The organism is Enterobacter sp. 241F3, from assembly GCF_034106785.1.
Classification (GTDB): domain Bacteria; phylum Pseudomonadota; class Gammaproteobacteria; order Enterobacterales; family Enterobacteriaceae; genus Enterobacter; species Enterobacter vonholyi.
In genome coordinates, this window is sequence record NZ_JAWNDD010000002.1 from 509,896 (window position 1) to 566,326 (window position 56,431).

Here is a 56,431-nt window from a genome sequence, read left to right on the forward strand (position 1 = left end):
AATCACCTCTTCCGTGATCAGGGTCGACTCGCTGAAAAGATTGCCCCCGTGAGCAATGCGATGGCCAATTAAGGCCACGCTGCTCATCAGGTTACGCTTCTCCAGCTCCAGGGCGATGGCAGCCAGCGCCCCTTCGTAGTCCTGGTGAGCCAGTCTGGCCGGCTCACCCCCGTTCACGGAAATAATGGCCTTCTCGGTGTTGATCCCGTCTGCAATGCCCGTCATCAGGGCGTCGCAGCTGCTGGCGTCGAGCACCGAAAACTTAACAGAGGACGATCCGCAGTTAATAACCAGTACAACCGGAAACTCAATCATCATGTGACTCCGCTCTTCCTGAGCAATGGTTTAGAACAGTTTGTAAACGATATTCAGAATGGTCAGCAGGCCGACCGCGGTAACGAAGACGTTCTCGGTACGCCCTTTGTATTTAGCCAGCGCTGGTGCTTTGCGGATGGCATACATCGGCAGCAGGCACAGCAGAGAGGCGATGATTGGTGCACCCATGGCTTCAATAAGGTCGAGAATGTTCGGGTTGGCGTAGGCCACAACCCAGGTGGAGCCCATGATGAACACCATGCTGATGGTGTTCAGTTTGCCGACAGAGACTTTCTTCTTATCGCCCTTGTAGCCGAACTTGAGGATCAGGCCATTCAGCCCTTCCAGCGTGCCCAGGTAATGACCGAAGAAAGATTTGAAGATAGCAACCAGCGCGATGATGGAGGCACCGTATTCCAGCACCGTCGCGAACGTCGATTTTGTCCCGGACATTGACGCAAAGTGGTTCGCCAGGTAAGAGAGCACCGGAATGTTCTGCGCCTTGGCGTCCGCCATGTTCTGCGGAGAGAGCGTAAACAGGCAGCTAAAGGCGAAGAACATCACCACGGCCACCATCAACAGGCTGGCGCGACCGATGATTTTGGAACATTTCTGCTCGGTGAACTCTTTTCCGAACTCCGGCTCGTATTCTTCGCGCTTGGAGACCACGAAAGAGGAGACGATAGGCGAGAAGTTGAAGGAGAAGACCATGATGGAGATACCCAGCCACACGGTGACCAGAATGCCGTCATGGCCGGTGAAGGCGATATCGCTCAGGTTGACCTGGTCGATCACCGCTGAGTTCCAGTAAGGGATCAGCGACAGGGAAATCAGCACCAGGCTGGCAATAAACGGGAACACCAGGAAGCTCATTACCTTCACCATCAGGTCTTTACCAAACCAGATAACAAAGGCCATCAGCAGCAGCAGGAACAGCGCCACCACGCCGCGGTTCAGCGCAGGCAGCTGGAGCTGGTTTTCCCAGAAGGTCATAAAGGTGTTGGTAATGGTGACGCCGTAAATCCACAGCAGCGGGCAAATGGCGAAGAAGTAGAGGAACGTAATGACCACCCCACCCGTTTTACCAAAGTGCTCTTCCACCGTTTCGGTGATGTTGCCGGAGACATTGCTGCCGGACAGGCAGAGGCGCGCCAGCGCGCGGTGACAGTAAAACGCTATCGGGAACGCGAGAACCAGCATCAGCAGGATAGGGATTAATCCGCCAAAGCCCGCGCGGATGGGGAAGAACAGCACGCCTGCGCCAATGGCGGTACCAAACAGGCCAAGCGTCCAGGTGGTATCAGACTTACGCCAGGAGGACGTTTTTGTCTGGCCAACGATAATGCTTTCTGTGTTGCTCATAGGTCACCTTTATGCGTCAACGAAGCCGGTAATTTGGGAAACACGGGAGAGATCGATATTGCCGCCGGAAATAATGCAGACGGTTTTACGACCCTGAATATAGTGATCAAGCCTGCCGCTTAATAACGCGGCACAGGCCAGCGCGCCGGCACCTTCTGTCACTACTTTATTTCGCTGAATAAGCGCGATCATGCTGTCGCGAATGTTGTCTTCGCTCACCAGCACAATGTCATCGACCAGTTCACGAACGATCTCGAAGGTTAATTTCCCCGGGCGAGAGACATCGCAGCCGTCGGCTAACGTGCCGGTAACGCGATGGTTGGTTATTTCTCCGGCATGCCAGGAGGCAGCCATTCCGTGCACGTTTTCAGACTGTACGCCGATGATATTAATGGTGGGATTGATGGATTTAATTGCCGTTGCAATCCCGGCAATTAGTCCACCGCCGCCGATAGGCACAATGACGTTATCCACGTCATATAAATCTTCAAGAATTTCCAGACCGATGGTGCCCTGCCCGGCGATGACTTTTGCATCGTCGTAAGGGGGAATAAAAATACGCCCTTCCATCTCGACGATTTCGCTGACTTTGGCGATGGTGTCGTTGAAGTTCTCGCCGTGCAGCACGACTTCCGCCGAGTAGTCGCGCGTCGCGGCCACTTTAGACTTCGGCGCCCCCATCGGCATCACCACTTTGCCGTCGATGCCAAGCATGGCGCAGGAGAGAGACACCCCCTGCGCGTGGTTCCCCGCGGAGCAGGCGACAACGCCTTTACGTTTTTCAGCGTCGGTCAGTGAGCTTAATTTGTTAAACGCGCCGCGGATCTTAAACGAGCCGGTGCGCTGCATGTTCTCGAACTTCAGGAATATTTCGCCCTTACAGCGTTCGCTGAGATAATTCGAGCGCGGCATACCGGTTTTATATATTTTTCCTGCCAGTCGTTTTCTGGCGTCCTGAATATCTTCAATGGTTACAGGGAGATCGTAGGTAATATGCATAATATCCTCGTTATAATAATTCATTCTTTTTCAGGCAAAGTCAGGGTGTCAGCGCGTTAACACGTTAACGCGCTGGGTGTTTTAAAATAGATACTAATTATTCATCGTCGTCTTTCGATATTCATCGACGAATATTGTTTTGCCAGCTCAACTAATACTGACGCCGATTTTTTAATCCTGTAATTTTTAGACCACACGGCGGCATAACGCGCCACGGGTAATTCATCTTCCACGGGCAGCACAATAAACTGGTCGGAACCGAATGGCGCAATCATGTCGCGGGGAATCACCGTCAGATAATCGGCATTCAGGACAAGGTTATAAATGGTGACGACCGAATCGGTCTGGACGATGTTTTCGATGCTGATGTGGTTGTCTTGCAGGGTGGTCAGAAGTTCTTTGTAGTAGCCCATATCGGTTTGCGGCATCACCCACTGCTCGTGCGTGAGCGATGCCAGTGTCGTCGGGCCGGTGCACGTTCGCGTTTTACTGGCGACCAGCACAAATTCGGACTCAAACAGCGGTTCGACGTGCAGATCCTGTAGCAACATTTCATCGCTCAGGGTGCCGATAGCGAAATCCAGACGACCGTCGCGAATGGCCGGAAGGAAAGATGAGAGCTGGGCTTCATACATCGAGACGCGTGCTTTCGGGAACACTTCCTTGAATTTTTTGATCATCTCAGACAGGAAGGTAAAGCCGATTAGCGACGGGTAACCAAAGGAGACGTCCATAACGGTGCTGAAGCTCAGGCTATTAATTTCACTCACCATGTTTTTCATTTCGCGGGTGATCGACTCTGAGTACGAGAGCAGAACCTGGCCCGCGGCAGTGAGTTTTACGCCTGTATTTTTACGCACCATCACTTCCACGCCGAAGTAGGACTCAATATCGCTGATGATTTTGCTGACTGCAGGTTGCGTCAGGCCCAGCTGTCTTGCTGCAGAACCTATGGAGCCACTTTTAATGACTTCCTGAAATACCACGAGGTGCTGTGTTTTCGGTAGAATAATAGTGTTCATAATATTCTGCGCTTATTTCCCTATGACGGGGTGAATTCTACTCAATAATCTTTAAAGGGGTATGTGCTGTTACTCACAATTTGCTTTCCCGGCCCTTTAGTCCACACACCAAAAACAAAATAAAATCGTTATATTTCATTAACATATAACGATATAAATATGCCGCTACGCTGACATTGATCAATAAAAATAGCGGTAATAAATTAATTTTATGGCGATAACCCGGATAAATTTTACCGTCCGGAAAAAATCAATAAAGACGATATTTCAGGCAATTAAAGGCCAATAAATAACCGCTATTTGTTTGAAACATTCTTTCAATTTATCAAGTTTTTCTAACGCGAATTTTCAGGCTTGCGGAAAAGAGTGGAATGCGTCACATATTCACGGGAGAAATGTATTTAATTTCAATATATGCATATCAAACAAGAAAAATTTTGCGATCATTAAGATAACAATATTAACAAATTACCAATGCTGTAAATCTTCTGTTTTTTAGCGTGAAATTTTGTGATGACGATCGTCAACAGATGCAGGAACGATACTGAAGGAGCAAAAACAGTGAAATGTGCTTAATGTCGCAAATATGAGAATTGATGTCGTTTGTTCGGTTGCCGGGCGGCGCAGCGCTTACCCGACCAGCAACATTCAGAAAGCAAAAACCCCGCCGAAGCGGGGTTTTTTAAGAAGTGAAACTGACCGATAAGCCGGGTTCTGTCGTGGACAGTCATTCATCTAGGCCAGCAATCGCTCACTGGCTCAAGCAGCCTACCCGGGTTCAGTACGGGCCGTACCATGTGAACCCCTATTTGGCCTTGCTCCGGGTGGAGTTTACCGTGCCACGGACTGTTACCAGCCGCGCGGTGCGCTCTTACCGCACCCTTTCACCCTTACCTGATCCCGCTTGCGCGGGCCATCGGCGGTTTGCTCTCTGTTGCACTGGTCGTGGGTTTCCCCCCCAGGCGTTACCTGGCACCCTGCCCTATGGAGCCCGGACTTTCCTCCCCTCCGCCCGTCTCCCCCGAAAGGGACGACGACGAAGCGGCGACTGTCTGGTCAGCTTCGGCGCGCAGTATAGAGGGTTTGCACGCCGCTGTCACCCTCAGGTATGGGAAAGTCGTGATTAACGCGCCACTTCCACCTTCGCCAGTTTTTCGTAATAGCATGCAATCGCGCTGTGATCTGCCGTGCCCAGGCCATCGGCACGCAGCGCCTGCATCATCTCCATAACTGCTGCGGTCAGCGGCAGCTGTGCGCCCACGCCGTGTGACGTATCCAGCGCGTTCGCCAGATCTTTAATGTGCAGGTCGATGCGGAATCCCGGCTTGAAATTACGATCCATCACCATCGGCGCTTTGGCATCCAGTACGGTGCTGCCCGCCAGACCGCCGCGAATGGCCTGATAGACAAGGTCCGGATTGACGCCCGCTTTGGTTGCCAGCGTCAGTGCTTCAGACATGGCGGCAATGTTGAGTGCCACAATCACCTGGTTTGCCAGCTTGGTCACGTTACCCGCCCCAATCTCTCCGGTGTGTACCACGGAGCCCGCCATCGCTTTCATCAGGTCGTAGTATCTATCGAAAACGGCTTTATCACCGCCGACCATCACCGACAGCGTGCCGTCGATCGCTTTCGGCTCACCGCCGCTGACCGGCGCATCCAGCATATCGACACCCTTTGCCTTTAGCGCCTCGCTGATTTCACGGCTTGCAAGCGGTGCGATAGAGCTCATATCGATCAGCACCAGGCCAGGCTTCGCGCCGTCGATAATGCCGTTTTCACCCAGCGCAACCTCTTTGACATGCGGGGAGTTAGGCAGCATGGTGATGATGACATCGCACTGCTCGGCAATGGCTTTCGCGGTGGTGGCTGTTTCAGCGCCAGCCGCTATCACCTCTGCCACGGCCTGCGGATTGTGATCGGATACCACCAATGAGTAACCCGCTTTGATGAGGTTCTTACTCATTGGTTTACCCATGATGCCCAGGCCAATAAAACCCACTTTCAGCGTCATAATCTGTTTCCTCAATGATGGTTATTTTTTAAAAGCGTCCGCTAATTTCTGCGTGGCCGAGCGGAATACGCCGAGGTCGCTGCCGACGGCAACAAACGTGGCTCCCCACTCCAGATAGCGACGGGCGTCAGCCTCAACCGGTGCCAGAATGCCGCACGGTTTGCCGTGTGCTTTAGCGCGGGCAAAAATGTGCTGGATCGCGCGCTGCACGTCAGGGTGGCTGGCATTACCCAGATGGCCAAAGGCGGCAGCCAGATCGCTTGGGCCAACGAAGATACCGTCCACGCCGTTGGTGGCTGCAATCGCATCGACGTTATCAACGCCCTGCTGGCTCTCAATCTGAACCAGAATGGTGATGTTGCTGTTGGACTGCGCGAAGTAGTCCGGCACGGTGCCAAACATATTGGCGCGATGCGAAACGGAAACGCCGCGGATCCCTTCTGGCGGATAGCGCGTAGAGGCTACGGCCAGTGCCGCTTGTTCTTCCGTCTCCACAAACGGGATCAGGAAGTTATAGAAGCCGATATCCAGCAGGCGCTTGATAATCACCGGCTCGTTGGTGGGGACACGCACTACCGGGGCGCTGTGGCTGCCTTTAAGCGCCATCAGCTGCGGAATAAAGGTGCTGATATCGTTCGGCGCATGTTCGCCGTCCAGCACCAGCCAGTCGAAACCAGCCAGGCCCAGCACTTCGGTGCTGATAGGATTTGCCAGCGCGGACCAGCAGCCAATCTGAATCTGGTGCGCCGCAAGAGCCGCTTTAAATTTATTAGGGAAGATATCGTTATTCATCGTATTTACCTTTTTAATTCCGCAGCCTTTTTCAGCATCATTTTATTTATTCAGACACCGCGCCAGCATAGTATTAATTATTCTGACGTATTGTGGCGCTATAAAATCGTCATTCAGTATAAGACGCCTTTCATAGCAGCACATTGTTTTAATGCTCAAGGATTGCGGTACATCTTGATAAAAAATTTTGCATATGCACAACACACTGGGCGCTAATGCACAGAATCAGGGATTACTGGTTCGGGAGCGATCGAGATCACATTTTCATATCCCCTATGCTGACATGCTTTATTTCTGCAAGCCGCGTATTTATTTCTACCATTAGAAAATTGGCTGAATTTATTATCAGACACTTTGCTGGAGAATATTGAACAATGGCCGACATTGAAATTCGACAGGCATCGCCGACGGCGTTTTATATAAAAGTTCACGACACCGATAATGTAGCGATTATTGTCAACGACAATGGCTTAAAAGCGGGTACCCGCTTTCCGGACGGGCTGGAACTGATTGAGCATGTTCCGCAGGGACATAAAGTCGCCCTGGTGGATATCCCTGCTAACAGCGAAATCGTACGTTACGGTGAAGTCATCGGCTATGCCGTTCGTTCGATACCTCAGGGAAGCTGGGTGGAGGAGTCGCTGGTGGCGCTGCCAGAAGCGCCGCCGCTGAATACGCTTCCGCTGGCAACCCGCGTGCAGGAACCGCTTCCCCCGCTGGAAGGCTATACCTTTGAAGGCTACCGCAACGCGGACGGCAGCGTCGGCACTAAAAATCTGCTCGGCATTACCACCAGCGTACACTGCGTGGCGGGCGTAGTGGACTACGTGGTGAAAATCATCGAACGCGATCTGCTGCCGAAATACCCGAACGTCGACGGCGTGGTTGGCCTGAACCACCTCTATGGCTGCGGCGTGGCGATTAACGCGCCCGCTGCCGTGGTGCCTATCCGGACCATCCACAATATCGCCCTGAACCCGAACTTTGGCGGCGAGGTGATGGTCATCGGTCTGGGGTGTGAAAAATTGCAGCCAGAACGGTTGCTTCAGGGGACCGAGGATGTCAAAGCCATCCCGGCAGACGAGGCCAGCATCGTGCGCCTGCAGGACGAACGTCACGTTGGTTTCCGCTCAATGGTCGACGATATTTTGCAGGTTGCAGAACGCCATCTGGACAAGCTCAACCGCCGCCAGCGCGAAACGTGTCCGGCGTCGGAGCTGGTGGTCGGAACCCAGTGCGGCGGCAGCGATGCCTTCTCCGGCGTGACGGCCAACCCGGCGGTGGGCTATGCGTCCGATCTGCTTGTTCGCTGCGGCGCCACGGTGATGTTCTCCGAGGTGACTGAAGTGCGTGACGCCATCCATCTGCTGACGCCGCGCGCCGTTAATAAAGAGGTCGGCAAGCGACTGCTTGAGGAGATGGCCTGGTACGATAACTATCTCGATATGGGCAAAACCGACCGCAGCGCCAACCCGTCTCCAGGCAACAAGAAAGGCGGCCTGGCAAACGTGGTGGAAAAAGCCCTTGGTTCGATTGCCAAATCCGGGCAGAGCGCGATTGTGGAAGTGCTCTCTCCGGGCCAGCGCCCGACGAAACGCGGCCTGATTTACGCGGCAACGCCGGCCAGCGATTTCGTTTGCGGCACGCAGCAGGTCGCGTCCGGCATTACGGTGCAGGTCTTTACCACCGGGCGCGGCACGCCGTACGGCCTGATGGCGGTACCGGTGATCAAGATGGCGACACGCACCGAGCTGGCAAACCGCTGGTATGACTTAATGGACATCAACGCGGGTACTATCGCGACCGGAGAAGAGAGTATTGAGGACGTGGGCTGGAAGCTGTTCCACTTCATTCTGGATGTCGCCAGCGGGCGGAAGAAAACCTTCTCCGATCAATGGGGATTACATAACCAGCTGGCGGTGTTCAACCCGGCACCGGTGACGTGATTTTCCGTCCCACATCTATCCCGCATTGAGGTAACCCGTCGGACAAGCCGCAAACCTTCCAGTTTGAGGCGATATCTGCTAGCTAAAAGACACATAACGATCCGTAGGCCGGGTAAGGCGTAGCCGCCACCCGGCAAAAACCGGCAGGGGATGCCTTACTCCCCCTGCTGCTCCAGCGCATACTTATACAGCGCATTTTTCTTCACGCCGTGAATTTCTGCCGCCAGCGCAGCGGCTTTCTTCAGCGGCAGTTCCGCCTGCAGCAGCGTCAGCGTGCGCAGCGCGTCGGCAGGAAGCGCGTCTTCTTCCGCCTTGTGCCCTTCGACAATCAGCACCATTTCACCCTTGCGGCGGTTTTCGTCTTCCTTCACCCACGCCAGCAGTTCGCCCACCGGTGCGCCGTGGATGGTTTCCCAGGTTTTAGTCAGCTCGCGCGCCAGCACCACGTAGCGGCCTTCTCCCCAGACGGTCACCATATCTTCCAGGCTCTCCAGCAGGCGGTGCGTGGATTCGTAGAAAATCAGGGTGCGCGGTTCTGCTTCCAGGTCTTTTAAGACGTCGCGGCGGCCTTTGGATTTGGCAGGCAGGAAGCCTTCATAGCAGAAACGGTCAGACGGCAGACCTGCAGCGCTTAATGCAGCAATCGCGGCGCACGGGCCGGGCAGCGGCACAACGCGAATACCGGCTTCGCGACAGGTACGCACCAGGTGATAGCCGGGATCGTTGATCAGCGGCGTACCGGCGTCGGAGACCAGAGCAATGTTCTGCCCCTCTTTCAGCTTCGCCACCAGCGTTTCGGCTTTTTGTTGCTCATTGTGATCGTGCAAAGCAAACAAACGGGCGTTAATCGCGAAATGTTGCAGCAGCAGGCCGGTGTGGCGGGTATCTTCAGCAGCAATTAAATCAACAGCTTGCAGTACGGTGAGCGCACGTTGGGTAATATCAGACAAATTCCCGATAGGAGTAGGTACAATATAAAGCTGGCCTTGAGAATTATCTGCCGTTTCGTGTTGTTTCATTGTTTCGTCCGTATTGCCGATTTAATATTGAGCATTGCGTAAAAAAAATCACTGGATACAGTATGGTACCGTTAACGTTTCTTCGAAAAAAAGCCACGCGCAGCGTGCCGCTTCTGCTGGCAGCCCTGATCTTTGCAGGCTGTGGCACCCAGGCACCTGACCAGAGCACCGCCCATCTTCAGGGTTCTGCTCAGGCTGATTCTGGCTTTTATCTGCAGCAAATGTCGCAGAGTTCAAATGATACCAAGACCAACTGGCAATTACTCGCCATTCGTGCACTGCTGAAAGAGGGTAAAACCCAGCAGGCTGCCGAACTGTTTAACCAGTTGCCGAAAGATCTTAACGACGCCCAGCGTCGCGAGCAGAGCCTGCTCTCTGCCGAGCTGAAGGTCGCGCTGAAAGATTACGCCGCCGCGAAGAAGATCCTCGGGGACATTGACGTGAGCGCGCTGGATAAAAACCAGCAGGCTCGCTTCTGGCAGGCGGGCATTACCGCTGAGCAGGGGCGCCCTTCCCTGACGCTGCTCCGCGCCCTCATCGCACAAGAGCCGCTGCTCGGCGGTGCCGATAAGCAGAAAAATATTGATGCCACCTGGCAAGCGCTGGCTTCGATGACGCAGGAACAGGCGCAGGCTCTGGTCATCAACGCCGATGAAAACGTTCTTCAGGGCTGGCTGGATCTGCAGCAAATGTGGTTTAACAACCGCAGCGATCCAAAGATGCTGAAAGCCGGTATTACTGACTGGCAGACACGCTACCCGCAAAACCCGGGTGCGAAAATGCTGCCAACCCAGCTGGTGAACGTGCAGAACTTTAAGCCAGCGTCCACCAGCAAAATCGCCCTGCTTCTGCCGCTCAACGGCCAGGCGGCGGTGTTTGGCCGTACCATTCAGCAGGGCTTTGAAGCAGCGAAAAACGGCACTACGTCGGTCACCGGCAGCGCTGTTCCCGCTCAGGCAGCCCAGGCGGCTAACGTGAGTGATGTTGTCAGCCCATCCGCCGCCGAGACCAGCGACCTGACCACGGCGCAAGCTCCGGCGCAGGGCACGATGCAAAACCCGGTGACGGCCCCGACGACGCCTCAGGCTACAGCTGCACCGGCTACAACGGCACCAGCTACGGCAGCACCTGCGACCCAGGCTCCGGCCGAGACCCAAGCGGCACCAGCACCTGACGCAACGGCAGAACAGCCTCAGCAGCAGACTGCACAACCCGCGGCCCAGCCTGCCGCTCAGCCGCAGGCCGTAGCAACCACCAGCGCCAACCCGGGCGCTGAGGTGAAAATTTACGACACCAGCTCGCAGCCGCTTGACCAGGTTCTGGCGCAGGTTCAACAGGACGGGGCGAGCATCGTTGTCGGTCCGCTGCTGAAAAACAACGTGGAAGAGCTGATGAAGAGCAATACCACGCTGAACGTGCTGGCGCTCAACCAGCCTGAGCAGGTTCAGAACCGGGCCAATATTTGCTACTTCGCGCTTTCCCCTGAAGATGAAGCCCGCGATGCGGCGCGTCATATTCACGAGCAGGGTAAGCAGGCTCCGCTGCTGCTCATCCCACGCAGCGCGCTGGGCGATCGCGTGGCCAATGCCTTTGCCGATGAGTGGCAGAAGCTGGGCGGCGGCGTCGTGCTGCAGCAGAAATTCGGCTCCGTCTCTGAACTGCGTGCGGGCGTAAACGGTGGAGCGGGTATCGCGCTTAACGGCAGTCCTGTCACCGCGAGCCTGCCGCAGCAGCAGGGCGTGACGATTGGCGGCCTGACGATCCCGGCCCCGCCTACCGACGCGCAGATTAGCGGTGGCGGTAAAGTGGATGCGGCCTATATCGTTGCCACGCCGCAGGAGATCGCCTTTATCAAACCGATGATCGCGATGCGTAACGGCAGCCAGAGCGGCGCAACGCTCTACGCCAGCTCACGCAGCGCGCAGGGCACCGCCGGCCCGGATTTCCGTCTGGAAATGGACGGTTTGCAGTACAGCGAAATCCCGATGCTGGCTGGCAGCAATCCGGCGCTGATGCAGCAGGCGCTGAGTGCCGTACGTAACGATTATTCTCTGGCGCGTCTGTATGCGATGGGTGTCGATGCATGGGCGCTGGCGAACAACTTTACCCAGATGCGCCAGGTGCCGGGCTTTGAGCTTAACGGCAATACCGGCGATCTGACCGCCACCCAGGACTGCGTGATCAACAGGAAGTTATCATGGCTCAAATACCAGCAGGGGCAGATCGTCCCGGCCAGTTAAGCCGAAAAGAGACCGGCGATGCGTGGGAATTAAAGGCGCGTCGCTGGCTTGAAGGCAAAGGACTGCGTTTTATCGCCGCCAACGTCCGCGGGCGCGGCGGCGAAATCGACCTGATCATGAAAGACGGTCAGGTCACCGTGTTTGTAGAAGTCCGTTTTCGACAGTCCTCTCGTTTTGGCGGTGCTGCCGCCAGCGTGACGCTCGCCAAACAACATAAATTATTACAGACTGCCCACTTGTGGCTTGCCCGCCATAATGGGAGTTTTGATACTGTGGATTGCCGGTTCGATGTGATAGCCTTCACCGGAAATGAGATCGAATGGCTTAAAAACGCTTTTGGCGAAGACGCATAATTAAGATTTAAAAGGGATAACGTGCTCGAAAGAATTAAAGTGTGCTTCACAGAAAGCATCCAGACTCAGATTGCCGCGGCGGAAGCCCTTCCGGATGCTATCTCGCGTGCCGCAATGACGCTGGTGCAATCCCTGCTAAACGGCAACAAAATCCTCTGTTGTGGCAACGGCACTTCAGCCGCCAACGCACAGCATTTTGCTGCCAGCATGATCAATCGCTTTGAAACAGAACGCCCGAGTTTACCCGCCATTGCACTTAATACCGATAATGTGGTCTTAACGGCGATTGCTAACGATCGTCTGCATGACGAAATTTACGCAAAGCAGGTGCGAGCCCTGGGTCACGCCGGAGATGTGCTGCTGGCCATCTCCACGCGCGGCAATAGCCGGGATATTGTCAAAGCCGTTGAAGCTGCCGTCACCCGCGACATGACAATCGTGGCCTTAACCGGCTATGACGGGGGTGAGCTGGCGGGTCTGCTTGGGCCGCAGGATGTGGAAATCCGCATTCCTTCTCACCGGAGCGCACGTATTCAGGAGATGCATATGCTCACGGTGAACTGCTTATGTGACTTGATCGATAACACGCTTTTCCCTCACCAGGATGATTAAGGAGTTCTTATGAAGGCTTTATCGACCCTCGCAGTCCTTATGTCTGCATTACTGCTTCAGGGATGTATCGCTGCGGCCGTTGTGGGTACCGCCGCGGTAGGCACCAAAGCGGCAACCGATCCGCGCACCGTGGGAACGCAGGTGGATGACGGTACGCTGGAGCTGCGCGTCAACAGTGCGCTGTCGAAAGACGAACAAATCAAGAAAGAAGCGCGTATCAACGTGACGGCTTATCAGGGCAAAGTGCTGCTGGCAGGTCAGGCACCGAATCTGGAGCTCGCCTCTCGTGCGAAACAGATTGCGATGGGCGTAGAAGGGACCACTGAGGTGTTTAACGAAGTGCGTCAGGGCAAGCCAATTGGCCTGGGTGATGCCTCTTCCGATACCTGGATCACCACCAAAGTACGCTCCCAGCTGCTGGGCTCGGACCAGGTGAAATCCTCCAACGTGAAGGTGACGACAGAAAACGGTGAAGTGTTCCTGCTAGGTCTGGTGACCGAACGTGAAGGGAAAGCGGCGGCCGATATCGCCAGCCGGGTGAGCGGCGTGAAGCACGTCACCACCGCGTTTACTTACATCAAGTAAGCTACACCCGACTGTAAGCCCGGTGAGCGCTCGCGCCACCGGGCTTTTTTTCACATCAACGCAATACTCCCCACTATCACCCCGCTCAACGCCACCAGCCCTGCGGTCAGCCACAGCGCTTTCGCCGGGAATGACTTACGCAGCATAATCAGCGACGGCAGGCTGATGGCAGGCAGCGTGATGAGCAATGCCAGCGCCGGCGCGGTGCCCATACCGGCCAGCATCATGGTCTGAACAATGGGAATTTCTGCGGCTGTAGGGATCACAAACAGGCAGCCTGCAACGGCCATCGCAATGACCCACAACAGCGTGTTATCGATAGCGCCATCCGCATGCGGGAAGAGCCAGACGCGCGCCGCCCCGAGAATCAGTACCGCCAGGATATAGACCGGGATGGTGCTCCAGAAAAGCTGCCATAGCGCCTTGCCCCAGCGTGCGAAGAAACCGCCCTGCGGCTCGCTAACGTCCAGCTCAACAGACGCGGACTCTGGCGCCTTATCCTTCACCAGATTCTGCACCAGCGTCGCCACCACCAGCACGGTCAGCAGTCCGGCCACCAGACGAATGAACGCAAAATGCCAGCCCAGTACAAAGCCCATAAACACCAGCGTTGCCGGGTTGAGCAGCGGGTTGCCCATCCAGAACGCCAGCGCGCCGCCCATCGACACGCGCTGGCGACGCATCCCGGCAGCCACAGGCGCGGCGCAACAGGAGCACATCATCCCCGGCAGGGAGAAGATCGTTCCCAGCAGCGTACCCTGAAAGCGCGGCTGTCCAAGGGTTTTCACCAGCCAGTTGCGCGGGATCAGCACCTGAATCAGTGAGCCCAGGATCACGCCTAAGACCGCGGCCTTCCAGACGGCAAGAAAGTAGACCATGGCATAGTCCCACGCCGCCTGAAGCGGGCTGGCATCAGCCTGAGCGAGAATAGATTTACCGATGCTGTGCGTTTCGGCGGCGGTGAAGGCTTTACCGTAGTACGGCTGCCATTTCACGTACCAGAGGCCAACAATGACCACGAGAAAGAAGAGTGCGGGCTTCCACCATTGAACAGGTGTTGCCGCCTGAGATGAAGACTGACCAGTCATAGCATTCCCCGGAGAGTATGAGTAATTAGCCGGGGGAGTTTACGCCTCGCCCTGCGCGATTTCACGCAGTTTTGCCGAAGGGATAATGTTTACGCCCGCTTTCGACGGGGCCAGTCCCTCTTTTAACAGCGCACGCGCGACGTCCCGCGCCTCGATGGCTTTCCAGTTGCCGGGAAGGATGCGAAACAGCGGGGCCATGATCGACTCGTTAAAGCGGCGCTCGTCCCGGTGGCCGATCAGCATTGAGGGGCGCACAATCGTCAGTTGCTCCCATTTCTGCGCAATCAGCGCATCCTCCATCTTGCCCTTCACCTTGTTGTAGAAGAAAGGCGATCCGGCACTGGCGCCCAGCGCGCTGACCACCAGAAAATGTCTGGCCCCCAGCTTTTTCGCCGTGAGCGCGGTGTCCACCACCAGCGTGTAGTCGGCGTGGATAAATGCCTCTTTGCTCCCCGCCTCCCGCCGCGTGGTGCCCAGACAGCAAAAGGCGATATCAATCGGGTCCTGCACCTGCGCCAGCGCATCCGTCAGCTGAGGATCGTGCGGGTTAAAGACGCCGGAGATGTCCGCCAGCGGTCGACGCGTCGGGGCGGCGATGTAGTTCACGCGGCGATCCTGAATCAGCAGCCGCAGCAGGTGATCGCCCACTAACCCGGTGGCACCCGTAATCAATACCTGACTCATCTTATCCCCTTTACAGAATTGTCCGTTTGCGAACTCAGCGTCGTCGACCACACTTAGAAGTCTGTTACAGGTAAGTATTTACCACAAGCGGAGAAAAATCAGTCTGAAGCCAAAACAACGGAGGAAGCATGGGCAAGAAAATCGCAGTCTTGATTACCGACGAGTTTGAAGATTCAGAATTCACCTCTCCTGCAGAGGCTTTCCGCAAGGCGGGACATGAGGTCATCACCATTGAAAAAGAGGCGGGCAAAACGGTGACAGGCCATAAGGGCGAGGCCAGCGTGACCATCGACGAGACCATCGATAACGTTAGCCCCTCAGATTTCGACGCCCTGCTGTTACCCGGCGGCCATTCACCTGATTCCCTGCGCGGGGACGAGCGTTTCGTGACCTTTACCCGGGACTTTGTTTCTACCGGCAAACCGGTCTTTGCCATCTGCCACGGCCCGCAGTTGCTCATCAGCGCAGAAGTGGTCCGCGGGCGTAAGCTCACGGCGGTGAAACCGATCGTTATCGATCTCAAAAACGCGGGTGCTGAGTTTTACGATCAGGAGGTGGTCAACGACAAAGACCAGCTGATCACCAGCCGGACCCCGGACGATCTCCCGGCGTTTAACCGCGAAGCGCTACGCCTGCTCGGCGCGTAGCCAGTGCAGCTTCTTGCCAAAGCCCAGGGTGTTGTCGGTAAATTTCAGCTCATCGAGGCGGATTTCCCACACCGGGGCTTTTAGCGCAGCGGCAACCGGAAAGCGGCGCGTGTAGTGCTTACGACGCGCGTCGCTCTCTTCTCCGTCCAGACGACGGATCTCCCCTTTAAACTGCACGCCGCGGATCAGCGCGACCGTTTTCGGCTGGCCGTTCACCGTGCCCGCGACCTTAGCCTGCTGGCCGGTCATCTGCGCATGACGCGTTTTGTCTTCGCTCATAACATAAAACGCGACGCGCTCCGGATCGTAGTAGTAAAACGCGTTTGCGCACCACATCTCACCCTCGCTGTAGACGCACCAGGTGACGACGTGCTGCTTCGCCAGCCAGCGGTTGATGGCTGCCAGTGTTTCCATTTTCGTTCTCTCTCATGCTATGGTGCGTTCACCTTAACATACTGAATCTGTTTACCGTGTGCTGGTTTCTCTATCTTGTCCGAACCGCTGATAACGCACTCTACACCGGGATCACCACCGATGTGGCGCGGCGTTTTTTACAACATCAAACGGGGAAAGGGGCAAAAGCGCTGCGGGGGAAAGGGGAATTACAGCTCGCCTTTTCGGCGCCCGTCGGTGACCGATCGCTGGCGCTCAGGCTGGAATACCGCATCAAGCAGCTGACGAAGCGCCAGAAAGAGCGCCTCGTGACCGGAGACGGCTCCTTTGAGGCGCTACGCGAGAGCCTGATTAAAAGCGGTTGAAATGGTCGTGGTACTCGACCAGGCCATTGACGCCGTTAAGCGCGTCGTCCGCCAGACGGTGTACCTGGAAAGCGGATTCCGTACCCGGCCAGCGGCAGCGCAGATCGTAACGCGCGGCCTGCTCGAAGCCTAAACGGCCATAGAACGCCGGATCGCCCAGCGTTACCACGGCCGCATAGCCGAACTCATTGAGCGAATCCAGCCCTTCATAGACCATCTGACGCGCCAGCCCTTGCCCGCGATAGTTTTCATCCACCGCCAGCGGCGCCATGCCTACCCACTGCAGCTCTTCGCCCTGAACGGTTACCGGACTGAAGGCAACATAGCCCACCACCTGACCTTCATCATCGGTGGCAACCAGCCCCAGCGTAATCAGGCCGTCTTCGCGAAGATCGTGGACCAGTTGGGCTTCGGCATCGCTCGTAAAGGCTCGGCGCAACAACGCATCGATCCCCGGCGCATCAATCCCAATTTCGACTCGAATCAGCATGGCTCACCTACTGAAGTGTGTTTACCGTCCGGCGGGGTTTTCAGCCCGGCCTCAACGAAATCTGCCATTTGCATTAGCATCACGCGCAGCGCTTTCGGCATCTGCTCCAGCTCAATGGCATCCATTAAATTCTTCACGTACAGGCCCAGCTCCGTGTCGCCTTCAATCACCAGACGGCGCTGGAAGAAGAGCGTGTCCGGATCCTGCTTGCGCGCGGCGATCATCAGCAGATCGCTGGCGTTGGCGCTAAAGCTCACGTCCGCCTCGGCGGTTTCGCGGACGATGAGCTGGTCATTCTCAACGGAGGTAAACCAGCGCAGCCCGATGTCACGCACCTCAATGCTTAACCAGCGGCCTTCCAGGAACTCCAGCTCGCCATCCTGCAGCGCCTGGCGGAACTGCCAGCTCAGGACCTGCTCCAGCACCTGGCGTTTAAGCGCGAACGGCGCCAGCTTGACCGGCACGCTCAGCATTGATGGACCAAATTGTACGAGACGTGAACGCAGTTTATCCAGCACGAGCTTTACTCCCTGATATCTATAGTCCTGCTATTTTGCCATATCCGAAGCGCAACATAGCGGCGTAAATCAACAAACCATCGTCCGTCGTACCTCATTATTGGTGCCATCAATACGCCATTAGCTGCCTTAAATCAAAAATTGTCGCGTATGGGTTAATTAAAATCCCAGCTCGTTAACATTTTTGCGATCGACAACATCAGGATAAATTATGGAGCTGCTCTGCCCAGCCGGAAATCTTCCGGCGCTTAAGGCGGCCATCGAAAATGGGGCCGATGCGGTCTATATCGGGCTGAAAGATGACACCAACGCCCGCCATTTTGCCGGCCTCAACTTTACGGAGAAAAAGCTTCAGGAAGCCGTTAACTTCGTTCACCAGCACCGCCGCAAGCTGCATATCGCCATCAATACCTTTGCTCATCCTGACGGCTACGCCCGCTGGCAGCGCGCGGTGGATATGGCGGCACAGCTGGGTGCCGATGCGCTGATTCTGGCCGACCTCGCTATGCTTGAGTATGCGGCAGAACGCTATCCCCATATTGAGCGCCACGTCTCTGTTCAGGCATCTGCCACCAACGAGGAGGCCGTGCGTTTTTATCGCCGAAACTTTGACGTGGCCCGCGTGGTGCTGCCGCGCGTGCTCTCTATTCATCAGGTTAAGCAACTCGCGCGCGTCACGCCAGTGCCGCTGGAAGTTTTTGCCTTTGGCAGCCTGTGCATTATGGCCGAAGGCCGTTGCTATCTTTCCTCGTATTTGACAGGAGAGTCACCGAATACCGTCGGTGCCTGCTCCCCTGCCCGCTTCGTTCGCTGGCAGCAAACGCCGCAGGGGCTGGAATCTCGTCTGAATGAGGTACTGATTGACCGCTATCAGGATGGTGAAAACGCCGGTTATCCGACGCTGTGTAAAGGCCGCTATCTGGTCGACGGCGAGCGCTACCACGCGCTCGAAGAGCCTACCAGCCTTAATACGCTCGAGCTGCTGCCTGAACTGCTGGCGGCCAATATTGCCTCGGTGAAAATCGAAGGTCGCCAGCGCAGCCCGGCCTACGTGAGCCAGGTGGCGAAAGTGTGGCGTCAGGCCATCGACCGCTGCATGGCGGACCCGCAGAACTACGCCCCGCAGCAGGCCTGGATGGAAACGCTCGGATCGATGTCCGAAGGCACGCAAACCACGCTGGGCGCGTATCACCGTAAATGGCAGTGAGAAAATCATGAAATATTCATTAGGGCCGGTGCTTTACTACTGGCCAAAAGAGACGCTGGAAGATTTTTACCAACAGGCTGCCTCCAGCAGCGCCGATGTGATTTACCTCGGCGAAGCGGTGTGTAGTAAACGCCGCGCCACCAAAGTGGGCGACTGGCTTGATATGGCGAAAAACCTGGCCGGCAGCGGCAAACAGGTCGTGCTCTCCACGCTCGCGCTGGTGCAGGCCTCTTCTGAACTGGGCGAGCTGAAACGCTACGTAGAGAACGGCGAGTTCCTGCTGGAGGCAAGCGATCTCGGCGTGGTGAACATGTGCGCTGAACGCAAGCTGCCGTTTGTCGCGGGCCATGCCCTGAACTGCTATAACGCCGTGACCCTGCGCCTACTGCTCAAACAGGGGATGACGCGCTGGTGCATGCCTGTTGAGCTCTCCCGCGACTGGCTGGCAAACCTGCTGACCCAGTGCGAAGAGTTGGGCATTCGTAACAAGTTTGAAGTGGAAGTGCTGAGCTACGGGCATCTGCCGCTGGCCTATTCCGCCCGCTGCTTTACCGCACGCTCGGAAGACCGTCCAAAAGACGAGTGCGAAACCTGCTGTATTAAGTACCCGAACGGACGCAGCATGCTGTCCCAGGAGAACCAGCAGGTGTTTGTTCTCAACGGCATTCAGACCATGAGCGGCTATGTCTATAACCTCGGCAACGAGCTGGCGTCTATGGACGGGCTGGTGGATATGGTGCGCCTGTCACCGCTCGATAACGGCGTGTTTTCGATGCTGGATGCCTTCCGCGCCAACGAAAACGGTGCTGCTCCGCTGCCGCTTACGGCAAACAGCGACTGTAACGGCTACTGGCGACGGCTCGCAGGACTGGAACTTCAGGCCTAAAAAAAGGCTCACTTTGTTAACAACGGTTATCATTTTTTAATGCAGTATTAAAGATTCACCGTCGACAAAGTGAGCTGTTATGACTGACAAAACCCTTCCGTTTTCGGTGCTGGATCTGGCGCCGATCCCACAAGGCTCCTCGGCAAGAGAAGCCTTTTCGCACTCTCTGGATCTGGCTCAGCTGGCCGAAAAGCGTGGCTATCACCGCTACTGGCTGGCCGAACACCACAACATGGTGGGCATCGCCAGCGCCGCCACCTCGGTACTGATTGGTTATCTGGCGGCAAACACCACCACACTGCACCTGGGATCCGGCGGCGTGATGCTGCCAAACCACGCTCCTCTGGTGATCGCCGAGCAGTTTGGCACCCTGAATACCCTCTATCCGGGCCGTATCGATTTAGGGCTTGGCCGTGCGCCGGGCAGCGACCAGCCGACTATGCGTGCCCTGCGTCGCCATATGAGCGGCGATATCGACAACTTCCCGCGCGACGTGGCCGAACTGGTGGACTGGTTCGACGCGCGCGATCCGAACCCGCACGTGCGTCCGGTACCGGGCTACGGCGAGAAGATCCCGGTGTGGCTGCTGGGCTCGAGCCTCTACAGCGCGCAGCTTGCCGCCCAACTGGGGCTACCGTTTGCATTTGCCTCGCACTTCGCGCCGGATATGCTGCATCAGGCGCTGCATCTCTACCGCACGAACTTCAAACCGTCCGAGCGTCTGGAGAAGCCGTACGCAATGGTGTGTATCAACATCGTTGCCGCCGACAGCAATCGCGACGCGGAATTCCTGTTTACCTCCATGCAGCAGGCGTTTGTGAAGCTGCGTCGCGGTGAAACGGGCCAGCTTCCGCCACCGGTGGAGAATATGCATCAGCTGTGGTCAGCCTCCGAACAGTATGGCGTGCAGCAGGCGCTGAGCATGTCGCTGGTAGGCGATAAAGCGAAAGTGCGTCACGAGCTGGAGGCGGTGCTGCGCGAAACGCAGGCGGATGAAATTATGGTTAACGGCCAGATTTTCGATCACCAGGCGCGTTTGCACTCGTTTGAGCTGGCGATGCAGGTGAAAGAGGAGTTGGTGGGATAGGTTTTTGCCGGATGGCGGCTTCGCCTTATCCGGCCTACGCGATCCCTGTAGGCCCGGTAAGCGTAGCGCCACCGGGCTTTGCGTTTACTGATAGACAGGCAGCAGGTTAAAAGTCGACAGCACGTGGACCAGTGCGTTACCTACCCCAAACACCAGGATCAGTGCAATCATCGGCTTGCCGCCCCAGACGCGAAATTTCGGGCTGCCGAAGCGTTTACGTGATTTACGTGCCAGCAGCGCGGGCACAATTGCCGCCCAGATGGTTGCCGCCAGCCCTGCATAGCCGATGGCGTACAGGAAACCGTTCGGCCACAGCAGGCCGCCCACAATCGGCGGCAGGAAGGTCAGCAGCGCGGTTTTGAAGCGCCCCATCGCAGAATCATCAAAGCCAAACAGATCCGCCAGGTAGTCAAACAGGCCCAGCGTCACGCCGAGGAAAGAGCTCGCCACCGCAAAGTTAGAGAAGATAACCAGCAGCAGATCCAGGCTGCGGCTGTTCAGCACGCCGCTCAGCGCCTGCACCAGCACGTCAATGTTACCGCCCTTCTGGGCAATGCCGATAAATTCCGGACGCGGGATGTTGCCCATCGTCCCCAGCAGCCAAATCACATACAGCCCCAGCGCCAGCAGCGTGCCGTAGACCAGACACTTCACAATGGTGCGCGGATCTTTGCCGTAGTACTTCATCAGGCTCGGCACGTTACCGTGGTAGCCGAACGACGCCAGACAGAACGGCAGGGTCATCAGCAGGTAAGGCGTGTAGGAGGTGTTCACTTCGGCGACGTTAAACAGCGTGGCGGGCGTCACGTGCCCCAACAGACTGCCGAAGGTCAGGAAGAAGGTGATGACCTTCGCGCCCAGTACGATTGCCGTCATACGACTCACCGCTTTGGTACTCATCCAGACGATAAACGCCACAGCCAGCGCGAAACATAGCCCCGCCAGACGCGCCGGAACGTTCAGCGACATCTCCGAGAAGGTGTGATGCAGAATCGAGCCGCTCGCTGAAATATACGCGTAGGTGAGGATATACAGCACAAACGCGATGGAGAGCCCGTTCACCAGATTCCAGCCTTTGCCCAGCAGATCTTTGGTGATGGTGTCGAAACTGGAGCCAATCCTGTAGTTCAGGTTCGCCTCGAGGATCATCAGCCCGGAATGGAGCATACAGAACCAGGTAAAGACCAGCGCGGCCAGCGACCAGAAGAACCACGCACCGGACATGACCACGGGCAGGGAGAACATCCCGGCACCTATAATGGTTCCGCCGATGATCACCACGCCGCCAAGCAGCGAAGGTGACGTTTGGGTGGTGGTTAGTGTCGCCATACAGCCTTTTCTCCAGTCAATCATACGGTTCTGCATTTTAATGTGACGCACTGTACCAGTACAAGAGTACAAAAGGAATAAAAAAAGCCCCGATCGCATGAATCGGGGCTGTATATTTTACTTTACGTCAGAAGCGTAAGGCTTACGCGTCACCGAAACGACGACGGCTGGTGCCTTCTTCACGACGCGGGCCACGGCTTTCGCGGCGCTCGCCGGAGAAACGACGGCCTTCACCACCGCGACCTTCGCTGCGACCGCCTTCACGACGCTCACCGCCGAAACCGCGACCACCGCCACGACGTTCGCCGCCACGGTCAGGACGTGGCTGCGCATCACCCAGCAGCTGCATGTTCATCGGCTTGTTCAGGATGCGGGTACGCGTAAAGTGCTGCAGCACTTCGCCCGGCATGCCTTTTGGCAGCTCGATAGTAGAGTGGGATGCGAACAGCTTAATGTTACCAATGTAACGGCTGCTGATGTCGCCTTCGTTAGCGATCGCGCCAACGATGTGACGAACTTCAACGCCATCATCACGGCCCACTTCAATGCGGTACAGTTCCATGTCACCTGCGTCGCGACGTTCACGACGTGGACGGTCTTCACCACCACGCTCTGGACGGTCACCACGTGGGCCACGATCGTTACGGTCGCCACGACGTTCGAAGCGATCGTCACGGTCACGGAATTCACGCTTAGGACGCATCGGTGCATCTGGTGGCACGATCAGGCTACGTTCGCCCTGAGCCATTTTCAGCAGTGCTGCGGCCAGGGTTTCCATGTCCAGCTCTTCGCCTTCAGCAACAGGCTGAATCTGCGACAGCAGCGCACGGTACTGATCCAGATCGCTGCTTTCCAGCTGCTGCTGTACTTTAGCGGCGAATTTTTCCAGACGGCGTTTGCCCAGCAGCTCTGCGTTTGGCAGGTCCGCTTCTGGAATGGTCAGCTTCATGGTGCGTTCGATGTTACGCAGCAGACGACGCTCGCGGTTCTCAACGAACAACAGCGCACGGCCAGCACGACCCGCACGACCGGTACGGCCGATACGGTGAACGTAAGACTCGGAATCCATCGGGATGTCATAGTTAACAACCAGGCTGATACGCTCAACGTCCAGACCACGTGCTGCCACGTCGGTTGCAATCAGGATATCCAGACGACCGTCTTTCAGACGCTCCAGAGTCTGCTCACGCAGAGCCTGGTTCATGTCGCCGTTCAGCGCTGCGCTGTTATAGCCGCTACGCTCCAGGGCTTCAGCCACTTCCAGGGTCGCGTTTTTGGTGCGAACGAAAATAATCGCCGCATCAAAATCTTCCGCTTCCAGGAAACGTACCAGCGCTTCGTTTTTACGCATGCCGTACACAGACCAGTAGCTCTGGCTGATGTCCGGGCGAGTGGTTACGCTGGACTGAATACGCACTTCCTGCGGATCTTTCATGAAGCGTTTGGTGATACGACGAATCGCTTCTGGCATGGTGGCAGAGAACAGCGCGGTCTGATGACCGTCCGGGATCTGCGCCATGATGGTTTCGACGTCTTCGATGAAGCCCATACGCAGCATTTCATCTGCTTCATCCAGCACCAGGCCGCTCAGTTTAGAGAGGTCCAGAGTACCGCGCTTCAGGTGATCCAGCAGACGGCCCGGCGTACCGACAACAATCTGTGGACCCTGGCGCAGGGCGCGTAACTGCACGTCATAACGCTGGCCGCCGTACAGGGCTACCACGTTTACGCCGCGCATATGTTTAGAGAATTCCGTCATTGCTTCTGCAACCTGAACAGCCAGTTCACGGGTTGGAGCCAGGACGAGGATCTGCGGTGCACGCAGGTCCGGATCAATGTTGTTCAGCAGCGGCAGCGAGAATGCTGCAGTTTTACCGCTACCAGTCTGGGCCATGCCCAGCACGTCACGACCAGAAAGCAGGTGTGGGATACACTCAGCCTGGATCGGAGATGGTTTTTCGTAACCCAGATCGTTAAGGGCTTCAAGGATAGGAGCCTTCAGGCCCAGATCTGCAAAAGTGGTTTCGAATTCAGCCATGTAGTACGAGTGCCTCAATGTCAATGGCGGCCAGTCTACTTAGCTCATCGTGAAAATGATTAGCAATTTTCATTGAAAAGTGTGAACCGGCTCAAAGTAGGTGTATTGACGAACAACAACGCCCTCACCAGTTAAGGTGATGGCAATCAAAAGATTACGGGCTGATGTTTATGTCGTCAGCTATTGCTGGTCCGATTCTGCCAGGTCGTCATGCTCCTGGCCCAAGAGCGATAATTCCAACAATGCATAACGGTGCTCAACGAAGTTGTGTACGTTGTTAGCAACCGCTAATTTGAACAGTGCCGTAGCGCTGTCCATATCCCCCAGACTTAGGTAGTACTTACCTAAATAGAAGTTGGTTTCACTGAGATGCTCAGCGAGCGAGGTGTTATCCGTTGCGTCCGCCTTGAGGCGTTCCATCAGCGTTGCTTCGCTAATGTTGCCCAGGTAGAACTCGACAATGTTCCATCCCCACTGTTCCTTGTCCGATTTATCGAAGCGCTGTTTCAGTGCCTCTTTTGCCTGCTTCTCATCGAGCTTCCGCTCAACGATGTAAAGCCACAGGCTACGGAAAGGATCATTAGGATCGTCTTGATAAAACGCCAGCAGATCATCTTGCGCTAACTTATCACGACCGCCGTAATACAATGCGATACCGCGATTCAAGTGCGCGTAGTTGTAAGTTGGATCAAGCTCAAGTACAGAATCAAACGCTTCATAGGCAGCATCAAAATTGCCTGCCTGCGTTAAATAAATGCCTAAGTAATTGAATACTTCAGGCATATCAGGTCGGATAGCCAGCGCTTGTGAAAAATCATTTCGCGCCAGTGCCCTCAGACCGAGACTATCATACAACACTCCGCGCTCATATAAAAGCTGTGCGCGTTCTTCATCGGTTAAAGCCCGACTGGCAAGTATTTGTTCCATGCGTGCCAGAATCACTTCTTGCTGCAAAGTCGGTTGCAATGGCACTGCGAGGACTTCGCTCTTACGCCAGGCAGAGTTGCTGCATCCTGCCAGCGTTAAAGCTGTCGCAACGAAACACCAGCGCAAAAAAGGCTTCATTTCCCACTCCCGAAGACAACTATTGGATGAACGTCCTGTCCCCCGGCGGCTTAACAAGGCGTCCTGCCTGATAATAGGCCCTCCGCAAAGCGGAGGGCAAATGGCAACTTACTCGCCTTGCTGTTCTGCTGCCTGTGCTTCTGGCGCAGCAGCTGGCTGAGACTGCTCGGTTGCTTCTTTAATGCTCAGACGGATACGGCCCTGGCGATCAACTTCCAGAACTTTCACCGGGACTTCCTGACCCATCTGCAGGTAATCGGTCACTTTCTCAACGCGCTTGTCAGCGATCTGAGAAATGTGAACCAGACCTTCTTTACCGCCACCGATGGCAACGAACGCGCCAAAGTCAACGATACGGGTCACTTTACCTGCGTAGACGCGGCCCACTTCGATCTCTGCAGTGATTTCTTCGATGCGACGGATCGCGAATTTCGCTTTCTCGCCGTCGGTTGCTGCGATCTTCACAGTACCGTCATCTTCGATTTCGATGGTGGTGCCAGTCTCTTCGGTCAGCGCACGGATTACGGAACCGCCCTTACCGATAACATCTTTGATCTTGTCTGGATTGATCTTGATGGTGTGGATACGTGGAGCGAACTGAGAAATGTCGCCACGCGGCGCGTTAATCGCCTGTTCCATCACGCCCAGGATGTGCAGACGCGCACCTTTAGCCTGGTTCAGAGCAACCTGCATGATCTCTTTGGTGATACCTTCAATTTTGATATCCATCTGCAGCGCAGAGATACCGTCGCGGGAACCCGCCACTTTGAAGTCCATATCACCCAGGTGGTCTTCGTCACCCAGAATGTCAGACAGAACAACGAAGTTGTCGCCTTCTTTCACCAGGCCCATTGCGATACCCGCAACGGCGGCTTTGATTGGCACGCCTGCATCCATCAGCGCCAGAGAAGCACCACATACGGAAGCCATGGAAGAGGAACCGTTGGATTCGGTGATTTCAGACACCACACGTACGGTGTACGGGAATTTGTCTGCTTCTGGCATTACTGCCAGCACGCCGCGCTTCGCCAGACGACCGTGACCAATTTCACGACGCTTCGGCGAGCCAACCATACCGGTTTCGCCTACGGAGTACGGAGGGAAGTTGTAGTGGAACAGGAAGCTGTCAGTGCGCTCGCCCATCAGTTCGTCGATGATCTGTGCGTCACGTGCCGTACCCAGGGTCGCGGTAACCAGCGCCTGCGTTTCGCCACGGGTGAACAGCGCGGAACCGTGAGTACGTGGCAGAACGCCAGTACGCACGTCCAGTCCACGGATCATGTCTTTTTCACGGCCATCGATACGCGGCTCGCCTGCCAGAACGCGGCTACGAACAACGTTTTTCTCGATTGCGTGCAGGATTTCGCCAATTTCGTTAGCGTCCAGCGTTTCGTCTTCGGCAACCAGGGTCGCGGTTACTTCAGATTTGATCACGTCAACCTGAGCGTAACGCTCCTGCTTGTCAGTGATGCGGTACGCATCGCTCAGACGAGATTCTGCCAGAGCTGCAACGCGTGCGTTCAGCGCGTCGTTTGCCGCTTCTGGCTGCCAGTCCCAACGTGGTTTACCGGCTTCTTTCACCAGATCGTTGATGTTCTGGATAACGATCTGCTGCTGGTCATGGCCGAAGACCACAGCACCCAGCATCTGGTCTTCGCTCAGCAGTTCAGCTTCGGATTCAACCATCAGCACAGCTGCTTCAGTACCCGCAACAACCAGGTCCAGCTTACTTTCTTTCAGCTCTTCCTGAGTTGGGTTCAACACGTACTGGTCGTTGATGTAGCCAACGCGCGCGGCACCGATTGGGCCATTGAATGGAATACCAGACAGTGACAGGGCAGCGGATGCGCCAATCATGGCAACAATGTCTGGGTTAACCTGTGGGTTAACGGAAACAACGGTCGCGATAACCTGTACTTCGTTAACGAAGCCTTCCGGGAACAGCGGACGAACCGGGCGGTCAATCAGACGCGCGATCAGGGTTTCGCCTTCGCTTGGACGGCCTTCACGACGGAAGAAGCCACCCGGGATTTTACCGGCAGCGTAGGTACGCTCCTGGTAGTTAACGGTCAGGGGGAAGAAGTCCTGACCTGGTTTAGCTTTTTTCTGGCCAACCACGGTAACGAATACCGCAGTGTCATCCATGCTTACCATAACGGCAGCAGTAGCCTGACGAGCCATCATGCCGGTTTCCAGCGTGACGGTATGTTGACCATACTGGAATTTACGAACGATCGGATTCAGCAAAGTTCTGTCCTTTCTTAAATGTTTGAAAGCACACCACCGGTGTGCTGTCGTTTTAACCCGACCTTCTTCGCATCCTCGCGACTAATGACAACCAACACCCCCATGGGTGAAGCCTCTCATTAGCCGCGCGAACCTCTGCAATGAAGATCATTTATAGCAACAATACAATAGTTTCCAGTGAATTGCTGCCGTCTGGTTGAAAAAAGGGGCCATCAGGCCCCCTTTTCTGAAACTCGCAAGAATTAGCGACGCAGACCCAGACGCTCGATCAGCGCGGTGTAGCGTGCAACATCTTTACGTTTCAGGTAGTCGAGCAGTTTACGACGCTGAGAAACCATACGCAGCAGACCACGACGGCTGTGGTGATCTTTTTTGTGCTCTGCAAAGTGACCCTGCAGGTGGTTAATCTGTGCAGTCAGCAGTGCAACCTGAACTTCGGTAGAACCGCTGTCGTTAGTACCACGACCAAACTCAGAAACGATTTTAGCTTTAGCTTCAACGCTTAGAGACATTTTCAAACTCCAAAGTATAAAGAATGTAAGGATGCCGATCTCTAATTCAGCGATCCCATGTACGCCCCGCAGATTGTTAAACAATTTACCAGGCGTTAAGCGGCGATATTCTACTCGTCTCCCCTGCTTATCGCAAGGTGAGCCGTTATCACCGTCACGCGTCGACCGGATATTCGACGACCAGACGACGCGGCGCAACGCGCCCTTCGCCATCCATTTCGCCCATACCGATGAATTTCCCTTCGTCACCTTCGGTCACACGTACCAGGCCTTCCAGCGGTGCTTCCGCCGTACGAACCGGGTTGCCGTTCTTAAAGTAAACGGACGATGTTAAAGGAAGATTAACGACCGGGAAGTCCGCTGCCGGACTGTCCATCGGCATTAGCAGTGGATCCAGCAAATCTGCCGGCGCGATCCCCTGCGCTTCCGCCTGTTCTAACAGCTCGCGCAGATGTTCCAGGGTCACCATCCGCTCCACCGGATACTTGCTCACCGCCAGACGGCGCAGGTAAATCACATGCGCGCCGCAGCCCAGCTTTTCACCGAGGTCGTCAATGATGGTGCGAATATAGGTCCCTTTCGAACAGTGTACTTCCAGCTCCAGCTCATCACCTTCGTGGCGAATAAACAGCAGCTCATACACGGTAATCGGACGGGCTTCACGCGGGACTTCAATGCCCTGGCGCGCATATTCGTAGAGTTTTTTTCCCTGATACTTCAGCGCCGAATACATCGACGGCACCTGCATCGTGTCACCACGGAAACTCTCCAGCGCAGCATCAAGCTGTTCCGCGCTGAACGTCACCGGGCGCTCTTCCACCACCTGACCATCCGCGTCGGAGGTATCCGTGCGCTGGCCCAGCTTAGCGATAACGCGGTAACGCTTATCGGAGTCGAGCAGGTACTGGGAAAACTTTGTCGCCTCTCCCAGGCAGACCGGCAGCATGCCGGTTGCCAGCGGATCGAGCGCGCCGGTGTGGCCCGCACGGTTGGCGTTATAAATACGCTTAACTTTTTGCAGCACGTCGTTGCTGGAAGCGCCCTGGGGTTTATCCAGCAGCAGCACACCATGCACGTCGCGACCACGACGACGAGGACGACTCATCAGTCCTCCTTGCTGTCGTCCGCCGGGTTAACACGACGCTCATCGTCATGTTTAACCACGCTGGTCACCAGGTTGGACATACGCATACCTTCAACCAGCGAGTTGTCGTAGAAGAAGGTCAGTTCAGGCACGATACGCAGGCGCATCGCCTTGCCGAGCAGAGAGCGGATGAAACCAGACGCTTCCTGCAGCGCTTTAATGCCGTTTTTCACTGCCGCTTCGTCCTGATCGTTCAGGAAAGTAACGAACACTTTTGCATAGGCCAAATCGCGGGACATTTCGACACCGGAAACGGTGGTCATCATGCCGACGCGCGGGTCTTTGATTTCACGTTGCAGAATGAGCGCGATCTCTTTCTGCATTTCCTGCGCTACGCGCTGAGGGCGACCAAATTCTTTCGCCATAATAAATTCTCCAGACAAAAAAGGGGCTAAAGCCCCTTTTTGAAATTATTGCCGGGTGGCGCGAGGCGATCCCGGCTTACAATCGAAAATTAAGCGATGGTACGCTGAATTTCGATGATCTCGAACACTTCGATCATATCGCCAACGCGAACGTCGTTGTAGTTCTTCACGCCGATACCACATTCCATGCCGTTACGGACTTCGTTAACGTCATCTTTGAAGCGGCGCAGGGATTCCAGCTCGCCTTCGTAGATAACCACGTTGTCACGCAGTACGCGGATTGGGTTGTGACGCTTGATGTTACCTTCGGTAACCATACAGCCCGCGATTGCACCGAATTTCGGTGATTTGAACACGTCACGTACTTCAGCCAGACCGATGATCTGCTGTTTCAGCTCAGGAGACAGCATGCCGCTCATCGCTGCTTTCACTTCGTCGATCAGGTTATAGATGACGGAGTAGTAACGCAGATCCAGGCTTTCGGCTTCAATCACTTTACGCGCAGACGCATCCGCACGAACGTTGAAACCAACCAGGATAGCGTTGGACGCAGCAGCCAGGGTCGCGTCGGTTTCGGTGATACCACCTACGCCAGAACCGATGATCTTCACTTTCACTTCGTCGGTAGACAGTTTCAGCAAGGAGTCGGAGATCGCTTCCACAGAACCCTGAACGTCGGCTTTCAGAACGATGTTCACTTCGTGAACTTCGCCATCGGTCATGTTGGCAAACATGTTCTCGAGTTTAGATTTCTGCTGACGAGCCAGTTTAACTTCACGGAATTTGCCCTGACGATACAGTGCCACTTCACGCGCTTTCTTCTCGTCACGCACCACGGTCACTTCGTCACCAGCAGCCGGAACACCGGACAGACCCAGGATTTCAACTGGAATGGACGGACCTGCTTCCAGCACTTCCTGACCCAGTTCGTTACGCATCGCACGAACGCGGCCGTATTCGAAACCGCACAGAACGATATCGCCTTTATGCAGCGTACCTTCGCGAACCAGAACGGTAGCAACCGGGCCACGTCCTTTATCCAGGAAGGATTCGATAACCGCACCGCTCGCCATACCGTTACGGATGGCTTTCAGCTCCAGAACTTCGGCCTGCAGCAGGATCGCGTCCAGCAGTTCGTCGATACCGGTACCCGCTTTCGCAGACACGTGTACGAACTGGCTTTCGCCGCCCCACTCTTCCGGCAGAATACCGTACTGGGAAAGTTCGTTTTTAACACGATCGGGATCCGCTTCTGGCTTATCGATCTTGTTCACTGCAACCACAACCGGCACACCCGCTGCTTTCGCGTGCTGGATAGCTTCGATGGTCTGCGGCATGACGCCGTCGTCTGCAGCAACAACCAGAACAACGATATCCGTCGCCTGAGCACCACGAGCACGCATTGAGGTAAACGCGGCGTGACCCGGGGTATCCAGGAAAGTGATCATACCGTTGTCAGTTTCTACGTGGTATGCACCGATGTGCTGGGTAATACCACCCGCTTCGCCAGAGGCAACCTTGGTAGAGCGAATGTAGTCAAGCAGAGAAGTTTTACCGTGGTCAACGTGACCCATGATGGTCACTACCGGTGCGCGCGGTTCTGCCGCAGCACCTGTGTCACGGTCGCTCATTACCGCTTCTTCCAGCTCGTTTTCACGACGCAGGATAACTTTGTGACCCATTTCTTCCGCAACCAGCTGTGCAGTTTCCTGATCGATCACCTGGTTGATGGTTGCCATAGCGCCCAGCTTCATCATCGCTTTGATGACCTGAGAGCCTTTAACCGCCATCTTGTTCGCCAGTTCGCCAACGGTAATGGTTTCGCCGATCACAACGTCACGGTTAACGGCCTGAGCTGGCTTCTGGAAGCCCTGCTGCAGAGCGGAACCTTTACGCTTGCCGCCTTTACCACCGCGAACAGCCGCGCGTGCTTCTTCACGGTCAGCTTTAGATTCAGCGTGCTTGTTGCCTTTTTTCGCCGGACGCGCTGCTTTTGCATTACGACCACGGCCACGACCGCCTTCAACTTCACGATCGTTATCATCTTCAGCCTGACGCGCGTGCTGAGAAGTGGTCACGTGATAGTCGCTGGTGTCTTCAGACTGCTCAACGGTATCAACACCGTTCTTCTCATTTTCTTCAGCCATACGACGCGCTTCTTCGGCGACGCGGCGAGCTTCTTCTTCCAGCTTACGGCGGGCTTCTTCTTCCGCTTTACGCTTCAGCTCGGCAGCTTCATTTTCACGGCGGGCTTTTTCAGCCTGGGCGGTTTTGGTCATTTCGTCTGTCTGTTGATTGCTCACTTTGTCTTTTTCCGCAGCGTCACGCTTCACTTTATCACTTGCGTCGCGTTTCGCTTTTTCTGCGGCCTCACGTTCAGCTTTTAATTCTGCTTCACGTTTGGCGGCTGCTTCCGCCTCACGCTGAGCTTGTTCTTCCGCTTCACGCTGTGCCTGCTCTTCCGCGGCAAGGCGTTCTGCCTCTTGCGGATCACGTTTTACAAAGGTGCGCGTCTTGCGGACTTCAATTTGTACCGATTTGCTTTTACCACCGGTACCAGGGATGTTTAACGTGCTACGCGTTTTGCGCTGCAGCGTTAACTTGTCAGGCGTAGAACCGTGTTCACGGTTCAGGTGCGTTAACAAGGTTTGTTTTTCTTGCGCGGTCACCGAGTCATCAGCGGACTTCGGGATCCCTGCATCAGCAAATTGCTGTACCAGGCGGTCCACGGAGGTCTGAATCTCAGCAGCCAGCGATTTTACAGTTACATCAGTCATGCTGTTCCTTCCTGCTACAGTTTATTACGCTTCGTCGCCGAACCAGCAAATATTACGTGCGGCCATGATGAGCTCGCCGGCTTTCTCGTCGGTTAAACCTTCGATATCAGCCAGGTCATCAACGCCTTGCTCAGCGAGATCTTCCAGCGTACAAACACCACGGGCAGCCAGCTTGAACGCAATCGCACGATCAAGACCTTCCAGATTCAGCAGGTCATCAGCCGGCTTCTTATCGCCAAGGCTTTCTTCCTGAGCCAGTGCCAGGGTGGTCAGTGCGTTTTTAGCGCGTTCACGCAGGGCTTCAACGGTTGGTTCATCCAGACCGTCAATTTCCAGCAGCTCTTTCATTGGCACATAGGCCAGTTCTTCCAGCGTAGAGAATCCTTCTTCTACCAGAACAGTGGCGAAATCTTCGTCAATATCCAGGTATTTGGTGAAGGTATCGATCGCCGCATGGGCTTCAGCCTGATGCTTAGCCTGCAGGTCATCAACGGTCATGACGTTGAGTTCCCAGCCGCTCAGCTGTGACGCCAGGCGTACGTTCTGACCGTTACGGCCGATTGCCTGCGCCAGGTTGCCCGCTTCTACAGCGATATCCATGGTGTGTTTGTCTTCGTCAACAACGATAGACGCCACATCAGCTGGAGCCATTGCGTTGATCACGAACTGCGCCGGGTTGTCATCCCACAGAACGATATCAATTCGTTCACCGCCCAGCTCAGTAGAAACAGCCTGGACGCGCGCACCGCGCATACCGACGCAAGCACCGACCGGGTCGATACGCTTGTCGTTGGTTTTCACCGCAATTTTCGCACGGGAGCCCGGATCGCGAGCCGCCGCTTTAATCTCAATAACTTCTTCACCGATTTCCGGTACTTCAATACGGAACAGTTCTACCAGCATTTCTGGTTTAGAACGGGTCACGAAGAGCTGTGCACCACGCGCTTCAGGGCGAACGGCGTACAGAACACCGCGAATACGGTCGCCTGGACGGAAGTTTTCACGCGGCAGCATATCTTCACGCAGGATCACGGCTTCAGCGTTACCCGGCAACCCTTCGGATTTGATCTCCAGGGAGATGTTGTCGCGGTTCACTTTCTTCACCACACCGGTGATGATCTCGCCTTCCTGATCGCGGAACTGATCGACAACCAGCGCGCGCTCGGCTTCGCGCACTTTCTGCACGATAACCTGTTTAGCGGTCTGGGTGGTGATACGGTCGAAGGTCACAGATTCAATCTGATCTTCAACGTAGTCACCCACGTTCAGACTTTCGTCTTCGAAACGGGCGGCTTCCAGCGTGATCTCTTTGGTCGGCTGGGTCACTTCTTCAACGATTACCCAACGACGGAATGTATCGAAGTCACCGCTTTTACGATCGATTTCTACGCGAACATCGATCTCTTGTTCGTATTTTTTCTTGGTTGCTGTAGCCAGTGCACTTTCCAGCGCTTCGAAAATCTTCTCACGCGGCAGTGATTTCTCATTGGAGACGGCTTCAACAACAGCCAAAATTTCTTTGTTCATCGCGGGCTTTTCACCTCAATCCAGACTGTTAAAAGTGGGGAACCAGGTTCGCCTTCTGGATATTACTCAGCGCGAACACTTCATCTTTGCCTTCGACTGTCACCGTGATCATTTCACCATCAACGGCTTTGATAATTCCCTGCCATTTACGGCGGTTCTGTACGGCCATACGCAGAACGAGAGCCACTTCTTCACCGGTAAAGCGCACATAGTGCTCGGCCGTGAACATCGGGCGATCGAGGCCAGGTGAGGAAACTTCCAGGTTGTACGCAACGGTAATTGGGTCTTCAACATCAAGAACCGCACTCACCTGGTGGCTGACATCAGCACAATCATCAACATTGATGCCATCTTCACTATCAATATAGATGCGCAGCGTCGATGTACGGCCGCGAACGAATTCGATGCCGACCAGTTCGTAGCCCAGTGCTTCGACCGGTGCAGTAATCATCTCTGTTAATTTTTGCTCTAATGTGGACAAGCCCACCCCCAAGACATAAAAAAAGGGCGTAAAGCCCAGTTATTCTGTAGTCAGATAACAAAAAACCCCGATAAATCGGGGCTTTAGATAACTGAACCCTATAGCCACAACTGTGGCCTGGAGCACTTTCCTAAAGAATTTTTTCAAATCCAGCTACGAAGGCTCTAAGTCTTCACAGTATATTTGAAAAAGAACTTTATGGGAAAGTGGTTGCGGGGGCCGGATTTGAACCGACGACCTTCGGGTTATGAGCCCGACGAGCTACCAGGCTGCTCCACCCCGCGCCTGAAACGTGGCAAATTCTACGCGTTTTGGACAGAATTTGCAAATAATGCTGGGATTTGGTACCGAAGACGGGACGTAAAATCGGCGTTTAGTATATTGATAGTTGACCCCACCTGTCAAGGCGACTTCCGCCAGATCGATCGGACTAAAATTTTTACAAAAAACGCACGAGTCTCTTCCGGTATTCGCCAAAAGATGATTAAATGAATACTCACTTATTTTGCATAAAAATGCACAAGAGAGCGAAAGCGGTCTCTAATCAGTCAATCAAGCAGGGTTTTATTCTATGACGACGATTCTCAAGCATCTTCCGGTAGGACAACGTATTGGCATCGCTTTCTCAGGCGGCCTGGATACCAGCGCTGCACTGCTGTGGATGCGCCAGAAGGGAGCGGTTCCGTATGCTTATACTGCGAACCTGGGTCAGCCGGATGAGGACGACTATGATGCCATTCCTCGTCGCGCTAAAGAGTATGGTGCAGAGAACGCGCGCCTGATTGACTGCCGTAAGCAACTGGTCGCGGAAGGTATCGCAGCTATTCAGTGTGGTGCATTCCATAACACAACCGGCGGTCTGACCTATTTCAACACCACTCCGCTGGGCCGCGCGGTTACCGGCACCATGCTGGTTGCGGCGATGAAAGAAGACGGCGTCAACATCTGGGGTGACGGCAGCACCTATAAAGGAAACGATATTGAACGTTTCTATCGTTATGGCCTGCTGACCAACGCCGAACTGCAGATCTACAAACCGTGGCTGGATACCGACTTCATCGACGAGCTGGGTGGTCGTCATGAGATGTCCGAGTTTATGATTGCCTGCGGCTTTGACTATAAGATGTCAGTCGAGAAAGCCTACTCCACCGACTCCAACATGCTGGGTGCGACGCACGAAGCGAAAGACCTGGAATTCCTGAACTCCAGCGTGAAGATCGTTAACCCGATCATGGGCGTGAAGTTCTGGGACGAGAACGTCAAAATCCAGGCTGAAGAAGTTACCGTACGTTTCGAACGCGGCCATCCGGTAGCGCTGAACGGTAAAACCTTCTCAGACGATGTTGAGCTGATGCTGGAAGCTAACCGGATTGGCGGTCGTCACGGCCTGGGCATGAGCGATCAGATTGAAAACCGTATCATCGAAGCGAAAAGCCGTGGCATCTATGAAGCCCCGGGAATGGCGTTGCTGCACATCGCTTACGAGCGTCTGCTGACCGGTATTCACAACGAAGACACCATTGAGCAGTATCACTCTCATGGCCGTCAGCTGGGCAAACTGCTGTATCAGGGCCGCTGGTTCGATCCACAGGCGCTGATGCTGCGTGATGCGCTGCAGCGTTGGGTGGCAAGCGCGATCACCGGTGAGGTGACCCTGGAACTGCGTCGCGGTAACGACTACTCCATTCTGAATACGGTGTCTGACAACCTGACCTATAAAGCAGAGCGTCTGACCATGGAGAAAGGTGAATCCGTGTTCTCACCGGACGATCGTATTGGTCAGCTGACCATGCGTAATCTGGACATTACCGATACCCGCGAGAAGCTGTTCAACTATGTTGAGAATGGCCTGCTCTCCGCGAATTCCGGTAACGGCCTGCCTCAGGTTGAAAACCTGGAGCATAGCGATAAGAAGTAATCGCTGATGTAGCATGCAAAAGGCGTCCTGGGGACGCCTTTTTTATTTGGACTTTCTTAGGGCGGGTAAGCGCAGCGCCACCGGGCCTACAAAACCACACCTCAGAATATGCAGACGAAAAAAAAGACGTCTTTCGACGTCTTTTTTCTGGAATATTGGTACCGAGGATGGGACTCGAACCCACAAGCCCGTTAGGGCACTACCACCTCAAGGTAGCGTGTCTACCAATTCCACCACCTCGGTACAGAATACTTAGTGCGGGATATCGCTGGTTGGCTTAGCCGGTGCAGCTGGCTGAGTCTGCTCAGTTTTCGCTGGCGCGCTCAGATTTTCCCACTCGCTTCCTTTGCTGGTCTTGTTGCTGTTGATATTGCCAAGCACCAGGCTGATGATGAAGAACAGCGTAGCCAGAATCGCCGTAGTGCGGGTCATGAAGTTCGCAGAACCACTTGAACCGAACAGCGTACCGGAAGCGCCTGCTCCGAAGGAGGCTCCCATATCAGCGCCTTTACCTTGCTGCAGCATAATCAGCGCTACGAGAGCGATGGCTACAATAAGGAAAACAACTAAAAGAGCTTCGTACATAATCAACCTGTTCCTTGCGGATTTGCCGCATACCAATGCTTCGACCAATTAGCAGGATTTCTGTTTCCCACTGAAGCGGGTGTGAATACTAACCAAAGCGAATCACCTTCGCAAGGGCATTTTCGACGCATTGTATCAACTGCGGAAAAAAACAGCAAAAAGCCATTAATTGCTTAAAACAAAGGCGGCAAACGCCGCCTTTTTAAACATTTAGCGTGCAAGATTATGCAGCTTTTACAGCATCCGCAATACGGTGCGCAAATTCGGTTACCTGCGCTTCGTCTTCACCTTCCACCATCACGCGGATCAGCGGTTCAGTACCGGACTTACGCAGCAGCACGCGTCCACGATTGCCGAGGGCCGCTTCAACGTCAGCCATCACCGCTTTGACGTTCTCATTTTCCAGCGGATCGCCTTTGCCGGCAGTGAAACGTACGTTTACCAGGATCTGTGGGAACATTTTCATGCCGCTGCACAGATCGTGCAGGCTCATATGGTTGCGCGCCATAGCGGCAACCACCTGCAGCGCGGCCACGATACCGTCACCGGTGGTGGTTTTGTCGAGCAGGATCACGTGACCCGAGTTTTCTGCACCGATACGCCAGCCCTTCTCCTGCAGTTTTTCCAGCACATAGCGGTCACCCACCTTCGCGCGGACAAACGGAATACCGAGCTGTTTCAGGGCCAGTTCCAGGCCCATGTTACTCATCAGCGTGCCCACCGCACCGCCGCGCAGCTGGCCCTGACGCAGGCCTTCACGGGCAATGATGTAGAGGATCTGATCGCCGTCGACCTTATTACCTTCGTGGTCAACCATGATCACGCGGTCACCGTCGCCGTCCAGCGCAATACCCAGATCGGCTTTTTCTGCCAGAACACGCGCCTGCAGGGCACGAACGTCAGTTGCCCCCACCTGCTCATTAATGTTCAGACCATCCGGCTCGCAGCCAATGGTGATTACTTTCGCACCCAGTTCGCGGAAGACATTCGGGGCGATGTGATAGGTCGCGCCATTCGCACAGTCCACCACAATTTTGAGGTGGGCCAGGCTCAGCTCATTCGGGAAGGTACCTTTACAGAATTCGATATAGCGACCCGCCGCATCAACGATGCGGTTCGCTTTACCCAGCTCTGCGGAATCAACACAGGTAATCTCTTTTTCCATCTCAGCTTCAATAGCTTCTTCCACGTCATCCGGCAGCTTGGTGCCATCAATGGAGAAGAATTTAATGCCGTTGTCGTAGAACGGGTTGTGAGAAGCTGAAATGACAATTCCCGCTTCCGCACGGAAGGTGCGCGTCAGATACGCGACCGCAGGCGTTGGCATTGGGCCCGTAAAGGAGGCGGACAGTCCCGCAGCCGCCAGCCCCGCTTCCAGCGCGGACTCCAGCATATAGCCCGAAATACGGGTGTCTTTACCGATGATAATTTTACGTGAGCCATGACGCGCAAGCACTTTACCAGCAGCCCAGCCGAGCTTCAGGACAAAATCAGGGGTGATGGGAGCATCGCCTACGCGCCCACGGATACCATCGGTACCAAAATATTTACGATTACTCATAGCGTTTGTTTTCCTTCGCTGCCAGTGTGGCTTCCACCACACGCATGGCTTCTACTGTTTCTTTAACGTCATGGACACGAATAATGTGCGCGCCCTGCATCGCCGCAATCACCGCGCAGGCCAGGCTGCCGCTCAGGCGTTCGCTCGGCCCCACGTTCAGCAACTGCCCAATCATCGACTTTCTTGACATCCCTACCAGTAACGGCAGGTCAAAATGATGGAATTCCGATAAGCGCGCAAGCAACGCATAATTGTGTGAGAGATTTTTACCGAAACCGAACCCCGGGTCGAGCAGCAATTTCTCTTTTGGGATACCTGCACGTTCACAGCGTTTGATATGCTCAATAAAGAAGCGATTTACGTCGGCAAAGACATCGTCATACTTCGGCGCGTCCTGCATAGTTTTCGGTTGGCCCTGCATATGCATCAGGCAAACCGGCAGCCCCGTATCCGCAGCCGCCTCAATCGCTCCCGGTTCGGTAAGTGAACGGATATCATTGATAATGTGAGCGCCTACTCTCGCCACTTCACGGATCACCTCCGGTTTGGAGGTGTCAACGGAGATCCACACTTCAAACCGCTGTGCGATTGCTTCAACGACCGGCACCACGCGCGCCAGCTCTTCTTCCACAGACACGTCCGCCGCGCCTGGACGCGTCGATTCGCCGCCAACGTCAATGATGGTGGCACCCGCATTAATCATTAAATTCGCGTGCTTAACCGCCTCGATAAGCGTGTTATGCGCACCGCCGTCAGAGAAGGAGTCAGGGGTAACATTCAGGATCCCCATCACGTGGGGATGTGAAAGATCGAGATGCGAGTCCTGAGCGAATAATTTCATGGCGAAATCCCTGGTATCTATATCGTTAAACAGAAATGAAAAACCCCGGAGCAAGCTCCAGGGTTTGAGGTACAGACAAACGCTTCAACAGCAGTGGCTTACTTATCGCCCAACTGTTCTGACATGGTGTTGCCCGGATTTGGCGTACGCGGTTCATCAACCGGACGCGGCGCACGCGGGGTGCCATTGTTGTCAGAATTATTGGAAGCGCCTGGGTCTTCCCAGCCTGCTGGCGGACGTACTTCGCGGCGCGCCATCAGGTCGTCAATCTGCGGTGCATCGATGGTCTCATATTTCATGAGCGCATCTTTCATCGAATGCAGGATGTCCATATTGTCGTTCAGGATCTGGCGCGCACGCGCATAGTTACGTTCTACCAGAGATTTAACTTCCTGGTCGATGATACGTGCCGTCTCATCGGACATATGTTTCGCTTTAGCCACAGAACGGCCCAGGAATACTTCACCCTCTTCCTCTGCGTACAGCAGCGGACCGAGTTTGTCGGAGAAGCCCCACTGAGTCACCATGTTACGCGCCAGGTTTGTCGCCACTTTAATGTCGTTGGACGCACCGGTAGAAACATGTTCCACACCGTAGATAATCTCTTCTGCCAGACGACCACCGTAGAGGGTAGAAATCTGGCTTTCCAGTTTCTGACGGCTGGCGCTGATCGCGTCGCCTTCAGGCAGGAAAAAGGTCACACCCAGCGCACGACCGCGCGGAATAATCGTCACTTTATGCACCGGGTCGTGTTCCGGCACGAGGCGACCAATAATCGCATGACCCGCTTCGTGGTATGCCGTGGACTCTTTCTGCGCTTCCGTCATCACCATGGAGCGACGTTCCGCACCCATCATGATTTTGTCTTTCGCTTTCTCAAATTCCACCATCGATACGACGCGCTTGTTACCGCGAGCGGCAAACAGAGCAGCTTCGTTGACCAGGTTAGCCAGGTCCGCACCGGAGAAGCCTGGAGTACCGCGCGCAATGATTGCCGCATCGATATCTGGCGCCAGCGGCACGCGACGCATGTGAACTTTCAGAATCTGTTCACGACCGCGAACGTCCGGCAGACCCACAACAACCTGACGGTCGAAACGGCCTGGACGCAGCAGCGCAGGGTCAAGTACGTCCGGACGGTTAGTCGCCGCGATAACGATGATACCTTCGTTACCTTCGAAGCCGTCCATCTCAACCAGCATCTGGTTCAGCGTCTGTTCACGTTCATCGTGACCACCGCCCAGACCTGCGCCACGCTGGCGGCCTACGGCGTCGATTTCATCGATGAAGATAATGCACGGTGCTGCCTTCTTGGCCTGCTCGAACATGTCACGCACACGAGATGCACCAACACCCACGAACATTTCGACGAAGTCAGAACCTGAAATAGTAAAGAACGGCACCTTCGCTTCGCCCGCGATGGCTTTCGCCAGCAGGGTTTTACCGGTACCCGGAGGGCCAACCATCAGCACCCCTTTCGGGATCTTACCGCCCAGCTTCTGGAAACGGCTCGGTTCACGCAGGTATTCAACCAGTTCACCGACCTCTTCTTTCGCTTCGTCACAACCGGCGACGTCAGCGAACGTGGTCTTGATCTGGTCTTCCGTTAGCATACGCGCCTTGCTCTTACCGAACGACATGGCACCTTTGCCACCGCCGCCCTGCATCTGGCGCATAAAGAAGATCCAGACGCCGATAAGAAGCAGCATCGGGAACCAGGAAATGAAGATAGAAGCCAGCAGGCTTGGTTCTTCTGGCGGCTCACCTACCACCTTGACGTTTTTGGTCAGAAGGTTATCAAGCAGCTTAGGATCGTTCACCGGGATGTAAGTCGTGTAACGGTTACTATCTTTCTTGGTAACGTTGATCTCACGTCCGTTGATACGCGCTTCGCGAACCTGGTCCTGATTGACCTCCTGCAGGAAGGTAGAATAATCCACCTTGCGGCCATTCGACTCGCTGGGCCCAAAGCTCTGGAATACTGACATCAGCACAACGGCAATGACCAGCCAGAGTATTAGGTTTTTCGCCATGTCACTCAAGGGATTAACCTCATATTACAACTGTGTTAAAAACAGCGTCAGGATACTCTATATCCAGTTTCATTCAAACTTTCGCCTGAAATCTACCGGTTATCATTTTCGCCCGGTCGCTACAATATACACTTCTCGGGAACGGGCCCGGGAAGAGTCCGGCTTACGAACTTTAACCTTCGCAAACAGGGAGCGAATTTCCTTAAGATACTCCTCGAAACCTTCGCCCTGAAACACCTTCACAACAAAACTACCACCAGGCGCTAGTACATCACGACACATTTCTAACGCTAGCTCCACCAGATACATGGCACGGGGGATATCCACCGCCGGTGTTCCGCACATATTTGGTGCCATATCTGACATGACAACCTGGACCTTACTGTCACCTACACGATCAAGTAACGCTTTCAGCACTAATTCATCACGAAAGTCGCCCTGAAGGAAGTCGACACCGACGATGGGATCCATTGGTAAAAGATCGCACGCGATGATTCGGCCCGTTCCGCCGATCTGCGTTACCGCATACTGGGACCATCCGCCAGGTGCCGCACCGAGGTCTACAACCGTCATCCCCGGCTTAAAAAGTTTGTCACTTTGCTGTATTTCATCAAGTTTAAACCAGGCACGGGAACGCAACCCCTTTTTCTGTGCCTGTTGAACATATTTATCGCTAAAGTGTTCCTGAAGCCAGCGGCTGGAGCTGGCAGAACGCTTTTTACCTGTCATTTAACATTTCCGTCCTGGTTCATCGTTACCTGCCTGTGACGTAAATTTCTACGCAGCTATTTGGCGATATAAGGGAGATGGCGGTAGAATGAACCGTTTTCAATCCCAACGTAAGCAAAAATATACGATGAATCTGAGTACTAAACAAAAACAGCACCTTAAAGGTCTGGCACATCCGCTCAAGCCTGTAGTGATGCTTGGCAACAATGGTTTGACCGAAGGGGTGCTTGCCGAGATTGAACAAGCGCTGGAACACCACGAGCTGATCAAGGTGAAAATCGCCTCTGAAGACAGAGACACTAAAAACCTGATCGTGGAAGCCATCGTGCGCGAAACCGGCGCCTGTAATGTACAGGTCATCGGTAAAACGCTGGTGCTCTACCGCCCATCTAAAGAGCGTAAAATCTCGCTGCCACGCTAAGGATATCCTGAATTAAACACATTTTCTGTGTGAAACGAGGGATTTCTGTCAGCAGGCGAGCAAAATGCCATGCTCCTTGAGTTGATAAAAGGCCGCTATGCGGCCTTTTTCTTTTCTTTACAATGTATCAACATCTTAGTAGAGAAGCGAATTACAGGTATTCAACCTTAATAATTTCGTATTCCACTTCACCGCCAGGAGTGCGGATGGTGACAACTTCGTCCTGCTCTTTGCCAATCAGGCCGCGAGCAATCGGAGAGTTCACTGAAATCAGGTTCTGTTTGAAGTCTGCTTCATCATCACCCACGATGCGATAGGTCTGCTCTTCGTCGTTGTCCAGGTTCAGCACGGTCACGGTAGAACCAAAGATCACACGCCCGTTGTTAGGCATTTTGGTGATATCAATGACCTGTGCATTGGACAGTTTTGCCTCGATATCTTTAATACGCCCTTCACAGAAACCCTGCTGCTCACGCGCGGCGTGGTATTCAGCGTTCTCTTTCAGGTCGCCATGCTCGCGCGCATCCGCGATAGCGGCGATGATTTCAGGACGACGCACGGATTTCAGGAAATCCAGCTCTTCGCGCAGTTTTTCGGCACCACGTAAGGTCATCGGAATAGCTTGCATTTGTTATACCTCTTAAACATTCCTGTTGGGAGCAGTGTTCCCTGCTCCTGCCCCCCTAAGCGGGCAAGAAGCAAAAAGAAAACCGACCCGGGAGCAATGCCCCAGGTCAGCAGCAATTTTTCAATTTGATATGCATTTTACCGCGAAGTTCACTATGGGTCATCGTTTACTTTGCAGTGCTATGCACCGTAGTATGACGGTTTGTTTTCGGGTTGTTAGCGCGAGATTATGCGATTTTCCAGATTTATCATCGGATTGACTACCAGTTTAACGTTCACTGCCCAGGCCGCGAATGTTGATGAGTACATTAATCAGCTCCCCGCAGGCGCGAACCTTGCCCTGATGGTGCAGAAGGTTGGCGCACAGGCTCCCGAGATTGACTATCACAGTCAACAGATGGCGCTGCCTGCCAGTACCCAAAAGGTGATCACTGCCCTCGCCGCCTTGCTCCAGCTCGGTCCTGACTTCCGTTTTACTACCACACTCGAGACCAAAGGTAACGTCGAGGGTGGCGAACTGAAAGGCGATCTTATCGCCCGTTTTGGCGGCGATCCGACCTTTAAGCGCCAGGATATCCGCAATATGGTTGCGGTACTGAAAAAATCTGGCGTGCAGAAAATTGATGGCAATGTGCTGATTGACACGTCCATCTTTGCCAGCCACGATAAAGCTCCTGGCTGGCCGTGGAACGACATGACCCAATGTTTTAGCGCCCCGCCCGCCGCCGCGATTGTTGACCGCAACTGCTTCTCGGTTTCACTTTACAGCGCGCCAAAGCCAGATGATTTAGCATTTATCCGCATAGCATCTTACTACCCGGTCACCATGTTTAGCCAGGTTCGCACGCTGGCGAAAGGCTCCCCGGATGCGCAATATTGTGAGCTGGACGTCGTGCCCGGCGATCTTAACCGCTTCACCCTTACCGGCTGCCTGACGCAGCGCGCCGATCCACTGCCCCTGGCCTTTGCGATACAGGATGGGGCAAGCTATGCGGGTGCCATTCTGAAAGATGAACTGAAGCAAGCGGGCATAACTTATACCGGCACCCTGCTTCGTCAGACGCAGGTCAACCAGCCCGGCACGGTCATCGCCAGCAAACAGTCTCCTCCGCTGCACGATTTACTGCGGATCATGCTGAAAAAATCGGACAACATGATTGCCGATACGGTGTTTCGCATGATTGGTCACGCGCGTTTCGGCGTGCCGGGAACCTGGCGCGCGGGTTCAGACGCGGTTCGGCAGATCCTGCGCCAGCAGGCCGGAATCGATCTGGGTAATACCATCGCCGTCGATGGCTCCGGACTATCGCGTCATAATTTGATCTCTCCGGCCACGATGATGCAGGTGCTTCAGTACATTGCACAGCACGACACTGAGCTAAACTTTATTTCAATGCTGCCGCTGGCCGGGCATGACGGTTCTCTGCAGTACCGTGCCGGGCTTCACGCTGCCGGTGTGGATGGTAAAGTCTCCGCGAAAACAGGCTCACTGCAGGGGGTTTACAACCTTGCAGGCTTCATCACTACCGCCAGCGGACAACGCCTGGCATTCGTGCAGTATCTTTCCGGCTATGCCGTCGAACCGACCGACCAGCGCAATCGTCGTATTCCGCTTGTTCGCTTCGAAAGCAGGCTTTATAAGGACATCTATCAGAATAACTAGCGATGAAACTACTCATAGTTGAAGACGATCTGTTATTGCAGGAAGGGCTGGCGCTAGGTCTGGCCAATGAAGGGTACGCCCTCGACTGTGCTGGCACCGCAGCGGAGGCGGACTCTCTGATTCAGAGCGGCGAATACAGCCTGGTGATCCTCGATTTGGGCTTGCCTGATAAAGATGGCGCCACGCTGCTCGGCCAGTGGCGACGTCGCGGCATCGCCAACCCGGTATTGATCCTGACGGCACGAGATGCCCTTGAAGACCGTATCGCTGGCCTCGATGCAGGCGCTGATGATTACCTGGTGAAGCCTTTTGCGCTCGCGGAGCTGCAGGCTCGGGTGCGAGCGTTGATTCGCCGCTATCAGGGCCATAGTGATAACTTACTGACCGACGGCGATATTACGCTGAATTTGCAAACCCAGCAGGTGCTGCGCCAGGATCAGGCCGTAGAGGTGACGCCAAAAGAGTTCGCCTTGCTTACGCGTCTGATCATGCGGAGCGGGCAAACGGTACACAGAGAAACGCTCCAGCAGGATATTTACTCCTGGCAGGACGATCCCGGCTCAAATACCCTTGAGGTCCACATCCATAACCTGCGGCGTAAACTCGGCAAAGACAGGATCAAAACCGTTCGCGGCGTCGGCTATCGTCTGGAGAGCCAGAAATGAACAGCATGCGTCGGCGTTTGATGGTGCTGCTGGCGGTGATTCTCCTGTTTTTCCAGCTGATAAGCGTTATCTGGCTATGGCATGAAAGCCGTGAACAGATTGGTTTTCTGGTCAACGAAACGCTGTCAGCAAAAGCGCGCAATAATCACGTTGAGAAAGAGATCCGCGAAGCGATTGCCTCGCTGCTGGTTCCTTCCCTGGTGATGGTCGGCTTTACCCTGCTCTTCTCCTTCTGGGCGGTCACCTGGATAACCCGACCGCTGAATAAACTCCGCGACAGTCTCGCTAACCGTTCGGCCGATAACTTAACCCCGCTTCCTATGTATTCCGACATGGAAGAAATTGGCGCGGTGACGACCTCCCTGAACCAGCTGCTGGCACGACTGGATAGCACCATTCAGCAGGAGCGTCTCTTCACCGCAGACGCCGCACACGAGCTGAGAACGCCTCTGGCCGGCATCCGGCTTCATCTTGAGCTCATGGCGCAGTCAGGCGCGCCACAGGCAGCGACGTTAATTAGCCGTATCGATCAGCTCATGCATACCGTCGAACAGCTGCTAATGCTGGCCCGTGCCGGACAGGCAATGGCGAGCGGGCACTACGAAACCGTGAACTGGACGGAAAATATCATTGAACCTCTCGGCCTGGGCCATGAAGCCAAAGAGCATACGGTGATTTGGCCCGCTAAAAGCGCGCTCACGGTTCAGGGAGACGCCGTGCTCCTGCGCCTGATGCTGCGCAACCTGCTGGAAAACGCAGGGCGCTACAGCCCGCCGGGGACAATGATTACAGTGACATTAACCGAGGTCGACGGGGGGACGCAGATCAGCGTTATCGATCAGGGTCCAGGGATTGATGAAGCGCACCGAGTGTCAATCACCGAGCCATTCCGCCGTCTTGACCAGCGCTACGGAGGAAGCGGTCTGGGCCTGAGTATCGTGCAGCGCATCGTCCAGCTACACCACGGCAGGCTGACCCTTGAAAATGGCGCTGAAGGCGGTTTAATCGCCAGCTGCTGGCTGCCCACAACGCTTCAATAAAAAAGCCCCCATAATGGGGGCTTTGAACAGATATTAGTGCTTGTAGATGAACTCGACGCCTTCTTCGTCGTCTTCATCCCAGTCATCGTCCCAGTCTTCATCGTCTTCTTCCGCTTCCAGCTCTTCGAGCTGCTGGCGGTGGTAGTCATCCCACATGAATTCGACTTTTTCAGGCTGTTTGACTTCTTCCGCCTGAACAATTGGGTTCTCAATGATGAATGTCATCACATCCCAGCACAGATCCTTCACGCCAACCTGGCTTGCCGCAGAGATCAGGTAGTACTTATCTTCCCAACCCATCGCTTCGGCAATGGCTTTCGCTTTTGCTTCCGCTTCGGCTTTGTCCATCAGGTCGATCTTGTTGAAGACCAGCCAGCGTGGTTTATTCGCCAGTTTTTCGCTGTATTTTTCCAGCTCGCCCACGATGATACGGGCGTTTTCAACCGGATCGGAACCGTCGATAGGATCGATATCGATAAGGTGCAGCAGCACGCGGCAGCGCTCAAGGTGCTTCAGGAAGCGAATCCCCAGACCCGCCCCTTCCGCGGCGCCTTCAATCAGACCCGGGATATCGGCAACCACGAAGCTCTTCTCGTTATCCATACGGACAACACCCAGGCTTGGTACCAGCGTGGTAAACGGATAGTCTGCCACTTTTGGCTTGGCCGCAGAGACGGCGCGAATGAACGTCGATTTACCGGCGTTTGGCATACCCAGCATGCCCACGTCTGCCAGAAGCATCAGCTCCAGCTGCAGGTCGCGCTTATCGCCCGGCGTACCCATCGTTTTCTGACGCGGCGTACGGTTAACGGAAGATTTGAAACGGCTGTTACCCAGACCGTGCCAGCCGCCTTTCGCCACCATCAGGCGCTGACCGTGTTTGGTCATGTCACCCATAGTTTCACCGGTCCCCTGGTCAATCACGCGCGTACCGACCGGAACTTTAATGGTGACGTCTTTACCGCGTTTCCCGGTACAGTCACGGCTCTGGCCGTTTTGGCCACGTTCAGCGCGGAAGGATTTTTCGAAACGGTAGTCGATCAGCGTGTTGAGGTTCTCATCCGCCTCCAGCCACACGTCACCACCATCCCCGCCGTCGCCGCCATCAGGACCGCCACGTGGGATATACTTTTCACGGCGGAAGCTCACGCAACCGTTGCCGCCATCACCAGCCACGACCAGGATCGTCGCTTCATCAACAAACTTCATTTTACTCTCCGTAACTCATTCGCCTGAGCGGGGGACTACTACAACCGCTTCATTTTTGCGCCAACGTCCCCAAAGACGATGACCAATGGCGGAATACATCGCGCCCGCAACCACGACAAACGCACCGAGATAACCCAACAGGTTGAGCATCGGTCTGACGAAGACATCGGGCCAGGCCATTGATAACAAATCTGAAAATAACAGCGTAAACAGCGGAGTAAGCGTAATTAACGCGCTCACCTGTGCTGCCTGCCAGCGCGCCATCGCTTCGGCCAGCGCGCCATAGCCGACCAGCGTGTTCAGCCCACAAAAAATGAGGCACGCCAGTTGCCAGTCGCTAAGCTGAGAAATCACTCCCGGCTTTGCTAATGGCAGCAATGCTATTGTACACAAAGTGTACAGCAAAAAGAGGATCTGCTGTGAGGCAAGACGACGCAATAACACCTTTTGTGCGACGCCATAGCTCACCCAGACCGTTGCTGCCCCCACACCGAAAATTACACCCCATGTGTAATCCGTCAGGCGAGTGAAAATCTCAATCAGACTGGTGTTGAAGAACATCACCAGACCGCACAGCAGCATGCTCGCCCCGATAATCTGCGTACCACGCATCTTTTCCTTGAGGATAAAGACGCTGGCGATCATCATGCCAACCGGTGAAAGCTGACCTATCACCTGCGACGCCGTGGGGCTGAGATATTGCAGGGAAGAGCTGAACAGGATGAAGTTACCGAACAGACCGCCCGTCGCGATAGCCAGCAATACCAGCCAGCGCGGTTTACGGAAGAGCCGCAAGGGTGGAAGCTTACCTTTGATAGCCAGAATGGCCCCGAGGCCGATGCTTGCCATCAGAAAGCGATAAAAAACCACCGTAGGCGGCTCCATCACTTCCAGTACCTGCTTCATTGCAATTGGCAGCGCACCCCAGCACATTGCGGTAGTGAGCGCCAAAAGAATACCAATGCCGGCCTGCTGCTTCATGCCCGTTTTCCCTACAGAAAAAATTACCGGGTTTCCAATGTAAAAAGCCCCGCAACAGGTTGCGGGGCTTTAATCCGTTACCGGACCGAGAAAACCTTACTCAGCAACGATGCTGATGTATTTACGGTTGTTCGGGCCTTTAACTTCAAATTTCACTTTACCGTCTGCCTTAGCAAACAGAGTGTGGTCACGACCGCAACCTACGTTGTTGCCAGCGTGGAATTTGGTACCACGTTGACGAACGATGATGCTACCCGCCAGAACGGATTCGCCACCGAAACGCTTAACGCCCAGGCGTTTAGCTTCTGAATCGCGACCGTTACGTGTGGAGCCGCCAGCCTTTTTATGTGCCATTTAAATCTCTCCTCAGGTCTTAGGCGCTGATGCCAGTAATTTTCACATCAGTGAACCACTGACGGTGGCCCTGCTGCTTACGGTAGTGCTTACGACGACGAAACTTAACGATTTTAACTTTCTCGCCACGACCGTGTGCAACAACTTCAGCTTTGATAACGCCGCCATCAACGAAAGGAACGCCGATTTTGACTTCTTCACCGTTTGCGATCATCAGAACTTCAGCGAACTCAACAGATTCGCCAGTTGCGATGTCCAGCTTTTCCAGGCGAACGGTCTGACCTTCGCTTACTCGGTGTTGTTTACCACCACTTTGGAAAACCGCGTACATATAAACTCCGCTTCCGCGCACGTCCTCGTATGAATCAGAGTGCGCTATAAATATTCACAATAGGGCGCGAATATTACGCAAAACGCGAGCCTTTGACAAGTGCTACCGTCAATACATGAAGAAAAAAAACACAACACGTACGGTAACGTTTATCTGAGCCGTTTTTTCAGTACAATCAGCACTACTATTGATAAACCGAAACCCTTCGTTACCCCATTGAAGATGGGATCAACAGGATAAAAAGCCCGGCTTTTGCGATGAATTTAGAAAAAATCAACGAGTTAACCGCGCAAGATATGGCGGGTGTGAATGCAGCAATCCTGGAGCAACTCAACTCTGACGTTCAACTGATCAATCAGTTGGGTTATTACATCGTCAGCGGCGGCGGTAAACGCATTCGTCCGATGATTGCCATTCTGGCTGCCAGAGCCGTTGGCTATCAGGGAAATGCCCACATCACTATCGCAGCGCTCATCGAATTTATCCACACGGCGACGCTTCTGCATGACGATGTGGTGGATGAATCGGATATGCGCCGTGGCAAAGCCACGGCAAACGCCGCTTTCGGGAACGCAGCCAGCGTCCTGGTGGGGGATTTTATTTATACCCGCGCCTTCCAGATGATGACCAGTCTGGGCTCCCTTAAAGTGCTGGAAGTCATGTCCGAAGCCGTAAACGTCATTGCTGAAGGTGAAGTGCTGCAGCTTATGAACGTGAACGACCCTGACATCACCGAAGAAAACTACATGCGCGTCATCTACAGCAAAACCGCGCGCCTGTTTGAAGCGGCGGCCCAGTGTTCCGGCATTCTGGCTGACTGTACCGAAGCACAGGAAAAGGGCCTGCAGGACTATGGCCGCTATCTGGGTACGGCATTTCAGCTGATCGATGATTTACTGGACTACAGTGCGGACGGCGAGACGCTCGGCAAAAACGTGGGCGATGACCTGAACGAAGGCAAACCGACCCTGCCGCTGCTGCATGCTATGCGCAACGGAACAGCCGACCAGGCGAAAATGATCCGCGAAGCGATTGAGCAGGGAAATGGTCGCCATCTTCTGGAACCTGTACTGGAAACCATGGCTATCTGCGGATCGCTGGAATGGACGCGTCAGCGTGCGGAAGAAGAAGCCGACAAAGCCATCGAAGCGCTTCAGGTTATTCCAGACAGTCCGTGGCGCGAGGCACTGATTGGTCTTGCCCACATCGCCGTCCAGCGCGACCGTTAATCCCCTTGTATCTCCCCGCAGCGATAGCGGGGAGTTCCTGTACACGCCTGTAAATTCCGTGTTCATGTAAATTCATCGGTTTAGAGACCGCATGAATAAAGCCGTGTCTTATTCTGAATATCCCATCAAGTAACGCGAACTTTTTAGAACAAGAAGTTGAAATGGGTATAGTAAACCCCGTCGTTTCAGAAGAAACGGCGTAGGTGAATCCGAACTTAAGGACAGCGTTATGGATACGAAATTTATCGACTGGCACACGGCTGATATTATTGCCGCATTGCGCAAAAAAGGCACTTCACTGGCAGCAGAGTCCCGCCGCCATGGACTGAGTTCTTCAACTCTGGCAAACGCCCTCACCCGCCCCTGGCCCAAAGGAGAATTAATTATCGCAACGGCGCTGGATACGCATCCGTGGGTGATTTGGCCTTCACGCTACCACGATCCCATTACCCATGAATTTATCGACAGATCGCGCATGATTCGCCAGAGAAGAGTAAAAAGAGAACCGCAGGAATAACGCGTTTTTTGACAGGAACAGCAACCCCCCGGTCATTTCTGGCAGGGGGCTGCCGGAACGATTACTCGCCCTTCACACGCTCGATGTTGGCACCCAGCGCGCGCAGTTTATCTTCGATACGCTCATAGCCACGATCGATGTGATAGATACGATCCACAATCGTTGTACCTTCCGCGATACAACCCGCCAGCACCAGGCTTGCAGACGCACGCAGATCGGTTGCCATCACCTGAGCGCCGGACAGCGTCTCAACGCCATGGCAAATCACAGTATTACTTTCGATCTCAGCACGTGCACCCATACGGATCAGCTCCGGTACGTGCATAAAGCGGTTCTCGAAAATGGTTTCTGTGATGAAGCCAGTACCCTCGGCGACCAGGTTCAGCAGGGTGAACTGCGCCTGCATGTCAGTTGGGAACGCCGGGTGTGGCGCCGTACGCACATTGACTGCTTTTGGACGCTGGCCATGCATATCGAGGCTGATCCAGTCTTCACCGACTTCAATATCCGCACCCGCATCGCGCAGTTTCGCCAGCACCGCATCCAGGGTATCTGGCTGCGCGTTGCGACAAACAATCTTACCGCCAGAAATCGCCGCTGCGACCAGGAATGTACCGGTTTCGATACGGTCCGGCAGAACGCGATAGACACCACCGCCCAGACGCTCAACGCCTTCGATGGTGATACGGTCGGTACCCTGGCCGGAGATCTTCGCACCCAGCGCCACGAGGAAGTTGGCGGTATCCACAATCTCCGGTTCACGCGCGGCGTTTTCGATGATGGTGGTGCCTTCTGCCAGCGTCGCCGCAGACATAATGGTGACCGTTGCGCCCACGCTCACTTTGTCCATGACAATGTGCGCGCCTTTCAGACGACCATTAACGGACGCTTTAACGTAACCTTCTTCCAGCTTGATCTCTGCGCCCAGTTTTTCCAGACCAAAGATGTGCAGGTCAACCGGACGCGCACCGATGGCGCAACCGCCCGGCAGAGAAACCTGACCCTGACCAAAACGCGCCACCAGCGGGCCAAGCGCCCAGATGGATGCACGCATGGTTTTCACCAGATCGTAAGGTGCTGAGAAGTTGTTCACCTTGCTGGCGTCGATCCAGACGGAACCGTTACGCTCAACTTTCGTGCCCAGCTGGGTGAGCAGCTTCATGGTGGTGTCGATATCTTTCAGCTTAGGTACGTTCTGAATTTCTACCGGCTCTTCAGCCAGCAGCGCAGCAAAGAGGATTGGCAGCGCGGCGTTTTTCGCGCCAGAAATTGTGACTTCGCCCTGGAGACGCGTTGGCCCCTGTACACGAAATTTATCCATTGTGTGCTCTCTTATAAATTCAACCGTGCTGCGGGCCTGTCGCCCTCAGCTCAAAAACCGTTTAGTTTGCGATCGCGTGCCCACTCTTGCGGGGTGAACGCTTTAATTGACAGGGCGTGGATGCGGTTATCCGCAATATATTCCATCAGCGGCGCGTACACAGCCTGCTGTTTCTTCACGCGGCTCATACCGTCGAACATCTCACCCACAGCAATAACCTGGAAGTGACTGCCATCGCCAGTGACGTGGGCTTCCTGAAGGGAGAGTGCATTCATCAGCACTGTCTGGATTTCATGATTTTCCATGGGTTCTTAATCATCTGATAGTGAAAACAAGCCCAACATCTTAGAGCAAAGTGGCGTTGTCTTAAACAAGCAAAAAGCCCTGACGATGAAACTGTCAGGGCTTTCGGAAGTAACGCACTGAAAATATTAACGAGGCAATACGTCCTGAGGAAGATTGTAGAGCTGAGCAAGGGTCACGACATTCTCGCTCGCGCCGCGAAGCGTGACGCTAGCCCCCTGCTTTTTCCCTACAGCAATCAGATGGGCAAGCAGCGCAACCCCGGCCGTATCCACCCGCGTGACCTCGGTTAAGTCGATAAGCGTCACGCCCTGCATCACTTCATGGCGTTTGTCCCACAGTGGGTTCAGCAGATCCTGATCCAGTTCACCGGACAGCTTTAACGTCTCGCCTTCACGCGACCAGCTGAGTTGCTGTGACATTACTTCTTCTCGTCCAGCGTGATTTTCTGACGAGCAATGGACTGCAGCTGAGCGGTCAGGCCATCAATGCCTTTGGTGCGCAGCAGATCGCTCCATTCGTTCTGTTTGGTGGTGATCATGCTTACGCCTTCGGCGATCATGTCATACGCCTGCCAGTGACCGGTCTGGCTGTTTTTACGCCACTGGAAATCCAGACGAACCGGCGGACGACCGTTAGGATCGTTGATCGTCACACGGATAGGGACGATGGTCGCATCGCCCAGCGGCTGCTCGGGCGCAATCTGATAGGTCTGACCGTGGTACATCGCCAGCGCCTGGCCATAGGCCTGTTTCAGGTATTCACGGAACGCGGCAAAGTAGGCCTCACGCTGCGCAGGAGTCGCGTCTTTGTAATAGCGGCCCAGCACCAGCGCACCCGCATATTTGATCTGCACGTACGGCAGCAGCTCCTGGTCAACCACGTCACGCAGGTAATCAGGATTAGAACGAATCTTAGGCTGTTCGTTTTTAAGACGGTCGAATGTCTTCTTCGCCGCTTCGTCCATCAGTTTGTACGGGTTACTCTGATCCGCAGCGTAGGCGGCGGTAAGAGGGGCGATGACCAGCATGGCAACCATTAACAGTCGTTTAAACATGAATGACTTCTCCTGATATTAATTCGCAGCACCTGGGGTCGGCGCGGCATTGGTATGGTCTTCGCTCTGCGCAGGGGCATTGTCAGACTTTTTATCATCCCCTTTACTGTTGTAAAGGAACTGACCAATCATATCTTCCAGCACCATGGCGGACTTGGTGTCCTGGATCACGCTCCCGTCCTTAAGGATAGTCGTTCCCAGCTCGGGGTCTTCAAAGCCAACGTTAAGCGCCAGATATTGTTCGCCCAGCAGACCCGAAGTCCGGATAGACAGGGAGCTGGTGTCCGGAATGTGGTTGTAACGCTCTTCGATATCCATCGCGACGCGAGGCAGATAGGTCTTCTCATCCAGCGTAATGTCGGATACGCGCCCGATCACCACGCCGCCGATACGGACCGGTGAACGCGCCTTCAGCCCGCCGATGTTATCGAAGGTGGCATAGATGCGGTACGTCGGCTCGGTGCGCACAGACGTGATATCCGCCGCTCTCAGGCAGATAAACAGTGCGGCTAGCAGCGCCAGCAGCAGGAATACACCGACCCAAATTTCATTTTTTCTCGTTTGCATGAACTCAATTCCCAAACATCAGTGCGGTGAGCACAAAATCCAGACCCAGTACGGCCAGCGACGAATGAACGACTGTACGTGTAGTTGCGCGGCTAATGCCCGCCGACGTCGGGATGGCATCGTAACCATTGAACAATGCAATCCAGGTGACCGTAATGGCAAATACCACGCTTTTAATCAGGCAGTTAACCAGATCCATTCGCAGGTCAATGGCGTCCTGCATGGCAGACCAGAAGAAACCGGCGTCAATGCCTTTCCAGTGCACGCCAACCAGCGAACCGCCCCAGATACCCACGGCGACAAACAGTATCGTCAGCAGCGGTAAAGAGATGACCCCCGCCCAGAAACGCGGCGAGATCACGCGACGCAGCGGATCGACCGCCATCATCTCCATGCTGGAAAGCTGCTCGGTCGCGCGCATCAGGCCAATTTCAGCCGTTAAGGCCGACCCCGCGCGCCCGGCGAAAAGCAGCGCCGCCACAACGGGCCCCAGCTCGCGCAGCAGCGAGAGCGCCACCAGCATCCCGAGGCTAGTTTCCGCACTGTAGGTTGTCAGAACAAGATAGCCCTGCAGCCCAAGCACCATACCGATAAACAGACCGGAGACAATGATGATGAGCATCGACAGCACGCCGACATTATAAAGCTGGCGCACCAATAGCGGCGCGTGCTTACGGAATTCCGGCTTGCCAACCAGGGCGTTGAATAACATCAATCCGGCACGCCCGAACGTCCTGATGGTTTTTATGCCACGGTGTCCGAGAGCGGCCAACGCATTTAACAGCATGAGTGGCTTAACTCCCTATTCCCAGTAAATCGTCACGATAGTCGCCTGCCGGGTAGCGGAACGGCACAGGGCCATCGGCAATACCGTCGAGGAACTGTCTAACACGCGGATCGCAATTTTCCTGCAGCGCCTGAGCGCTACCGTGTGCGACGATCTTTTTGTCCGCCACGATATAGGCGTAATCGGCAATGCTCAATACTTCCGGTACATCGTGAGACACCACAATGCAGGTGACGCCAAGCGCGCTGTTCAGCTCAGAGATGAGCTTCACCAGCACGCCCATCGTAATGGGATCCTGTCCAACAAACGGTTCGTCGAACATGATTAAATCAGGTTCTAATGCAATGGCTCTCGCCAGCGCGGCGCGGCGCGCCATGCCGCCGGACAGCTCCGAAGGCATCAGCTTCGCGGCTCCCCGCAAGCCAACGGCTTCGAGCTTCATCATCACCGTGCTTTTCAGCAGTTCAGGTGGCAGACTGGTATGCTCGCGCAGCGGATAAGCCACGTTATCAAAGACGTTCATGTCGGTGAACAAGGCGCCCGACTGAAAGAGCATGCTCATGCGTTTGCGGACAGTATACAGGCGCGAGCGCGACATCTCCGGGATGTTTTCGCCATCAAAGAGGATTTCACCGCTATCCGGTGGGATCTGCCCACCAATAAGGCGAAGCAGGGTCGTTTTACCGATCCCGGACGGCCCCATAATGGCAGTGATCTTGCCACGCGGAACGGTCAACGAAATATCATCAAATATCAATCTGTTGGCGCGAGAAAAACTCACCCCGCGGACATCGACTAAATTCGCCATGGTTTGGCTCATTTATAGTTCCTTTCTTATCCTGCTCACGTTAAGGCATGTAGCCTGAATCAGCCCTAAACTCAGCATTTTTACAGAATAATAACCGTAGAGGTTAGCGAAAGCTGGCATTTGTTTTACTTTTCCGGCGCATAAAGTCAAAATTAGGAATTCGTTACGCCTCAGACTGTATGCAGTCCAGCCGTTCACGCGCGATGGACCGACGAGTATACCTGAAGAAAGGACTTTTGATGCTTTTAGCAACAGCACTGTTAATAATTGGTTTACTTTTGGTCGTCTACAGTGCTGACCGTTTAGTATTTGCTGCATCTATCCTGTGTCGCCTGACGGGCGTACCGCCTGTCGTCATCGGGATGACCGTGGTCAGTGTCGGAACGTCACTTCCTGAAATCATCGTCTCTGTCTCGGCATCGCTGCATGGTCAGTTAGACCTTGCAGTAGGCACCGCGATTGGCTCTAACATCGTCAATATACTCTTGATTTTAGGCCTGGCCGCACTGCTCCATCCATTTCGCGTGCATTCTGATGTTCTGCGCCGTGAATTGCCGCTAATGTTAATCGTAAGCCTGTTGGCAGGCTGCGTATTTTACGATGGCGTACTGAGCTACAGCGACGGTATTTTCCTGCTGGCGCTGGCCGTCATTTGGTTGCTGTATAGTGTTAAAATCGCCCGTCAGGCGGAAAAACAGGGTCAGGATAGCCTCACGCGTGAGCAGGTCGCCGAACTTCCGCGAGAAGGCACGCTGCCTGTTGCCCTGCTCTGGCT

General features: G+C 54.7%; 58 protein-coding genes, 2 tRNA genes and 1 other RNA gene (2 of these 61 running past the window's edge). 18 read left to right on the forward strand and 43 right to left on the reverse strand.

The window, feature by feature from the left end; translation table 11 throughout:
- From tdcD to garL, 7 genes are all read right to left on the reverse strand, one after another.
- A protein-coding gene (gene tdcD / locus UR504_RS09760) for a propionate kinase (protein WP_274243312.1) crosses the window boundary here: on the reverse strand, positions 1-315 show its 5' portion. It extends 894 nt beyond the left edge of the window; the window shows 315 of its 1,209 coding nt (coding positions 1-315); it begins with the start codon at positions 313-315; the stop codon falls past the left edge of the window.
- A 30-nt stretch (positions 316-345) separates the two neighbouring features.
- Complete coding sequence (tdcC, locus tag UR504_RS09765) at positions 346-1,677, reverse strand: threonine/serine transporter TdcC (protein WP_127732383.1); 1,332 nt, start codon at positions 1,675-1,677, stop codon at positions 346-348.
- Positions 1,678-1,686: 9 nt separating this feature from the next.
- On the reverse strand, positions 1,687-2,676 hold the full coding sequence (tdcB, locus tag UR504_RS09770; protein ID WP_111965010.1) for a bifunctional threonine ammonia-lyase/L-serine ammonia-lyase TdcB: 990 nt from the start codon (positions 2,674-2,676) through the stop codon (positions 1,687-1,689).
- A gap of 101 nt (positions 2,677-2,777) precedes the next feature.
- A complete protein-coding gene (tdcA, locus tag UR504_RS09775) occupies positions 2,778-3,698 on the reverse strand; it encodes a transcriptional regulator TdcA (RefSeq protein ID WP_008501504.1) in 921 nt (306 codons plus the stop codon).
- A gap of 687 nt (positions 3,699-4,385) precedes the next feature.
- Positions 4,386-4,762: RNase P RNA component class A (gene rnpB / locus UR504_RS09780), an RNA gene on the reverse strand.
- Positions 4,763-4,821: 59 nt separating this feature from the next.
- On the reverse strand, positions 4,822-5,712 hold the full coding sequence (garR, locus tag UR504_RS09785) for a 2-hydroxy-3-oxopropionate reductase (RefSeq protein WP_149367584.1): 891 nt from the start codon (positions 5,710-5,712) through the stop codon (positions 4,822-4,824).
- Between the two features lie 21 nt (positions 5,713-5,733).
- Positions 5,734-6,504, reverse strand: a complete 771-nt coding sequence (garL, locus tag UR504_RS09790) for a 2-dehydro-3-deoxyglucarate aldolase (protein WP_252093494.1) — start codon at positions 6,502-6,504, stop codon at positions 5,734-5,736.
- A gap of 374 nt (positions 6,505-6,878) precedes the next feature.
- Between garL and garD the strand changes: the two genes are divergently transcribed.
- On the forward strand, positions 6,879-8,450 hold the full coding sequence (gene garD / locus UR504_RS09795) for a galactarate dehydratase (protein ID WP_302236831.1): 1,572 nt from the start codon (positions 6,879-6,881) through the stop codon (positions 8,448-8,450).
- Between the two features lie 155 nt (positions 8,451-8,605).
- Here the strand turns inward: garD and rsmI are convergent, their stop codons facing one another.
- Positions 8,606-9,469 carry a 16S rRNA (cytidine(1402)-2'-O)-methyltransferase gene (gene rsmI / locus UR504_RS09800; RefSeq protein ID WP_111964947.1) on the reverse strand — a complete coding sequence of 288 codons (864 nt, stop codon included), beginning with the start codon at positions 9,467-9,469 and terminating at the stop codon, positions 8,606-8,608.
- A gap of 62 nt (positions 9,470-9,531) precedes the next feature.
- On the opposite strand from rsmI, the gene UR504_RS09805 reads away from it, so the two are divergent.
- From UR504_RS09805 to dolP, 4 genes are read left to right on the forward strand one after another with little or no spacing between them, the layout of a single operon-like run.
- Positions 9,532-11,709, forward strand: coding sequence for a penicillin-binding protein activator (locus tag UR504_RS09805; RefSeq protein WP_302236837.1), 2,178 nt, complete (start codon positions 9,532-9,534; stop codon positions 11,707-11,709).
- A complete protein-coding gene (locus tag UR504_RS09810; RefSeq protein WP_111964949.1) occupies positions 11,667-12,062 on the forward strand; it encodes a YraN family protein in 396 nt (131 codons plus the stop codon). The genes UR504_RS09805 and UR504_RS09810 overlap by 43 nt, the downstream gene beginning before the upstream one ends.
- Before the next feature lie 21 nt (positions 12,063-12,083).
- Positions 12,084-12,674, forward strand: a complete 591-nt coding sequence (diaA, locus tag UR504_RS09815; RefSeq protein WP_003861754.1) for a DnaA initiator-associating protein DiaA — start codon at positions 12,084-12,086, stop codon at positions 12,672-12,674.
- Positions 12,675-12,683: 9 nt separating this feature from the next.
- A complete protein-coding gene (gene dolP, locus UR504_RS09820) occupies positions 12,684-13,259 on the forward strand; it encodes a division/outer membrane stress-associated lipid-binding lipoprotein (protein ID WP_111964950.1) in 576 nt (191 codons plus the stop codon).
- 50 nt (positions 13,260-13,309) lie between these two features.
- On the opposite strand, the gene UR504_RS09825 is transcribed toward dolP, so the two are convergent.
- On the reverse strand, positions 13,310-14,347 hold the full coding sequence (locus UR504_RS09825) for a permease (RefSeq protein ID WP_302236847.1): 1,038 nt from the start codon (positions 14,345-14,347) through the stop codon (positions 13,310-13,312).
- Positions 14,348-14,386: 39 nt separating this feature from the next.
- The gene (locus UR504_RS09830; protein WP_111964952.1) at positions 14,387-15,031 is read right to left on the reverse strand and encodes an NAD(P)H-binding protein; all 645 of its coding nucleotides are present in this window, start codon (positions 15,029-15,031) and stop codon (positions 14,387-14,389) included.
- Positions 15,032-15,159: 128 nt separating this feature from the next.
- Between UR504_RS09830 and UR504_RS09835 the strand changes: the two genes are divergently transcribed.
- On the forward strand, positions 15,160-15,678 hold the full coding sequence (locus tag UR504_RS09835) for a type 1 glutamine amidotransferase domain-containing protein (RefSeq protein WP_115876340.1): 519 nt from the start codon (positions 15,160-15,162) through the stop codon (positions 15,676-15,678).
- Here the strand turns inward: UR504_RS09835 and UR504_RS09840 are convergent.
- Positions 15,658-16,092 (reverse strand): YhbP family protein, encoded by a 435-nt coding sequence (locus UR504_RS09840; RefSeq protein ID WP_008501485.1) that lies wholly within the window; start codon positions 16,090-16,092, stop codon positions 15,658-15,660. The two genes, UR504_RS09835 and UR504_RS09840, sit on opposite strands and share 21 nt — an antisense overlap.
- A 14-nt stretch (positions 16,093-16,106) precedes the next feature.
- On the opposite strand from UR504_RS09840, the gene UR504_RS09845 reads away from it, so the two are divergent.
- Entirely contained in the window at positions 16,107-16,436 is a 330-nt protein-coding gene (locus UR504_RS09845; protein WP_115876341.1) for a GIY-YIG nuclease family protein, read from the forward strand.
- On the opposite strand, the gene UR504_RS09850 is transcribed toward UR504_RS09845, so the two are convergent.
- Entirely contained in the window at positions 16,423-16,926 is a 504-nt protein-coding gene (locus tag UR504_RS09850) for a GNAT family N-acetyltransferase (protein WP_115876342.1), read from the reverse strand. The two genes, UR504_RS09845 and UR504_RS09850, sit on opposite strands and share 14 nt — an antisense overlap.
- Complete coding sequence (ubiT, locus tag UR504_RS09855) at positions 16,920-17,444, reverse strand: ubiquinone anaerobic biosynthesis accessory factor UbiT (protein ID WP_024906374.1); 525 nt, start codon at positions 17,442-17,444, stop codon at positions 16,920-16,922. Before ubiT ends, UR504_RS09850 begins: the two co-directional genes overlap by 7 nt.
- A 211-nt stretch (positions 17,445-17,655) precedes the next feature.
- On the opposite strand from ubiT, the gene ubiU reads away from it, so the two are divergent.
- The 3 genes from ubiU to UR504_RS09870 all read left to right on the forward strand — a co-directional run bounded on the left by ubiU (position 17,656) and on the right by UR504_RS09870 (position 20,624).
- Positions 17,656-18,651, forward strand: coding sequence for a ubiquinone anaerobic biosynthesis protein UbiU (ubiU, locus tag UR504_RS09860; RefSeq protein ID WP_302236859.1), 996 nt, complete (start codon positions 17,656-17,658; stop codon positions 18,649-18,651).
- 7 nt (positions 18,652-18,658) lie between these two features.
- Positions 18,659-19,537: a U32 family peptidase gene (locus UR504_RS09865; RefSeq protein ID WP_302236861.1), complete on the forward strand. Its 879-nt coding sequence runs from the start codon at positions 18,659-18,661 to the stop codon at positions 19,535-19,537.
- A gap of 79 nt (positions 19,538-19,616) precedes the next feature.
- The gene (locus UR504_RS09870; RefSeq protein ID WP_302236864.1) at positions 19,617-20,624 is read left to right on the forward strand and encodes a luciferase-like monooxygenase; all 1,008 of its coding nucleotides are present in this window, start codon (positions 19,617-19,619) and stop codon (positions 20,622-20,624) included.
- Positions 20,625-20,708: 84 nt separating this feature from the next.
- Here the strand turns inward: UR504_RS09870 and mtr are convergent, their stop codons facing one another.
- From mtr to UR504_RS09925, 12 genes are all read right to left on the reverse strand, one after another.
- The gene (gene mtr / locus UR504_RS09875) at positions 20,709-21,953 is read right to left on the reverse strand and encodes a tryptophan permease (protein ID WP_115876390.1); all 1,245 of its coding nucleotides are present in this window, start codon (positions 21,951-21,953) and stop codon (positions 20,709-20,711) included.
- Positions 21,954-22,095: 142 nt separating this feature from the next.
- On the reverse strand, positions 22,096-23,991 hold the full coding sequence (locus UR504_RS09880) for a DEAD/DEAH family ATP-dependent RNA helicase (RefSeq protein ID WP_111964959.1): 1,896 nt from the start codon (positions 23,989-23,991) through the stop codon (positions 22,096-22,098).
- Entirely contained in the window at positions 23,984-24,064 is an 81-nt protein-coding gene (yrbN, locus tag UR504_RS21545) for a protein YrbN (protein WP_100122156.1), read from the reverse strand. The genes UR504_RS09880 and yrbN overlap by 8 nt, the downstream gene beginning before the upstream one ends.
- 107 nt (positions 24,065-24,171) lie before the next feature.
- Positions 24,172-25,056 (reverse strand): lipoprotein NlpI, encoded by an 885-nt coding sequence (gene nlpI, locus UR504_RS09885; RefSeq protein ID WP_023309331.1) that lies wholly within the window; start codon positions 25,054-25,056, stop codon positions 24,172-24,174.
- Between the two features lie 108 nt (positions 25,057-25,164).
- Positions 25,165-27,303: a polyribonucleotide nucleotidyltransferase gene (pnp, locus tag UR504_RS09890; protein ID WP_111964960.1), complete on the reverse strand. Its 2,139-nt coding sequence runs from the start codon at positions 27,301-27,303 to the stop codon at positions 25,165-25,167.
- Positions 27,304-27,545: 242 nt separating this feature from the next.
- Complete coding sequence (gene rpsO / locus UR504_RS09895; RefSeq protein WP_003861789.1) at positions 27,546-27,815, reverse strand: 30S ribosomal protein S15; 270 nt, start codon at positions 27,813-27,815, stop codon at positions 27,546-27,548.
- 154 nt (positions 27,816-27,969) lie between these two features.
- Positions 27,970-28,920, reverse strand: a complete 951-nt coding sequence (gene truB / locus UR504_RS09900; protein WP_115876345.1) for a tRNA pseudouridine(55) synthase TruB — start codon at positions 28,918-28,920, stop codon at positions 27,970-27,972.
- The gene (gene rbfA, locus UR504_RS09905; protein ID WP_003024988.1) at positions 28,920-29,324 is read right to left on the reverse strand and encodes a 30S ribosome-binding factor RbfA; all 405 of its coding nucleotides are present in this window, start codon (positions 29,322-29,324) and stop codon (positions 28,920-28,922) included. The genes truB and rbfA overlap by 1 nt, the downstream gene beginning before the upstream one ends.
- A gap of 89 nt (positions 29,325-29,413) precedes the next feature.
- Positions 29,414-32,101: a translation initiation factor IF-2 gene (infB, locus tag UR504_RS09910; protein WP_115876346.1), complete on the reverse strand. Its 2,688-nt coding sequence runs from the start codon at positions 32,099-32,101 to the stop codon at positions 29,414-29,416.
- Positions 32,102-32,125: 24 nt separating this feature from the next.
- Complete coding sequence (nusA, locus tag UR504_RS09915; protein WP_003861798.1) at positions 32,126-33,628, reverse strand: transcription termination factor NusA; 1,503 nt, start codon at positions 33,626-33,628, stop codon at positions 32,126-32,128.
- A gap of 28 nt (positions 33,629-33,656) precedes the next feature.
- Complete coding sequence (gene rimP / locus UR504_RS09920; RefSeq protein WP_014833432.1) at positions 33,657-34,109, reverse strand: ribosome maturation factor RimP; 453 nt, start codon at positions 34,107-34,109, stop codon at positions 33,657-33,659.
- Between the two features lie 207 nt (positions 34,110-34,316).
- Positions 34,317-34,393, reverse strand: a tRNA-Met gene (locus UR504_RS09925).
- Positions 34,394-34,680: 287 nt separating this feature from the next.
- Here UR504_RS09925 and argG point away from each other — a divergent pair.
- Positions 34,681-36,027 carry an argininosuccinate synthase gene (gene argG, locus UR504_RS09930; protein ID WP_023309336.1) on the forward strand — a complete coding sequence of 449 codons (1,347 nt, stop codon included), beginning with the start codon at positions 34,681-34,683 and terminating at the stop codon, positions 36,025-36,027.
- Positions 36,028-36,183: 156 nt separating this feature from the next.
- Here argG and UR504_RS09935 read toward each other — a convergent pair.
- From UR504_RS09935 to rlmE, 6 genes are all read right to left on the reverse strand, one after another.
- Positions 36,184-36,270: transfer RNA gene (locus UR504_RS09935), tRNA-Leu, on the reverse strand.
- Positions 36,271-36,279: 9 nt separating this feature from the next.
- Entirely contained in the window at positions 36,280-36,612 is a 333-nt protein-coding gene (gene secG / locus UR504_RS09940) for a preprotein translocase subunit SecG (protein WP_023309338.1), read from the reverse strand.
- A gap of 223 nt (positions 36,613-36,835) precedes the next feature.
- The gene (glmM, locus tag UR504_RS09945) at positions 36,836-38,173 is read right to left on the reverse strand and encodes a phosphoglucosamine mutase (protein ID WP_023309339.1); all 1,338 of its coding nucleotides are present in this window, start codon (positions 38,171-38,173) and stop codon (positions 36,836-36,838) included.
- A complete protein-coding gene (gene folP / locus UR504_RS09950; RefSeq protein WP_302236872.1) occupies positions 38,166-39,014 on the reverse strand; it encodes a dihydropteroate synthase in 849 nt (282 codons plus the stop codon). Before folP ends, glmM begins: the two co-directional genes overlap by 8 nt.
- Before the next feature lie 98 nt (positions 39,015-39,112).
- The gene (gene ftsH, locus UR504_RS09955) at positions 39,113-41,047 is read right to left on the reverse strand and encodes an ATP-dependent zinc metalloprotease FtsH (protein ID WP_010436002.1); all 1,935 of its coding nucleotides are present in this window, start codon (positions 41,045-41,047) and stop codon (positions 39,113-39,115) included.
- A 102-nt stretch (positions 41,048-41,149) separates the two neighbouring features.
- Positions 41,150-41,776 (reverse strand): 23S rRNA (uridine(2552)-2'-O)-methyltransferase RlmE, encoded by a 627-nt coding sequence (rlmE, locus tag UR504_RS09960; RefSeq protein WP_003861812.1) that lies wholly within the window; start codon positions 41,774-41,776, stop codon positions 41,150-41,152.
- Positions 41,777-41,903: 127 nt separating this feature from the next.
- Between rlmE and yhbY the strand changes: the two genes are divergently transcribed.
- Positions 41,904-42,197, forward strand: a complete 294-nt coding sequence (gene yhbY / locus UR504_RS09965; RefSeq protein WP_003861814.1) for a ribosome assembly RNA-binding protein YhbY — start codon at positions 41,904-41,906, stop codon at positions 42,195-42,197.
- A 151-nt stretch (positions 42,198-42,348) separates the two neighbouring features.
- On the opposite strand, the gene greA is transcribed toward yhbY, so the two are convergent.
- Positions 42,349-42,825 carry a transcription elongation factor GreA gene (gene greA / locus UR504_RS09970; RefSeq protein ID WP_302236876.1) on the reverse strand — a complete coding sequence of 159 codons (477 nt, stop codon included), beginning with the start codon at positions 42,823-42,825 and terminating at the stop codon, positions 42,349-42,351.
- A 228-nt stretch (positions 42,826-43,053) separates the two neighbouring features.
- On the opposite strand from greA, the gene dacB reads away from it, so the two are divergent.
- The 3 genes from dacB to pmrB are packed head-to-tail and all read left to right on the forward strand — an operon-like array spanning position 43,054 to position 46,192.
- Entirely contained in the window at positions 43,054-44,487 is a 1,434-nt protein-coding gene (gene dacB, locus UR504_RS09975) for a serine-type D-Ala-D-Ala carboxypeptidase (protein WP_111964964.1), read from the forward strand.
- 2 nt (positions 44,488-44,489) lie between these two features.
- Complete coding sequence (pmrA, locus tag UR504_RS09980) at positions 44,490-45,152, forward strand: two-component system response regulator PmrA (RefSeq protein ID WP_115876349.1); 663 nt, start codon at positions 44,490-44,492, stop codon at positions 45,150-45,152.
- Positions 45,149-46,192: a two-component system sensor histidine kinase PmrB gene (gene pmrB, locus UR504_RS09985; protein ID WP_248174968.1), complete on the forward strand. Its 1,044-nt coding sequence runs from the start codon at positions 45,149-45,151 to the stop codon at positions 46,190-46,192. Before pmrA ends, pmrB begins: the two co-directional genes overlap by 4 nt.
- A gap of 33 nt (positions 46,193-46,225) precedes the next feature.
- On the opposite strand, the gene cgtA is transcribed toward pmrB, so the two are convergent.
- The 4 genes from cgtA to rplU all read right to left on the reverse strand — a co-directional run bounded on the left by cgtA (position 46,226) and on the right by rplU (position 49,067).
- A complete protein-coding gene (gene cgtA, locus UR504_RS09990; RefSeq protein WP_021242261.1) occupies positions 46,226-47,401 on the reverse strand; it encodes an Obg family GTPase CgtA in 1,176 nt (391 codons plus the stop codon).
- 15 nt (positions 47,402-47,416) lie between these two features.
- Complete coding sequence (locus UR504_RS09995) at positions 47,417-48,382, reverse strand: DMT family transporter (protein WP_111964967.1); 966 nt, start codon at positions 48,380-48,382, stop codon at positions 47,417-47,419.
- 96 nt (positions 48,383-48,478) lie between these two features.
- Entirely contained in the window at positions 48,479-48,736 is a 258-nt protein-coding gene (rpmA, locus tag UR504_RS10000; protein WP_004385076.1) for a 50S ribosomal protein L27, read from the reverse strand.
- A 19-nt stretch (positions 48,737-48,755) separates the two neighbouring features.
- Entirely contained in the window at positions 48,756-49,067 is a 312-nt protein-coding gene (gene rplU / locus UR504_RS10005; RefSeq protein ID WP_003025032.1) for a 50S ribosomal protein L21, read from the reverse strand.
- A 257-nt stretch (positions 49,068-49,324) separates the two neighbouring features.
- On the opposite strand from rplU, the gene ispB reads away from it, so the two are divergent.
- Entirely contained in the window at positions 49,325-50,296 is a 972-nt protein-coding gene (ispB, locus tag UR504_RS10010; protein ID WP_024906360.1) for an octaprenyl diphosphate synthase, read from the forward strand.
- Between the two features lie 229 nt (positions 50,297-50,525).
- Positions 50,526-50,813: a DNA-binding transcriptional regulator SfsB gene (gene sfsB / locus UR504_RS10015; RefSeq protein WP_111964968.1), complete on the forward strand. Its 288-nt coding sequence runs from the start codon at positions 50,526-50,528 to the stop codon at positions 50,811-50,813.
- A 61-nt stretch (positions 50,814-50,874) separates the two neighbouring features.
- Here the strand turns inward: sfsB and murA are convergent, their stop codons facing one another.
- The 7 genes from murA to mlaF all read right to left on the reverse strand — a co-directional run bounded on the left by murA (position 50,875) and on the right by mlaF (position 55,668).
- Positions 50,875-52,134 carry a UDP-N-acetylglucosamine 1-carboxyvinyltransferase gene (murA, locus tag UR504_RS10020; RefSeq protein WP_115876352.1) on the reverse strand — a complete coding sequence of 420 codons (1,260 nt, stop codon included), beginning with the start codon at positions 52,132-52,134 and terminating at the stop codon, positions 50,875-50,877.
- A gap of 50 nt (positions 52,135-52,184) precedes the next feature.
- A complete protein-coding gene (gene ibaG / locus UR504_RS10025; protein WP_008501458.1) occupies positions 52,185-52,439 on the reverse strand; it encodes a BolA family iron metabolism protein IbaG in 255 nt (84 codons plus the stop codon).
- Positions 52,440-52,565: 126 nt separating this feature from the next.
- The gene (gene mlaB, locus UR504_RS10030; RefSeq protein ID WP_127732410.1) at positions 52,566-52,859 is read right to left on the reverse strand and encodes a lipid asymmetry maintenance protein MlaB; all 294 of its coding nucleotides are present in this window, start codon (positions 52,857-52,859) and stop codon (positions 52,566-52,568) included.
- Positions 52,859-53,494 carry a phospholipid-binding protein MlaC gene (gene mlaC, locus UR504_RS10035; RefSeq protein ID WP_302236892.1) on the reverse strand — a complete coding sequence of 212 codons (636 nt, stop codon included), beginning with the start codon at positions 53,492-53,494 and terminating at the stop codon, positions 52,859-52,861. Before mlaC ends, mlaB begins: the two co-directional genes overlap by 1 nt.
- An 18-nt stretch (positions 53,495-53,512) precedes the next feature.
- Positions 53,513-54,061, reverse strand: coding sequence for an outer membrane lipid asymmetry maintenance protein MlaD (mlaD, locus tag UR504_RS10040; RefSeq protein WP_008501455.1), 549 nt, complete (start codon positions 54,059-54,061; stop codon positions 53,513-53,515).
- Positions 54,062-54,065: 4 nt separating this feature from the next.
- Positions 54,066-54,848: a lipid asymmetry maintenance ABC transporter permease subunit MlaE gene (mlaE, locus tag UR504_RS10045; RefSeq protein ID WP_010436044.1), complete on the reverse strand. Its 783-nt coding sequence runs from the start codon at positions 54,846-54,848 to the stop codon at positions 54,066-54,068.
- 7 nt (positions 54,849-54,855) lie between these two features.
- On the reverse strand, positions 54,856-55,668 hold the full coding sequence (mlaF, locus tag UR504_RS10050; protein WP_024906354.1) for a phospholipid ABC transporter ATP-binding protein MlaF: 813 nt from the start codon (positions 55,666-55,668) through the stop codon (positions 54,856-54,858).
- 227 nt (positions 55,669-55,895) lie between these two features.
- On the opposite strand from mlaF, the gene UR504_RS10055 reads away from it, so the two are divergent.
- A protein-coding gene (locus UR504_RS10055) for a calcium/sodium antiporter (protein ID WP_039260412.1) crosses the window boundary here: on the forward strand, positions 55,896-56,431 show its 5' portion. 442 nt of this gene lie beyond the right edge of the window; only the first 536 of its 978 coding nucleotides appear in the window; the start codon lies at positions 55,896-55,898; the stop codon falls past the right edge of the window.

Coding starts and splice junctions, on each gene's coding strand:
- cgtA (WP_021242261.1), bottom strand. CDS start 47,401: ATGAAGTTTGTTGATGAAGCGACGATCCTGGTCGTGGCTGGTGATGGC.
- ispB (WP_024906360.1), top strand. CDS start 49,325: ATGAATTTAGAAAAAATCAACGAGTTAACCGCGCAAGATATGGCGGGT.
- rsmI (WP_111964947.1), bottom strand. CDS start 9,469: ATGAAACAACACGAAACGGCAGATAATTCTCAAGGCCAGCTTTATATT.
- rbfA (WP_003024988.1), bottom strand. CDS start 29,324: ATGGCGAAAGAATTTGGTCGCCCTCAGCGCGTAGCGCAGGAAATGCAG.
- ftsH (WP_010436002.1), bottom strand. CDS start 41,047: ATGGCGAAAAACCTAATACTCTGGCTGGTCATTGCCGTTGTGCTGATG.
- rlmE (WP_003861812.1), bottom strand. CDS start 41,776: ATGACAGGTAAAAAGCGTTCTGCCAGCTCCAGCCGCTGGCTTCAGGAA.
- folP (WP_302236872.1), bottom strand. CDS start 39,014: ATGAAATTATTCGCTCAGGACTCGCATCTCGATCTTTCACATCCCCAC.
- rpsO (WP_003861789.1), bottom strand. CDS start 27,815: ATGTCTCTAAGCGTTGAAGCTAAAGCTAAAATCGTTTCTGAGTTTGGT.
- greA (WP_302236876.1), bottom strand. CDS start 42,825: ATGCAAGCTATTCCGATGACCTTACGTGGTGCCGAAAAACTGCGCGAA.
- truB (WP_115876345.1), bottom strand. CDS start 28,920: ATGAGTCGTCCTCGTCGTCGTGGTCGCGACGTGCATGGTGTGCTGCTG.
- yhbY (WP_003861814.1), top strand. CDS start 41,904: ATGAATCTGAGTACTAAACAAAAACAGCACCTTAAAGGTCTGGCACAT.
- UR504_RS09840 (WP_008501485.1), bottom strand. CDS start 16,092: ATGGAAACACTGGCAGCCATCAACCGCTGGCTGGCGAAGCAGCACGTC.
- tdcB (WP_111965010.1), bottom strand. CDS start 2,676: ATGCATATTACCTACGATCTCCCTGTAACCATTGAAGATATTCAGGAC.
- mlaE (WP_010436044.1), bottom strand. CDS start 54,848: ATGCTGTTAAATGCGTTGGCCGCTCTCGGACACCGTGGCATAAAAACC.
- mlaB (WP_127732410.1), bottom strand. CDS start 52,859: ATGTCACAGCAACTCAGCTGGTCGCGTGAAGGCGAGACGTTAAAGCTG.
- yrbN (WP_100122156.1), bottom strand. CDS start 24,064: ATGAAAATTGCTAATCATTTTCACGATGAGCTAAGTAGACTGGCCGCC.
- UR504_RS09805 (WP_302236837.1), top strand. CDS start 9,532: ATGGTACCGTTAACGTTTCTTCGAAAAAAAGCCACGCGCAGCGTGCCG.
- nlpI (WP_023309331.1), bottom strand. CDS start 25,056: ATGAAGCCTTTTTTGCGCTGGTGTTTCGTTGCGACAGCTTTAACGCTG.
- garL (WP_252093494.1), bottom strand. CDS start 6,504: ATGAATAACGATATCTTCCCTAATAAATTTAAAGCGGCTCTTGCGGCG.
- glmM (WP_023309339.1), bottom strand. CDS start 38,173: ATGAGTAATCGTAAATATTTTGGTACCGATGGTATCCGTGGGCGCGTA.
- UR504_RS09830 (WP_111964952.1), bottom strand. CDS start 15,031: ATGAGTCAGGTATTGATTACGGGTGCCACCGGGTTAGTGGGCGATCAC.
- secG (WP_023309338.1), bottom strand. CDS start 36,612: ATGTACGAAGCTCTTTTAGTTGTTTTCCTTATTGTAGCCATCGCTCTC.
- mlaD (WP_008501455.1), bottom strand. CDS start 54,061: ATGCAAACGAGAAAAAATGAAATTTGGGTCGGTGTATTCCTGCTGCTG.
- UR504_RS09880 (WP_111964959.1), bottom strand. CDS start 23,991: ATGGCTGAATTCGAAACCACTTTTGCAGATCTGGGCCTGAAGGCTCCT.
- tdcC (WP_127732383.1), bottom strand. CDS start 1,677: ATGAGCAACACAGAAAGCATTATCGTTGGCCAGACAAAAACGTCCTCC.
- UR504_RS09810 (WP_111964949.1), top strand. CDS start 11,667: ATGGCTCAAATACCAGCAGGGGCAGATCGTCCCGGCCAGTTAAGCCGA.
- rpmA (WP_004385076.1), bottom strand. CDS start 48,736: ATGGCACATAAAAAGGCTGGCGGCTCCACACGTAACGGTCGCGATTCA.
- infB (WP_115876346.1), bottom strand. CDS start 32,101: ATGACTGATGTAACTGTAAAATCGCTGGCTGCTGAGATTCAGACCTCC.
- ibaG (WP_008501458.1), bottom strand. CDS start 52,439: ATGGAAAATCATGAAATCCAGACAGTGCTGATGAATGCACTCTCCCTT.
- pmrA (WP_115876349.1), top strand. CDS start 44,490: ATGAAACTACTCATAGTTGAAGACGATCTGTTATTGCAGGAAGGGCTG.
- UR504_RS09845 (WP_115876341.1), top strand. CDS start 16,107: ATGCTATGGTGCGTTCACCTTAACATACTGAATCTGTTTACCGTGTGC.
- UR504_RS09825 (WP_302236847.1), bottom strand. CDS start 14,347: ATGACTGGTCAGTCTTCATCTCAGGCGGCAACACCTGTTCAATGGTGG.
- dacB (WP_111964964.1), top strand. CDS start 43,054: ATGCGATTTTCCAGATTTATCATCGGATTGACTACCAGTTTAACGTTC.
- UR504_RS09870 (WP_302236864.1), top strand. CDS start 19,617: ATGACTGACAAAACCCTTCCGTTTTCGGTGCTGGATCTGGCGCCGATC.
- nusA (WP_003861798.1), bottom strand. CDS start 33,628: ATGAACAAAGAAATTTTGGCTGTTGTTGAAGCCGTCTCCAATGAGAAA.
- mlaC (WP_302236892.1), bottom strand. CDS start 53,494: ATGTTTAAACGACTGTTAATGGTTGCCATGCTGGTCATCGCCCCTCTT.
- UR504_RS09835 (WP_115876340.1), top strand. CDS start 15,160: ATGGGCAAGAAAATCGCAGTCTTGATTACCGACGAGTTTGAAGATTCA.
- tdcA (WP_008501504.1), bottom strand. CDS start 3,698: ATGAACACTATTATTCTACCGAAAACACAGCACCTCGTGGTATTTCAG.
- UR504_RS09865 (WP_302236861.1), top strand. CDS start 18,659: ATGAAATATTCATTAGGGCCGGTGCTTTACTACTGGCCAAAAGAGACG.
- dolP (WP_111964950.1), top strand. CDS start 12,684: ATGAAGGCTTTATCGACCCTCGCAGTCCTTATGTCTGCATTACTGCTT.
- murA (WP_115876352.1), bottom strand. CDS start 52,134: ATGGATAAATTTCGTGTACAGGGGCCAACGCGTCTCCAGGGCGAAGTC.
- sfsB (WP_111964968.1), top strand. CDS start 50,526: ATGGATACGAAATTTATCGACTGGCACACGGCTGATATTATTGCCGCA.
- garD (WP_302236831.1), top strand. CDS start 6,879: ATGGCCGACATTGAAATTCGACAGGCATCGCCGACGGCGTTTTATATA.
- mtr (WP_115876390.1), bottom strand. CDS start 21,953: ATGGCGACACTAACCACCACCCAAACGTCACCTTCGCTGCTTGGCGGC.
- pmrB (WP_248174968.1), top strand. CDS start 45,149: ATGAACAGCATGCGTCGGCGTTTGATGGTGCTGCTGGCGGTGATTCTC.
- rplU (WP_003025032.1), bottom strand. CDS start 49,067: ATGTACGCGGTTTTCCAAAGTGGTGGTAAACAACACCGAGTAAGCGAA.
- UR504_RS09995 (WP_111964967.1), bottom strand. CDS start 48,382: ATGAAGCAGCAGGCCGGCATTGGTATTCTTTTGGCGCTCACTACCGCA.
- UR504_RS09850 (WP_115876342.1), bottom strand. CDS start 16,926: ATGCTGATTCGAGTCGAAATTGGGATTGATGCGCCGGGGATCGATGCG.
- ubiU (WP_302236859.1), top strand. CDS start 17,656: ATGGAGCTGCTCTGCCCAGCCGGAAATCTTCCGGCGCTTAAGGCGGCC.
- argG (WP_023309336.1), top strand. CDS start 34,681: ATGACGACGATTCTCAAGCATCTTCCGGTAGGACAACGTATTGGCATC.
- garR (WP_149367584.1), bottom strand. CDS start 5,712: ATGACGCTGAAAGTGGGTTTTATTGGCCTGGGCATCATGGGTAAACCA.
- mlaF (WP_024906354.1), bottom strand. CDS start 55,668: ATGAGCCAAACCATGGCGAATTTAGTCGATGTCCGCGGGGTGAGTTTT.